This window comes from Shewanella sp. KX20019 (genome assembly GCF_016757755.1).
Lineage (GTDB): Bacteria > Pseudomonadota > Gammaproteobacteria > Enterobacterales > Shewanellaceae > Shewanella.
Window position 1 is genome coordinate 4,498,372 of sequence record NZ_CP068437.1, and the last position, 57,671, is coordinate 4,556,042.

At 44.7% G+C, this 57,671-nt stretch carries 52 protein-coding genes and 1 pseudogene (2 of these 53 only partly in view); 14 read left to right on the forward strand and 39 right to left on the reverse strand.

Going from position 1 to position 57,671, the window contains the following annotated elements; genetic code table 11:
• From rraB to JK628_RS19520, 6 genes are all read right to left on the reverse strand, one after another.
• Positions 1-386, reverse strand: the 5' portion of a protein-coding gene (gene rraB / locus JK628_RS19495) for a ribonuclease E inhibitor RraB (RefSeq protein ID WP_202286579.1). 10 nt of this gene lie to the left of the window's left edge; the window shows 386 of its 396 coding nt (coding positions 1-386); its start codon is at positions 384-386; the stop codon falls past the left edge of the window.
• 28 nt (positions 387-414) lie between these two features.
• Positions 415-1,143 (reverse strand): 1-acylglycerol-3-phosphate O-acyltransferase, encoded by a 729-nt coding sequence (locus tag JK628_RS19500; RefSeq protein WP_202286580.1) that lies wholly within the window; start codon positions 1,141-1,143, stop codon positions 415-417.
• Between the two features lie 196 nt (positions 1,144-1,339).
• On the reverse strand, positions 1,340-2,134 hold the full coding sequence (locus JK628_RS19505) for a metal ABC transporter permease (RefSeq protein ID WP_202286581.1): 795 nt from the start codon (positions 2,132-2,134) through the stop codon (positions 1,340-1,342).
• An 82-nt stretch (positions 2,135-2,216) separates the two neighbouring features.
• Positions 2,217-3,140: a metal ABC transporter solute-binding protein, Zn/Mn family gene (locus JK628_RS19510; protein ID WP_202286582.1), complete on the reverse strand. Its 924-nt coding sequence runs from the start codon at positions 3,138-3,140 to the stop codon at positions 2,217-2,219.
• Positions 3,124-4,308, reverse strand: a complete 1,185-nt coding sequence (locus JK628_RS19515) for a hypothetical protein (RefSeq protein WP_202286583.1) — start codon at positions 4,306-4,308, stop codon at positions 3,124-3,126. Before JK628_RS19515 ends, JK628_RS19510 begins: the two co-directional genes overlap by 17 nt.
• An 81-nt stretch (positions 4,309-4,389) precedes the next feature.
• Entirely contained in the window at positions 4,390-4,671 is a 282-nt protein-coding gene (locus JK628_RS19520) for an ABC-type zinc uptake system zinc chaperone (RefSeq protein WP_202289895.1), read from the reverse strand.
• 231 nt (positions 4,672-4,902) lie between these two features.
• Here JK628_RS19520 and JK628_RS19525 point away from each other — a divergent pair, with 231 nt between their 5' ends.
• Positions 4,903-5,028, forward strand: a complete 126-nt coding sequence (locus JK628_RS19525) for an AcrZ family multidrug efflux pump-associated protein (protein ID WP_202286584.1) — start codon at positions 4,903-4,905, stop codon at positions 5,026-5,028.
• Between the two features lie 153 nt (positions 5,029-5,181).
• On the opposite strand, the gene JK628_RS19530 is transcribed toward JK628_RS19525, so the two are convergent.
• Positions 5,182-5,511, reverse strand: a complete 330-nt coding sequence (locus JK628_RS19530) for a hypothetical protein (protein WP_202286585.1) — start codon at positions 5,509-5,511, stop codon at positions 5,182-5,184.
• Between the two features lie 216 nt (positions 5,512-5,727).
• Here JK628_RS19530 and JK628_RS19535 point away from each other — a divergent pair, with 216 nt between their 5' ends.
• The gene (locus JK628_RS19535) at positions 5,728-7,335 is read left to right on the forward strand and encodes a mechanosensitive ion channel family protein (RefSeq protein ID WP_202289896.1); all 1,608 of its coding nucleotides are present in this window, start codon (positions 5,728-5,730) and stop codon (positions 7,333-7,335) included.
• Positions 7,336-7,422: 87 nt separating this feature from the next.
• Here JK628_RS19535 and JK628_RS19540 read toward each other — a convergent pair whose 3' ends face one another.
• Positions 7,423-9,135 carry a formate--tetrahydrofolate ligase gene (locus JK628_RS19540; RefSeq protein WP_202286586.1) on the reverse strand — a complete coding sequence of 571 codons (1,713 nt, stop codon included), beginning with the start codon at positions 9,133-9,135 and terminating at the stop codon, positions 7,423-7,425.
• Between the two features lie 147 nt (positions 9,136-9,282).
• Between JK628_RS19540 and JK628_RS19545 the strand changes: the two genes are divergently transcribed.
• Positions 9,283-10,173, forward strand: coding sequence for an aldo/keto reductase (locus tag JK628_RS19545; protein WP_202286587.1), 891 nt, complete (start codon positions 9,283-9,285; stop codon positions 10,171-10,173).
• Between the two features lie 52 nt (positions 10,174-10,225).
• Here JK628_RS19545 and JK628_RS19550 read toward each other — a convergent pair whose 3' ends face one another.
• Complete coding sequence (locus tag JK628_RS19550; RefSeq protein WP_202289897.1) at positions 10,226-11,059, reverse strand: MaoC/PaaZ C-terminal domain-containing protein; 834 nt, start codon at positions 11,057-11,059, stop codon at positions 10,226-10,228.
• A gap of 130 nt (positions 11,060-11,189) precedes the next feature.
• Positions 11,190-12,074 (reverse strand): TraB/GumN family protein, encoded by an 885-nt coding sequence (locus JK628_RS19555; RefSeq protein WP_202286588.1) that lies wholly within the window; start codon positions 12,072-12,074, stop codon positions 11,190-11,192.
• 44 nt (positions 12,075-12,118) lie between these two features.
• Here JK628_RS19555 and JK628_RS19560 point away from each other — a divergent pair, with 44 nt between their 5' ends.
• Entirely contained in the window at positions 12,119-12,430 is a 312-nt protein-coding gene (locus tag JK628_RS19560; protein WP_202286589.1) for a prephenate dehydrogenase, read from the forward strand.
• Between the two features lie 147 nt (positions 12,431-12,577).
• Positions 12,578-13,762, forward strand: a pseudogene (locus tag JK628_RS19565) (EAL domain-containing protein); the annotation flags it as partial.
• A gap of 174 nt (positions 13,763-13,936) precedes the next feature.
• On the opposite strand, the gene JK628_RS19570 reads toward JK628_RS19565, so the two are convergent.
• On the reverse strand, positions 13,937-14,461 hold the full coding sequence (locus JK628_RS19570) for a DUF3016 domain-containing protein (protein WP_202289898.1): 525 nt from the start codon (positions 14,459-14,461) through the stop codon (positions 13,937-13,939).
• Positions 14,462-15,328: 867 nt separating this feature from the next.
• Between JK628_RS19570 and JK628_RS19575 the strand changes: the two genes are divergently transcribed.
• The gene (locus JK628_RS19575; protein ID WP_202286590.1) at positions 15,329-15,643 is read left to right on the forward strand and encodes a hypothetical protein; all 315 of its coding nucleotides are present in this window, start codon (positions 15,329-15,331) and stop codon (positions 15,641-15,643) included.
• 81 nt (positions 15,644-15,724) lie between these two features.
• Here the strand turns inward: JK628_RS19575 and JK628_RS19580 are convergent, their stop codons facing one another.
• On the reverse strand, positions 15,725-16,234 hold the full coding sequence (locus JK628_RS19580; protein WP_202286591.1) for a DUF4240 domain-containing protein: 510 nt from the start codon (positions 16,232-16,234) through the stop codon (positions 15,725-15,727).
• Between the two features lie 177 nt (positions 16,235-16,411).
• Here JK628_RS19580 and JK628_RS19585 point away from each other — a divergent pair, with 177 nt between their 5' ends.
• From JK628_RS19585 to JK628_RS19605, 5 genes are all read left to right on the forward strand, one after another.
• On the forward strand, positions 16,412-16,798 hold the full coding sequence (locus tag JK628_RS19585; protein ID WP_202286592.1) for a hypothetical protein: 387 nt from the start codon (positions 16,412-16,414) through the stop codon (positions 16,796-16,798).
• A gap of 83 nt (positions 16,799-16,881) precedes the next feature.
• Positions 16,882-17,679, forward strand: coding sequence for a response regulator (locus JK628_RS19590; protein WP_202286593.1), 798 nt, complete (start codon positions 16,882-16,884; stop codon positions 17,677-17,679).
• A 136-nt stretch (positions 17,680-17,815) separates the two neighbouring features.
• Positions 17,816-18,088, forward strand: coding sequence for an HU family DNA-binding protein (locus tag JK628_RS19595; protein WP_020910742.1), 273 nt, complete (start codon positions 17,816-17,818; stop codon positions 18,086-18,088).
• A gap of 249 nt (positions 18,089-18,337) precedes the next feature.
• The gene (locus tag JK628_RS19600) at positions 18,338-19,033 is read left to right on the forward strand and encodes a TorF family putative porin (protein WP_202286594.1); all 696 of its coding nucleotides are present in this window, start codon (positions 18,338-18,340) and stop codon (positions 19,031-19,033) included.
• A gap of 366 nt (positions 19,034-19,399) precedes the next feature.
• Positions 19,400-19,579 carry a PA3496 family putative envelope integrity protein gene (locus tag JK628_RS19605; protein WP_202286595.1) on the forward strand — a complete coding sequence of 60 codons (180 nt, stop codon included), beginning with the start codon at positions 19,400-19,402 and terminating at the stop codon, positions 19,577-19,579.
• Positions 19,580-19,659: 80 nt separating this feature from the next.
• Here JK628_RS19605 and JK628_RS19610 read toward each other — a convergent pair whose 3' ends face one another.
• The 5 genes from JK628_RS19610 to JK628_RS19630 all read right to left on the reverse strand — a co-directional run bounded on the left by JK628_RS19610 (position 19,660) and on the right by JK628_RS19630 (position 25,400).
• A complete protein-coding gene (locus tag JK628_RS19610; RefSeq protein WP_202286596.1) occupies positions 19,660-21,030 on the reverse strand; it encodes an alanine/glycine:cation symporter family protein in 1,371 nt (456 codons plus the stop codon).
• Positions 21,031-21,268: 238 nt separating this feature from the next.
• On the reverse strand, positions 21,269-22,495 hold the full coding sequence (arsJ, locus tag JK628_RS19615; RefSeq protein WP_202286597.1) for an organoarsenical effux MFS transporter ArsJ: 1,227 nt from the start codon (positions 22,493-22,495) through the stop codon (positions 21,269-21,271).
• Positions 22,496-22,907: 412 nt separating this feature from the next.
• A complete protein-coding gene (locus JK628_RS19620) occupies positions 22,908-23,930 on the reverse strand; it encodes an ArsJ-associated glyceraldehyde-3-phosphate dehydrogenase (RefSeq protein ID WP_202286598.1) in 1,023 nt (340 codons plus the stop codon).
• A 54-nt stretch (positions 23,931-23,984) separates the two neighbouring features.
• Positions 23,985-25,022: an ACR3 family arsenite efflux transporter gene (gene arsB, locus JK628_RS19625; RefSeq protein WP_202286599.1), complete on the reverse strand. Its 1,038-nt coding sequence runs from the start codon at positions 25,020-25,022 to the stop codon at positions 23,985-23,987.
• A 33-nt stretch (positions 25,023-25,055) separates the two neighbouring features.
• Positions 25,056-25,400 carry a metalloregulator ArsR/SmtB family transcription factor gene (locus JK628_RS19630; protein ID WP_202286600.1) on the reverse strand — a complete coding sequence of 115 codons (345 nt, stop codon included), beginning with the start codon at positions 25,398-25,400 and terminating at the stop codon, positions 25,056-25,058.
• 215 nt (positions 25,401-25,615) lie between these two features.
• Between JK628_RS19630 and JK628_RS19635 the strand changes: the two genes are divergently transcribed.
• The gene (locus tag JK628_RS19635; protein ID WP_202286601.1) at positions 25,616-26,863 is read left to right on the forward strand and encodes an alpha/beta fold hydrolase; all 1,248 of its coding nucleotides are present in this window, start codon (positions 25,616-25,618) and stop codon (positions 26,861-26,863) included.
• A 49-nt stretch (positions 26,864-26,912) separates the two neighbouring features.
• Here JK628_RS19635 and pmbA read toward each other — a convergent pair whose 3' ends face one another.
• Positions 26,913-28,253: a metalloprotease PmbA gene (pmbA, locus tag JK628_RS19640; RefSeq protein ID WP_202286602.1), complete on the reverse strand. Its 1,341-nt coding sequence runs from the start codon at positions 28,251-28,253 to the stop codon at positions 26,913-26,915.
• Positions 28,254-28,424: 171 nt separating this feature from the next.
• Between pmbA and yjgA the strand changes: the two genes are divergently transcribed.
• Together yjgA and JK628_RS19650 are read left to right on the forward strand one after the other, a co-directional pair.
• Positions 28,425-28,967, forward strand: coding sequence for a ribosome biogenesis factor YjgA (gene yjgA, locus JK628_RS19645; RefSeq protein WP_202286603.1), 543 nt, complete (start codon positions 28,425-28,427; stop codon positions 28,965-28,967).
• Positions 28,968-29,116: 149 nt separating this feature from the next.
• The gene (locus JK628_RS19650) at positions 29,117-31,720 is read left to right on the forward strand and encodes an Ig-like domain-containing protein (protein ID WP_202286604.1); all 2,604 of its coding nucleotides are present in this window, start codon (positions 29,117-29,119) and stop codon (positions 31,718-31,720) included.
• 185 nt (positions 31,721-31,905) lie between these two features.
• Here JK628_RS19650 and JK628_RS19655 read toward each other — a convergent pair whose 3' ends face one another.
• From JK628_RS19655 to JK628_RS19755, 21 genes are all read right to left on the reverse strand, one after another.
• The gene (locus JK628_RS19655; protein WP_202286605.1) at positions 31,906-33,042 is read right to left on the reverse strand and encodes an ABC transporter permease; all 1,137 of its coding nucleotides are present in this window, start codon (positions 33,040-33,042) and stop codon (positions 31,906-31,908) included.
• 1 nt (position 33,043) lies between these two features.
• Positions 33,044-34,198, reverse strand: a complete 1,155-nt coding sequence (locus JK628_RS19660) for an ABC transporter permease (RefSeq protein WP_202286606.1) — start codon at positions 34,196-34,198, stop codon at positions 33,044-33,046.
• 34 nt (positions 34,199-34,232) lie between these two features.
• Positions 34,233-35,204, reverse strand: a complete 972-nt coding sequence (locus tag JK628_RS19665; RefSeq protein WP_202286607.1) for an HlyD family secretion protein — start codon at positions 35,202-35,204, stop codon at positions 34,233-34,235.
• Entirely contained in the window at positions 35,194-36,585 is a 1,392-nt protein-coding gene (locus tag JK628_RS19670) for a TolC family protein (protein ID WP_202286608.1), read from the reverse strand. Before JK628_RS19670 ends, JK628_RS19665 begins: the two co-directional genes overlap by 11 nt.
• A gap of 111 nt (positions 36,586-36,696) precedes the next feature.
• Positions 36,697-38,145, reverse strand: a complete 1,449-nt coding sequence (gene tldD, locus JK628_RS19675) for a metalloprotease TldD (protein ID WP_202286609.1) — start codon at positions 38,143-38,145, stop codon at positions 36,697-36,699.
• Between the two features lie 102 nt (positions 38,146-38,247).
• Positions 38,248-39,111: a carbon-nitrogen hydrolase family protein gene (locus tag JK628_RS19680; protein ID WP_202286610.1), complete on the reverse strand. Its 864-nt coding sequence runs from the start codon at positions 39,109-39,111 to the stop codon at positions 38,248-38,250.
• The gene (locus tag JK628_RS19685; RefSeq protein ID WP_202286611.1) at positions 39,035-43,216 is read right to left on the reverse strand and encodes a YhdP family protein; all 4,182 of its coding nucleotides are present in this window, start codon (positions 43,214-43,216) and stop codon (positions 39,035-39,037) included. The genes JK628_RS19680 and JK628_RS19685 overlap by 77 nt, the downstream gene beginning before the upstream one ends.
• Entirely contained in the window at positions 43,216-44,682 is a 1,467-nt protein-coding gene (gene rng, locus JK628_RS19690) for a ribonuclease G (RefSeq protein ID WP_443020018.1), read from the reverse strand. The genes JK628_RS19685 and rng overlap by 1 nt, the downstream gene beginning before the upstream one ends.
• A 142-nt stretch (positions 44,683-44,824) precedes the next feature.
• The gene (locus tag JK628_RS19695; protein WP_202286613.1) at positions 44,825-45,421 is read right to left on the reverse strand and encodes a Maf family protein; all 597 of its coding nucleotides are present in this window, start codon (positions 45,419-45,421) and stop codon (positions 44,825-44,827) included.
• 101 nt (positions 45,422-45,522) lie between these two features.
• Entirely contained in the window at positions 45,523-46,011 is a 489-nt protein-coding gene (gene mreD / locus JK628_RS19700; RefSeq protein WP_202286614.1) for a rod shape-determining protein MreD, read from the reverse strand.
• Positions 46,008-46,895 carry a rod shape-determining protein MreC gene (gene mreC, locus JK628_RS19705; RefSeq protein ID WP_202286615.1) on the reverse strand — a complete coding sequence of 296 codons (888 nt, stop codon included), beginning with the start codon at positions 46,893-46,895 and terminating at the stop codon, positions 46,008-46,010. The genes mreD and mreC overlap by 4 nt, the downstream gene beginning before the upstream one ends.
• A gap of 40 nt (positions 46,896-46,935) precedes the next feature.
• Positions 46,936-47,985, reverse strand: a complete 1,050-nt coding sequence (locus JK628_RS19710; protein ID WP_202286616.1) for a rod shape-determining protein — start codon at positions 47,983-47,985, stop codon at positions 46,936-46,938.
• Between the two features lie 172 nt (positions 47,986-48,157).
• Positions 48,158-52,504: a DUF6701 domain-containing protein gene (locus JK628_RS19715; protein WP_202286617.1), complete on the reverse strand. Its 4,347-nt coding sequence runs from the start codon at positions 52,502-52,504 to the stop codon at positions 48,158-48,160.
• Between the two features lie 64 nt (positions 52,505-52,568).
• Positions 52,569-53,078 (reverse strand): MSHA biogenesis protein MshP, encoded by a 510-nt coding sequence (locus JK628_RS19720; protein WP_202286618.1) that lies wholly within the window; start codon positions 53,076-53,078, stop codon positions 52,569-52,571.
• Positions 53,068-53,946 carry a PilW family protein gene (locus JK628_RS19725; RefSeq protein WP_237524069.1) on the reverse strand — a complete coding sequence of 293 codons (879 nt, stop codon included), beginning with the start codon at positions 53,944-53,946 and terminating at the stop codon, positions 53,068-53,070. The genes JK628_RS19720 and JK628_RS19725 overlap by 11 nt, the downstream gene beginning before the upstream one ends.
• Positions 53,946-54,557: a type IV pilus modification PilV family protein gene (locus JK628_RS19730; protein WP_202286619.1), complete on the reverse strand. Its 612-nt coding sequence runs from the start codon at positions 54,555-54,557 to the stop codon at positions 53,946-53,948. Before JK628_RS19730 ends, JK628_RS19725 begins: the two co-directional genes overlap by 1 nt.
• Positions 54,547-55,014, reverse strand: a complete 468-nt coding sequence (locus JK628_RS19735; protein ID WP_202286620.1) for a pilus assembly FimT family protein — start codon at positions 55,012-55,014, stop codon at positions 54,547-54,549. Before JK628_RS19735 ends, JK628_RS19730 begins: the two co-directional genes overlap by 11 nt.
• Positions 55,015-55,631: 617 nt before the next feature.
• On the reverse strand, positions 55,632-56,150 hold the full coding sequence (locus JK628_RS19740) for a type II secretion system protein (RefSeq protein ID WP_202286621.1): 519 nt from the start codon (positions 56,148-56,150) through the stop codon (positions 55,632-55,634).
• Between the two features lie 27 nt (positions 56,151-56,177).
• Positions 56,178-56,702 carry a type II secretion system protein gene (locus JK628_RS19745; RefSeq protein WP_202289900.1) on the reverse strand — a complete coding sequence of 175 codons (525 nt, stop codon included), beginning with the start codon at positions 56,700-56,702 and terminating at the stop codon, positions 56,178-56,180.
• A gap of 79 nt (positions 56,703-56,781) precedes the next feature.
• Positions 56,782-57,387, reverse strand: coding sequence for a pilin (locus JK628_RS19750; protein WP_237524243.1), 606 nt, complete (start codon positions 57,385-57,387; stop codon positions 56,782-56,784).
• A 69-nt stretch (positions 57,388-57,456) separates the two neighbouring features.
• Positions 57,457-57,671, reverse strand: partial view of a hypothetical protein gene (locus JK628_RS19755; protein WP_237524070.1) — the 3' portion only. The gene runs 208 nt beyond the window's last position; the window shows 215 of its 423 coding nt (coding positions 209-423); the start codon falls outside the window, past its right edge; the stop codon is at positions 57,457-57,459.

Sequence of the window (57,671 nt, forward strand, 5' to 3'; positions counted from 1 at the left end):
TCATCTTCCTCGTCATCACGGACTTCACCATCTTCATCAATGAAGTAGGTGCCCCATCCGTCATAATCAATTTTCTGTTTAGCCGCTAACTCAATTAACTTTTCACAAGCACTATCGAGTAACTCAACTTCAAGCTTGTGTGAAGCGACAGCATCAAAGCAGATAATAACTGAACCGTCTTCCAGTTCCATCTCTTCAGCATCGTTAACTTCAAAGCCTAGTTTAAAGGCGTCTACAGCAGCTTTCTCTAAGCGATCAAAATTGGTCGATGAGAAGTGATGCTCAATGGTGTAATCCGCATCAGGCAGTGAACCGTCGGCAAGTATCGCTTCGACGATTTCACGGTTCTCAGCTTTCTGTTCGTTTAACAGGCGTTCAATAGACATCAGTTGCTCCTCAAAAATTTCGCGAAGATTATACCGCTTTAGTCATTAATGCAGAAGCTTCTTGGTTCAACTGTGACAATTTTTCCGACATCATCGTATGGATACGCTTAGACAGCTCTTTCACTTGTGTCTTATCAAAACCCTTGGTTTCGATAGGCTCCATCATCTCAATAATGACCACACCGTTATTCCAGCGATTCAGTTTGATATGACTTTGATTAGAAGCTAATACCGGCACCATAGGTACACCTGCGGCGATAGCCGTATAAAAAGCACCAGCCTTAAAAGGCAGTAAGCCCTTACCACGAGAGCGTGTTCCTTCTGGAAAGATCCAGACTGACAAGCACTTCTCTTTGATTTTTCTCGCTGTCGCCGCCATGGTATCAAATGCCTTGCTGCGATTTTTACGATCAATCAGGATATTACCTGAAAGCCAGTAGATTTGGCCAAACAGTGGCATCCACGCGAGGCTCTTTTTACCTAAGCTCACAGTACCTTTAGGCACCACAGCAGTATGGGTAAACATGTCGAAGTTATTTTGGTGGTTAGCGAGAAATACACAAGGCTCGTCACTTTCACCTTTTGAGTTACGCACAATCACTTTAATACCCAAAACTGGCGCAGCCCAAGAAAAAATCTTTGCGAACATATGCACATTATTACGGTGACGTGGTCGTAACACGCAAGCTAAGCCACCAATAATAAAGGCTAGAACAAGCATGACAGATAAAATCAGACATCTAAGGATTAACAGCACTACAATCTCCCGCGATTTAATTGGCGCCAGTATAGCCAGCAAATACTAGCGACTCAATCTTTAGTTTACACATGTAGCCTGAACCTAAGCTATACAGTGCCAGACTTGAGCTACTTTAGCGCATTCAACTTAAGCGAACTTTAATCTAGCGCATAGTTATCACCGCGAATACTAACCTAGATCGCGCCCAGACAGGTCAGACCTCAACTGTTTTGCAGCCCGGATGGTAATATTTTTTCTTAAAAAACAGCACTAACCTAAAGCAGATGGTACTAACGGCTAAAGTTGCCACAATAGCGGCTCCGCTTGGCAAATCGAATGAGGCCGATAACACTAAGCCTGCAACATAACCAAACAAGCCAACCATATAAGCCCAACCAAGTTTAAAACGCCCAGCATAATGGTTCACCGCCAAAGCAGGTAAAATGAGGGAACTAAATACTAAATAGACACCAACTAGCTCTACAGATAGAGTAATGACGATGGCAAATATAAGGTAGAAACCGCGTCCAGCAAGGATTTTAGGTTTAACGGCTAGCAATAATAAAATGGCAGCATAAATTATGCCTGGCAGCGACAACTGACTCCAACTCACCCACAGTATCTGCCCCGACATCAACTGCTTTAGCATTTCAGCCCCATGAGGATCATTCGATAACAGTAGCATCGCAGCCACTGCGGCTAATACATAGAAGCAGCCAATGATCGCTTCAAGCTCATCTGCCATCCGCTTAGATAACCAAGCGATAAAACCCGCTCCTGCAATGGCAAATAACGCCGGCATCCACACATTAGAGAAAGGCAAGGCTTCAATATCATGGTTAAGATGGCCAACAATGGCACCTAACGCGGCGACTTGCGCAATCGCGAGATCGATAAAGATAATCCCCCGCTTTAGTACTTGCTGCCCTAATACCACATGGGTAGATAATACGAGTACTCCGGCAACAAATGCTGGGAATAAAATAGATAAAAGGTCCAGATCAAACATCGGTATTTACTCTGGTTAAGGTAATATAAATAGCAAGTGAGCGCAGACTATCACGCTCACTTTCTCTACTCTCGGGTAAGCGCTACTTAGCAGCGAGTAATAGCTCTATCGCGCTATCATACAAGCTAAATAGATCAACACTTTGCTCGTTACCACCAACTGACATCGGCAGTACAATCACCGGTAGTTCAGCACGTTCACCGAGCCAATCTGCCCCGCGTTCACTTTGATATGACGCAATAATAATCGCCATAATATCGCCCTGTTTAGCCCGGGTGAGTAAACTTGCTAGATGTGAGCTACTCGGTGGGATCCCAGGCTTTGGTTCGAGATCGGCAACCTGCTCTAACCCTAACCAGTTAAACAGATATTTAAAGCTTGAATGGTAAGCAATAATCTTTTTACCCTTCAGTGGCTTTGCCTTCTCTTCCCAGTGAGGGATCGCATCATTCCAACGTTGACTAAAGCTGACCAAGTTAGCCTGGTATTGCGCCGCAGAACCGGGATCGATCTGGGTTAACTTTTGTGTCAACGCCTCGGCAACCCCCAGCAAGCGGTTCGGGTCAAAATGCAGGTGTGGATTACCCTTTGCGTGAACATCACCCATCGAGCGATCAACTGATCTCATTTGATCTAAGGTGTCTATTTGCTCAGCCGCAAAGAACAGCCCTTGATCGGTTGAACGCACTTTAGCGTTTGCCGACTTCATCTGCAGCATGGGCAGCCAGCCAATCTCAAGATCAGCCCCGGCACAAATTGCCAGATCAGCTTGACGCATTTTAGCAATCAAGCTCGGCCTAGCTTGCACTTGATGAGGGTCTTGCATCGCCGTGGTGGCAGAATAGATCCGCGCATCAGGCGCCAGCTCTTTCGCCAGCGCTGCATACTCAGGTTCGCAGGCAAAAATATTCAGCCCAGCGATAGCATTGTTTGCAGTCCCTAATGCCAACGCTAGAGTGAGGACTTTTAGTCCTCTCGTTAAAAAATGCTTAGAATTGATGCGCACCGTGAGCCCCCAGAGTCATAACATATTGAAGAGTGATAACGTTATCGTCTTCTATACCATCAAAATTGGTACCTTGTTGATTGGTATATTGCAGACGCACCGTTGAAAAATGGCTTTGATGCCATGCAAGGCTAACCTCAGTTTCTTTAAGCTTTTGTGGATCAAAATGATCATCGTGCATCAATTGAGTATCGACCTGACCATAACGTAAACCCGCAGACCAATGCGGTGATAGTTGATAAACACCACTCAAATACCAACCGTCTTGATAGTCTTTACCTTCGTCACCATGAGCGTCATGCTCCTCATGAACCTCCTCTAAAGGTTTAAAATCTGTCACTCTAAAGAACTCACCGCTAAGGGTAAGATGTTGATATTTATAGTTACCATTAGGTGCCCACTTATAGACAAAGTCTGCTACGTAGGTATTCTCACCAGTATACTGGGCACTATGACTGTGTTCATGCTCGGGTTCGTCCAGTACAGCGGCATGCTCTTCAGCGGTCATACGACCATTTTCGTTGCGTAAATAACTCAGGCCTGCCTGCCATGAACCATTAATACCTGCATCACCACCTATCTTAGTAAAGGCGGTATAGACCCCTGTTGACTTGAAATCGCGCTCATTATGTTCATCAGCAGCGCGCATATTGTCACCTTTAAAAGCCTCGACTCCCATTGTCCAATACAGATCCGTTGGTGCAACATAGCTTAGACGCACACCATCATCGAAATAATGGCTACCTAGAAAGGCACGATATGCTGCGGGTCGGTCAGAAAAGGCGTCGGTATGCACATGTTGATTGTTGAGGTAACCAATGTCAGATAAGAAACGGCCCGCTCTCATTGATAGGCCGTAAGGCATTGCCAATGTTTGGATGAAGGCTTCTTCAAGACCAAGTTCAGTTTCACCGTCATGCATCTCTATTACAGCGGTTAACTTGCCGTAAAACATATCATCTATATTGGCACTCATTGCCACTTCTGTATGGCCGAGGCCGAAACCCTCGACACGCTCGCTCATTGGGCGTTCAGCGCTTTGATAGTAACCATCTAATACTGCACTAATGGCAGGATTAGTTAAGCTAGAATCTTCCGCAAAAGCATTGATAGAAAAAATTGCGCACGCAGCAGCTACGCCAGTTAGGCGCATAGTTGAAATAGTCATTTGTTCTCCGAAATACAGCTAAGCAAAGCCTTCCCATAGGGAATACTTGTGTAATTTAATAATTGATTTTTATTGAATTGCTTAGACTGTGACGGGGGGAGCGCGGCTATTGAAAAAACTCACATGAGGCGAGTTAAATGTTGCAGGGATATACTCTTGGCTCTCAACACACTGGCGTTCTAGCGCAATATTAAACTCAAAGCTAGGCAACAGTTTGTTGACGTGGTGTTGGTGATAACACAGAGTACAATGGTTTTGAGCGCCATCATCCAAGTGACTCAGATCATGAGCGGACGCTGCAAATGACAGGCACAGGAATACGGCAATAAGCCCTATTACCAGTTTCTGCTTCACGCTACTCAGTTGAATCAAAGTGTTAACCTTGTTTGTAAAAAACCAGCCAAGTTTATGTTGTTCTAAATTGAAGTCAAGCGTTCACTAATTGAAAGCGTTACAAAGTGTTTGTGATGAATATCACTTAAACTTGAATGACAATTAATACTGTCTTAAGCTGATAACGCTAAGATTTCCCCACTAACATTTATTCATAGTGATATGAAACAAGAGTTTATTTATTAATAAGGCGCAAAAATCATGCTTGAACTTCTTCGCTCAAACTTAAAATTCATTATCATGACATCACTATTTTTTGCTGTAATACTAGGCGGAATTTACTATGTAGAGGCTGCACTTGAAGCACAAGTACAAGTGGTCGACTAACGCTAGCAAGGTATCATTGCGTTAACGCCCTAGCTAACTTTCGGACTCATTTTGACGGTTATTTAATTCGATTGTAGATTAACTTTCGAATGAGTCTCGGAGTATGTCGCTGCTCATAGAGCAGCGATTCTGGTGGCAATTAGTCATCAGACTTTAGCGATACTTTTGCCTTTCATCACTGGTATCTGCTTTCTCTGGCGCTTCGGTGACTTTCATATGATCCATCATATGGCTTACCAACAGTAGCATCACTGCGAATATAGTGACCGGTATGCAGATAGTCCGCATCGTTTCATCAAAATATCCCCACACGATAGCCATAAAACCAAGATAGAAACTTGCCATTTTAACCCGCGCCATAGGAGCACTTTTTCCTAACCATGCCTCGCAAAGTGGACACTGGATCTCGCCATTTAAGCCTTTACCTCTTTGGTTGTCGATTTTGTCTATTGCGAAAGACTTAGAACAATGGGCACATATCACTGGAGCTTCTCTCTCTATATCATGGATTAAGGTAGTCGCATTGTTGCAACTACAAAAGTGGCTGTAGAGCGCCAAAAATGGTCACTAATTCTAACAGACTTAGGCTTTATTCAGGACTTTTATTGCTCAAAGCAGACCTGAAATCAAAATAACAAATCGACACTGTTAATTATGAGTAATAATATAGTGACTTCAGGGACTAACGGACATCCACAAATGCAAAGATTGCTAACCCAGCTGCTCTTTATCAGTTTATGCCTATTCTCCTCCATCATATCGGCAAATGATGAGCCACTTACGATTGAACTCAACAAGCTACAAGGCGCCATTGATAGCGATGTTAAAGTACTCACAGACACCAAGGGCGAAATAAAATCATTCCTGGAATATCGCATCAGTCGCAATGCAAGCTTGTTACAGGAAAAGCTGAAGCAACATATTGAAGAGACTCCGGAAAAACTTGATTTATTAAAGCCATATATCGTCAAGCAACTCGCCTTTACCAACCAAGTTGAAGACTACTTTAAGACCCAAAGAGAAACCTTAATGGGTCAAGTTGGCACTGATAATGACCGCAAGATCATGCTGCAATTGCTGCAGATCCAACGCGAGCAGGACAAGCTCTACGTTGCTGAGAAGCAGCTGCTCACTTGGGCTGCAATGACTGGTGTAGATGTTGAAGTTGAGAATCAGCGGTTTGTTGAAGTACTCATCGACAGAGCAGATGATCTCGATAGCTTTGTTCACTACAACCAGTCGCGATTAGCACAAGCTGTAGCCGATGTTACCGTAGCAGGTAAGGACGCTAGTAGTGAACAAACAGCTGTCGTTGTCGAATTGAAAGAGCGCCTTGAGCAAAGCTCTACCAGCCTGTCGACTGCCATCGAGCTATTGGATGAGCTGGGCCAAGATACTGCCACCTATAAACAGACCTTATTCAGTATCTCAGGCGACATTACTCAAGATGTACTGAACTTTGAAGTTGCTAGCAGCCTGCTAAGTGAATGGATGTCTATCGCCAAGACTCAAGCCTTAGAGAATGGCGCAAGCGTGGTTTTTAAACTGATCATTTTTAGCTTAATTTTGTTTCTATCAAGCTTGGTCGGAAAAATTGCTAAGCGTATAGTACAAAAAACAGTGAGTAACTCTAAGCTTAAATTTAGTTACCTACTGCAAGACTTTTTTATCTCTATGGTGGGAAAAGTCGTCTTTGCATTAGGTTTGTTGATAGGTTTGTCACAGCTCGGATTTGAGCTAGCACCACTACTGGCAGGTTTTGGTATCGCGGGTGTCATTATTGGTTTCGCACTGCAAGATACACTGTCTAACTTCGCCTCAGGCATGATGATTTTGATCTATCGTCCTTTTGATGTCGATGACCTCATTAACGCTGCAGGCGTTACTGGACGAGTCAGTCATATGAGCCTGGTTTCAACCACAATTAAGACCTTAGATAACCAAAGACTTATCGTCCCGAATAATAAAATCTGGGGCGACACCATTAACAACATCACTGTTGAGCATCAGCGCCGTGTCGATTTAACCTTTGGTATTGGTTATGGCGATAATATTGAACATGCCGAAAAAGTCTTAACCGAAATTATTATGGCACACCCTAAAGTGTTACAAGACCCTGCACCTATGGTAAAGCTGCATGTTTTAGGCGAGTCATCAGTAGACTTTATTGTTCGCCCATGGGTTGAGCCTATCGATTATTGGGATGTTTACTGGGATATCACTCGCGAAGTTAAAATGCGCTTTGACGCAGAAGGGATTAGCATTCCGTTCCCACAACGCGATGTGCATATCTACCAAACGACATAGATTTTAGCTAAAAGCCCACAAGCAATGGCTTGTGGGCTTTTGCTTTAACTAAAGCCACAAATTCTAACTGTGAAGATCAATAACGACCTAAGCCAAACCGACAATGTCATCATTGCTATCGATGTCGATATTTAAGTAACCAGGGCGAATTCCCAAGCCCGGCATCGTCATCACCTTACCCACTAACGCAGTGATAAAGCCCGCCCCCGCATTAAGCCTTAATTCATTGATAGGCAGTTCAAAACCAGTAGGAACCCCTTTTAAGCTGGCATCATGGCTAATAGACATCGGTGTTTTAGCGATACAAACAGCTAAATTGCTATAGCCATGCTTACCCAGCCAGATCAGTTGCTGTTTGGCCTTCTCCGACATAGCAACACTCGCCGCGCCATATCCAACTTCCGCTAGCGTCATCAGTTTCGCTTCTAAGCTATCTTCAGTTTTGTATAAGCATTTAAACTCAGATTCTATTTGGCTAGCAGCGTAAACCACCTTGGCCAGCTCGATCGCACCTTCAGCTCCGCCAGCAAAAGCATCGCTAATTTCACAACCAAATGCATTGGTCTGTGCAACTTGCGCTTGCAGCCAATCAAGCTCTTCAACCGTATCAGTTGGAAAACGGTTGATAGCAACAACCACCGGGGCACCGTATTGATGCACATTATTAATATGCCACTCCAAATTGGCAAAACCCGCTTGTAGACGGGCCATGTCGGCTTGGTCGATAGCGATATCCGACTCAATGCCACTATTTGCCTTAAGCGCTCTTAGCGTGACTACGACAACCGCAGCAGATGGTTTATAACCCGACTCTCTTACTTTTATATTGCTGAACTTCTCAAAGCCCATATCGGAGCCAAAGCCTGCCTCTGTGACCACCACATCAGCCAGCTTTGCAGCCAATTGATCGGCAATAATCGAGGAGTTACCATGGGCAATATTGGCAAATGGGCCCGCGTGAATAAAACAAGGATCGCCAGAGAGTGTCTGCATCAATGTTGGCTTGATGGCGTCACTCATGATAACCGTCATTGCGCCAGCGACACCAATATCCTCTGCGGTAATGGGGTTTGAGTCTAGGTCGAGTGCCAGCACTAGTCGTCCAACTCTTTGCCTTAGATCTTTAAGATCTTTACTCAATGCCAGAATCGCCATCAACTCAGATGCCGCAGTAATATCGAATCCAGAGCTATGTACCGGGCCATTGACCGCGCCAAGACCCACTTCAATCAGCCTTAGACTACGCTCATTATGATCAACGACTCTGCGCCAGAGAATATTTTCGACATCGATATTGAGAGCTGTTAAACCCGATTCTTGGGTAAAAGCGTCAGCCCCTAGCCTTGTCTCATGGAACAGGCGAGCATCAATAGCCGCAGCAGCAAGGTTATGTGCACTGCTAACCGCGTGTATATCGCCGGTAAGGTGTAAATTTAGCTCCTCCATCGGTACCACTTGTGCGTATCCGCCTCCTGCTGCGCCGCCCTTAGTCCCAAAGACAGGCCCCATGCTTGGCTGACGAATACAGCCGCAGGCGTTTACTCCTATGGCATTCATCGCCTGAGTTAAACCAACGGTTGTGACTGTTTTTCCTTCGCCGAAAGGGGTCGGCGTTACCGCGGTAACTATGACCAGTTTGGCATCAGGTTTATCCGCCAATCGCCGGGCAACGTTGAGGCTAACTTTAGCCTTATTGGCGCCATAAAGAGACAGCTCGGAATCAATAATTCCGAGCTTAGTGGCAATGTCGGAAATAGGTTTGCAGGCATGCTCACGGGAAATTTTTATATCTGACAGCATTAGTATGTATCCACTGTTTTATTTGAGGTAGGGTAGTCTTGCGAATGCAATATAGATGATCAGTAACCGAGGTGAAATAGTGAGCGAATGCTATTTTAGCTTTTTGTAATCTACATCAACAAAATTATAAAAAAATAGGAAAAACCCATGCAGAGTTGCGATTTCCAACTATCTTCATTTGTTGCCGGATTTTGGAGAATTGCAGATTGGCAGCTGTCACCACAACAGCGCATGGCAGTCATAAAACGCTATTTGGAGCTTGGTGTTTATAGCATGGATCATGCCGATATTTATGGGGGCTACCAGTGTGAAGCACTGTTTGGTGAAGCCTTAGCATTACAGCCTAAATTAAGGCACGAGATGCAGCTCATTAGTAAATGTGGGATCAAGCTAATGACAGACAAGACTCCTGATACCTATCTAAACCATTACGATACCAGCAGCCAACATATTCTTAGGAGTGTAGAGACCTCGCTACAAAACTTGCAAACAGATTATTTGGATCTATTGCTGATCCATCGTCCCGATCCATTGATGAACGCCGATGACGTTGCCGAGGCCTTTCAGCGTTTGCATCAACAAGGCAAAGTCCGTCACTTTGGTGTATCTAATTTTAGCCCGCAGCAATTTGATTTACTGCAATCACGATTGACGCAAAAGCTAGTTTGTAATCAAGTTGAAATCTCACCGACAAACATGACCACGCTGCATGATGGCACTCTCGACCATTGCCAACAACATAGGTTGGCGCCGATGGCTTGGTCTTGCTTAGGCGGCGGCAATATATTCAATGCCAATGATCCACAATCGTTAAGAATACGCGCAACGCTTGAAACCATTGCAGATGAAGTTGATGCTGAGAATATCAGCCAGGTGATCTATGCCTGGGTGCTTGCTCTTCCGAGTAAGCCACATCCGATTATCGGCAGTGGCAATATTCAACGAATTGAATCAGCGGTAAAATCGCAACATATTACACTGACTCGACAGCAGTGGTTTAGTATTTGGCAGGCGTCTACTGGCCATGGCGTGCCATAAGACAGATAGCAAAAAGGCGCGATAACGCGCCTTTTCTAAAATGAGTCAGCTTTTATAAAAAAGTAATTTCGCCAGTCAAATGTGGACGTCGACCTTTTTGATCTCTTAGCTCAAATATCAAGCTGTCCTGTTGTTTCTCAGCAGCAAAGCTGACATTACCAGGCATAAACAGTGGTAATTTAAAAGCAACATCAATCTTGCAAGGTTTCGCCACAATTTCAGGCATGATCTCTGCGATACAGCGACCTTTAGACCACATGCCATGTGCTAGAACGCGATCAAAGCCAAAGCGCTTAGACAATACAGGGTGCAGATGGATAAGGTTATAGTCGCCCGACGCTTTTGCGTAGCGGCGGCCCAAGTCCTCACTTAAACTCCATGCTTGTGCGGCGTCCCAATTGATATCACTTCCCCTAGGTGGGCGCATACGCTTAGTCTTACCTTCGATACGATATAGGTAGGTTGACAGTGACTCCCAAACTAACTCACCGGCGACAAACGCTTTTGATACTAATTCAAACTCTAAGCCAGAGTCCGTCATTTGGCTGGTCGTCAATGAACATTCAAAATCGTAGTTTTCAGCGATAGTTGTCGGACGATGTAAGGTAATGCTGTTCTTTAAATGGATCATCCCAAGCAAAGGGAATGTGATTGCATCGTGAGTGAATATCATTGCATGTAATCTAAATGCCATGACATACAAGTAAGTCGGCGGCAATGTTTGACCATCAAACTTAAAACCGCATACTTGGGCATACTGCTCAACTTTATCTGCGGACAATGCCACATTAGGACTGCTTACTTTAACCATAGGCAGTGGCTGTTCATCCCAACCTGGTTTACGCCCAAAAAATATCTTTCGATAGAGCGAAAACAGCGAGGGCATAGCCTTTAAATCAATACAGTATTCTTTACTCAAACTAATCAAACCTTACATTGAAACACAGACAAGAAATAAACGAGCGGCGGATTATACCCTAAAACGGCAAAAGCCGATAATCACCATTCGAAACACCTTAATTACAGATACTATCCCAGCAGTTTTTGCTGTTTGCCCCCAATGTCGTTAGATAAGACTGTACACTCTGCTCTCCCACTAAATGTCCTGCGCCAACAACCACGAACAGAGGTTGCACAGTGGTAGAGGAGCTCATCAGCTCGACCATTTTCTTGGCCATGCCCTTATTGCGGTTCCACAGCATCCTCTCCACCATTTCAATGTTACCTTCACGCAGCATCTCCCCTTCCATTAAATCAGCCAACTCAGCTTCATCACCGCGGCGCCACGCCGAAATAAGTTTAAGCATATCTTCATCTGGTGCTTCTATCGCTTCGCGTACCATCTCCCACTGCGTTTCAGGAGTAAAAGATGACAATAGTTCAAATTGGAATTTAGTACTTTCGAGCTCGTACACGGGCCTATTATCTGCTTGAGCAACTAATACTGAGTCCACACCATAAAGCGCGCTGTACCCCAAAGCGGTGTAGCGGCCAATGCTAAGCTGCATTGATTGTAGCCAGGGTGCATAACTGCTTAAAGCGGTACATAAGGCGGCTTTATCTTTACAGTAATCAGCCAATACGACTTTAGTTTTATCATCCATGGGTAACTTATCAGCGCCATATTTTTGCAGTAATGCAGGGACATTTGCGTCGCGAACATCAGCCTCTACGACAAGGGCTTTTGATTTAGCAAACGCCTGTTCAATTTGATCAGCTAATGGATAAAAGTCCGCTTTACCAATATGAATAGATCCTAATAGATAGGCAGTTTGGCCTTGATAGGAGACTTGGTAAAAAGGCGGTTTATCGGTTGGTGCTGCGTTAGCAATTTGAGCTAAAAACAGACAAAATGCACCTACTATCGACAATAAACCTTTCTGGATACTTGTTGCCAACATACTTGCCCCTTATAATTCAGCAAATTTAAAAATGAGAGGCTGTTATGCCACACACACAGGTTATCGAGCAACTAAAAGCCAGTTTGCAAACCGCCTACCGTCAAGCTATCGATGCTGATACAAGACTCGACGCGCTCAAAAAAGCTGGCCACGTTAAGTTTAATACTATTTTTACTAAGGACGAGGGCTTTTCTACAACGAGTAATCGCTTCCAGCCTTATGTACAAGAACTCGCCGCTGAAATGGATGCGATGAGCCGCGAACCTGACACTATGGTAAATGCGCTAGAAGGCTACGTGCGTAAGCTTGGCTTATTATTGCAAACAATGCAGACTTTTAAAGCCAACACAAAATAGCCTAGCTGCTCCAGCCAATCCATTAGCAACCGCCCTTACAATAGGGTCACCTAAAGCGTTAGAGTTGTTAATGGATTCGTTTCTTGTCATCTAAATGTAACTCAAACGTCATACTATTTTCTACTTGTTAAATATTGAGTAGAGCACATGACCCCCACTGATCTAAAACATGAACTCGCTAAGATCATCGACCAAGAAAAAATCAAAGCCGTCTTTCAGCCCATATGCAATATCTCAACTTATCAGATTCATGGTTTCGAAGCGCTCAGCCGTGGACCCAAACATAGCCCACTGTACTCTCCAGTCCCCCTGTTCCAAACTGCTGCTGATGAAGGTCGCTTATCAGAACTTGAAAGTTTGTGTCGGCGGATATCTATTCAACAGTTTAAAAATATAGCGCTTTCTGGCAAGTTGTTCATCAATATTTCACCAAAAGCCTTACTTGAGCCCAATCATGCTAAAGGTCTCACACTAAGCTTGGTGCAAGACTTAGGGATCGATCCTTCTCAAGTGGTAATAGAACTCTCTGAGCAGTACCCCGCCGATGATATCGAACTGCTAAAATCTTGCTTAAACCACTACCGCAGTCAGGGGTTCCTGACAGCCATTGATGATCTTGGTGCGGGATATTCCGGGTTAAGGTTGTGGTCAGAGCTTGCGCCGGATTACGTCAAAATAGATAGGCATTTCATTGATTCGATTGACTCCTCTGTTGTGAAGCAGGAGTTCGTCCGCTCTATTGTTGATCTATGCCAAAACTTAAGCTGCAAAGTTATTGCTGAAGGCATTGAAACAGAAAAGGAGCTCGCGGTATTAAAACAGCTGGGGATCGTGTACTGCCAAGGCTACCTACTGGGTCGACCAGAAGCATCACCAAACCGAAGCATCTCCCTCAAAACCAACATCGACCCCACCTATCGCCACATGCAGTTTGCTAACTCAGCAGAAAGCCTCAGTTGCAGCGCCATTACCTGTCAGACTGGCACAAAGCTAAGACTTATCGGCGAGCAATTTAGTCAACAACCCGCAGTGCAAGCCATTGTTGTAAAAGACCAACAGCGAGTGATAGGGCTGATCGCAAGAGCTGACATTATAAAACTATTTAGTACGCCTCATGGTCGCGTTTTACATGGACAACAATCCGTTGATGACATTCTCAATACCAATGTAATTCAAATTGAAGCTAATCAGACATTATCTCAGGTCAGTCAGCGCCTAACATCTGAATCAACAGGGCTTGTGGCACAACTATTTATTATTTTAAAACAAGGACGCCTATTAGGGGTTGGTCATACCAAGGATCTACTCGCACAGATAACCGCACAAAAATTACCGAGATACGCCACACAATCCATTTGACACGGCTGCTGGTCATATTTCATAGCAACAGGAGTTAGGGCAGCTAAGGCCGTAAGTCACAAGGGCCAAACAAGTAAGTTGCTCGTTTAGCCAATTTCAATTGCACCAAAAAAAGCGCTTAACTCTACAGTTAACAAAACTATAAGTTTAAAGCTTTGGCTTAATCGTATCTTTTAACCATGATGTCAGTAAGGCATTTTCATAGCGGTTAGGCCTAGTACTATTCTTATGAATAGAGTTCATAAAGTTAAGATCGGTCAACTTTTCGTTACCAGCAATGATGACCCGATCACCTTCAATCACCCTATAGCTAAAGGTGATACGTGGTGGATAAAGATCTTTAACCACTCGTAAGTCATTCACTGTCGCGCCAAATGTTGGCCTTACATCACCAGCTAAATCTAAGTCTGTCACCACCATTTCAAGCTTTTGATTTGGCTTTAATATCTTTGCGGCTTCTTTGTTCAGATTTTTAGTTAACTCTTCAAAGGTACGCTTTTCAAAACGTGATTGAATCTCACTACCAGATTCCACATCACGAAAGCTTTTTGGCTCTTGCCATTCAACTTTAACAATGCCGTTTTCAGTTACCGGGTTAGCAATAGCTTCATCAGCAGCCCACGTTGAAGCTGATAACATATAACCTGATAGTAATAGTCCTGCTACTAGTATGTGTTTTACATTCATATTTGACTCCGTGGTTGAACAAAAAGGTATGCTCTATTTCACAATAGTAGACGATCTAAGCTGAATAACGACTTAATGTAAATTGGTTAACATACCATCAGTATAATATTAGTAGACCACACCGTATGCCAATTGGTTGCATCAAATTGCATCAAAACTTGCCTTAGCTAACCAAACTCAATGCTTAGTTTGCATTATTAGTACTACACATTATGCTGTCTGAAATTAGCCACCATCTTATACATTGGAAATAATGCCATGCAAAAACTCGCTCCTATCATTTTTGTGATCTTGTTGTTTACAGGTTTAACTTGGACAATTGTTAGCATCAATCAATCAGAACAAACCTCATCATATGAAACCTGGTCCTCCTTCATTTATAAGGGTGGCTATAACTCAAGCCGATATGAAAAGACCGATGATTTTGACGACTACCCAAGCTGCAAGGCATTTTCAGAGCAGCAATCAAAGCGACTCAACAATGTTGTTTGGGAGTGCGGCCTTAATTGTAGCTTTGACTCTATGAGGCAGGGATATCATTGCAAAACAATGACTAATGAGTAGCTAGGGATTTGGCTATTCAAACTCAACAGTAGCCATTATAAGCTTAAAAAATAAACTACAAAAATCATTCCATCAGTAACCAGCTGTTTCTATTTCATAAAAATCTAAACCTCCAACCAATCGGTCGACTGCTCATTTTTCGTTCAGCTTTGGTACATGAAGTATTCGATAACATACGTATCAAGCAAACACATCCCCAGAGGAAAACCTGTTAACTTACTGCCAAAACGCAGTCGTTAAGAGCAAACGGTTCCTAAACGGGTTACTGATTAATATTTGGAGTCCAATATGAACTACTCAAACATTACAACACTGTCATTTTCTGGCCGCATGGCATTCCTTGCAACAATACTTTTTTCATTCAGCTTCATCGGTCAAGCAAATGCAAATGACCATGACTTTACAGCAGCGCAGCAAGCCGCTGTCGACGGTCACTTTGAAATTCTTGCAGAACAACAAGCTCAATCAGATCAAGAGTTAAGCAACAAACTACAGGCTGATTTTGATGACCAAGTTAATGACTCAGAAGATGAGTTTATGGAGCTGAACTGTGAAGCTTACGGATATGATTTCGACAGTGAAGTGAGCGCTTGCATCGAGTAAGTTAATATAAAAAACGAGGCATTGCCTCGTTTTTCGGGTAGTAGCTATTACATACCTGCAGTGCTCACAGAACTCGATAAACTAGAATGGAAAAGCGGCGCTCAATATTGGATACGTCGTCTTTAACTGCTTTTTCTTATGGGAGAACTTCTTGCCCACTGGTGAAGCTTGTCCAGAAGGAACATAAGGCAGTTCATCGTCGGCACGCTCTTCATAAAGTTGCCCCGCGATAAGATCATACTCATCAAGGAAAGGATAGGCGTAACCGTCTTTCTCCGGCCATTCAAGTAATTTACCCAGCTCATCGGGCGCTGCAACAACGGTGTCGTACCACTGCTTTCCAAGTGAGATCAAAAAGCAACGAAACTCAGCAAAAGCATACTCTGAATCACACCCGGTAATAATGTAAGCCGCTCCCCACACAGTCCATGAATAGGAACGGCGCATTTGTTGGCCAAAAATCTTATCAAAATCACGCAGTTCATCATTACTCAGCGGGCTCAGCTTTTGCTTTAATGATTCGGCTAAATCCGTTTGATTTTGCTGAGGAGATGTACGGGTAACCAATTCCCAAAACTGTGACTCTGTCATTGTGCTCTCTAAAATAGGTTGATATAAGGCTATTCTAGCGTAATACCCAATAAAATAGTCAAGCGCAGCGATAAAACTAAGTTCACAATTTCGCGTTCGATTAAGTGGACTCTGCCCATTGAATTTTTTACACTCATCGCACAACACTTGAGCGTTATGACTTATTTTAGGTATTTAATGAAGAAACCCCACCCAATACTGGCTATTTTAATGTTTTTCTATTTTTTACTGGCCTTTGCTGCGTTATGGCGCACCGCGACTACACAATCATTCGACCTGTTCACCCTAGGCGTGTTTCCAGTACTGTATGGGCTTATGCGACGTCGCTTCTGGGCTGGCGTGCTATTAAAGATATATCTCACAATTCAGACCGTGGCGCTATTAGCACTAGCGACTGCTGCTGTTATTGCTTATCAAATTACGCCTGAAGATGTGAAGGTTGTTTTCCAGGGGCGCAATATTCCTATAAGTTCCATTGTTATCGCGGCATTCATTGCCATGAGCTTCCAATACTGGGTCGCCTTCAGCCAAAAAACAAAACATTACTTAAAACAAGAAGAATAAGTTTCAATAGCAGAAAAGTAACAGCGTATTATAATGACGCAAATCAACCATATAAAAAATAATAACAATTGGTAAAGCTATTTATGAGCGACTTACACCCTAGCGAACTCTCTATTCTGCTGGTTGAGCCATCGGATACCCAGCGTAAAATCATTGCTAACCGATTAGCTCAAGAGGGCATAAAACAGATCCAGACGGCCACGAGTCTTGAGCAGGCACTAAGTATTATTAAACGCCACCAGCCAGATCTGATTGCCAGTGCGATGCATTTTGAAGATGGTACCGCCCTCGATCTACTAAAAAAACTAAAATTATCGCCGCAGTTTAGTGATATTCAGTTTATGTTGGTCTCTAGCGAGTGTCGCCGTGAACAGTTAGAAAGCTATCGTCAGTCAGGCGTTGTCGCCATACTACCCAAGCCGTTTACTTCAAGTCACCTAGGAAAAGCGCTAAACGCCACTATCGACCTATTAAGTCATGATGAGCTGGATCTCACCCACTTCGATGTGCAGAATCTACGAGTACTTGTGGTCGACGACAGCAAGATGGCAAGGAACATCATCAAACGTACGATTACTAATCTTGGCTTACGCATGATAACCGAAGCTCATGATGGCCAAGAAGCCATTGAAATAATGCAGCAGCAGATGTTTGATCTAGTCATCACGGATTACAATATGCCCAGTGTTGATGGCTTAGCATTAACGCAATTTATTCGTAACGATAGTGATCAATCTCATATTCCTATTCTAATGGTCTCATCAGAAGCTAACGATACCCACCTTAGTAACGTTTCACAGGCGGGCGTGAACGCACTTTGTGATAAGCCTTTTGAGCCTCAAGTTGTCAAACAAATTCTCTATCAACTGCTCGAAGAGTAGAAAAATTGAGAAATCCTTCCTGTTTTTGACTTTAAAGGCCATTTCATAGGCTTAAAGCGCTTTTCAAATGCAAAAGCTTGTGGCATGTTACATAACGCTACTAACAATAAATCTACGGAAAGAAGAGACGATTCAAATGAATAAGACTGAACTTGTTGCAAAAATGGCTGAATCTGCGGAACTAACGAAAGCTGAAGCCGCACGTGCATTAAAATCTTTTGAAGAAACTGTTGCAGAAGCGATGAAGAATGGAGAGAAAATCTCTATTGTTGGTTTTGGCTCTTTTGAAACATCAGAGCGTGCTGCTCGCACAGGTCGTAACCCACAGACTGGTAAAGAGATCCAGATCCCTGCGGCTACTGTACCTAAGTTTAAAGCGGGTAAAACGCTTAAAGATAGCGTTAACTAATCACAGCTCCTGTGATTTATATGAAACCTCCTTCTATAGGAGGTTTTTTTATACCTACCCATTAGCTTACACTGCAGCCCTGTCATTTAACGTTGCACTAATCCAGTGCCACCCGCCCTAAATTGAATCAATTTCAATTAACAAATCATCCCAACAATAAATAAACAGCTGTTTTATAACGTGAAAAATTGTGGCTTGCTCTTTGCTATATCTTCTGTGATAACAAAAAAATCTTTAGAGGGGAAGAGAATGAACAAGCTACTTATCAATACCACTGTAATTACAGCCACTGCGCTAATGAGTTTATCGGCAAATGCCGCAGTAGAAGCCAATATAGGTGCTACATCTAACTACTTATGGCGTGGCATTACTCAAACCGATGATGCCGTCGCCGTGCAAGGCGGCATTGATTATAGCCACGACTCAGGCTTTTACGCTGGCACATGGGCATCAAATGTCGATTTTGGTAACGAGACCAGCTACGAGATTGACTTTTATGCCGGCTTTGCTGGCAGCATAGGAGAAGAGCTTGGCTATGACATTAGCTATCTTTATTTTGCCTATCCCGATGCTGACGACAGTATCGATTTTGGTGAAGTGACAGCTGCGGTGAGTTGGAAGTGGATTGAAGTTAGCTACGCACACGTAGTTAATGCAGGCGGAGACGTTACAGGTGACTCCACATTAGATGAAAAAGAGATGGGCTACCTGCAAACAACTTTGACTTACCCTATCTCAGACACCCTCTCAATTGCTGCGCATTACGGTTACTCGACCGGTGATGTCGTAACGGCTTGGTACAGTACTGATAACTACGCTGACTATTCGATTGCACTGAGTAAAGATACAGATTTTGGAACCGTCTCTTTTATGGTTAGCGATACTGACTTAGAGAATGATGACGCGAAAGTACTTGTCGGTTATAGCTATAGTTTCGACTTGTAAAGGTGCACTCTTTCATTAGGGACCGTTGCGATTTCCAGCTCAACTGCGAGTAATAACAGCGGCCTTAATGAAATCTTTGTCGACGCTAAACAGCTTTTCTCATTGTTACTATATTTCAGTAAACAGCTTGTAAAATAGTGTTCTATTCACTTATTTTTTTAAAACTGTAATTTTGTTACATAGATCGCATATTTTTGTCTAACCTCCTGCTAAATTCCTTCTTAAGCGCTCACTAATGTGGCTGTATCTACTGTCAATGTGAGCACGATAAAATCTGTTATTAACCTAGCGGTATCAATAATATTTTCTTTATTCGACAACGATGAAAAGACAGGAAAATAGATACCCAATTAAGAGGAATTCGTGATGGCTCAGATATTAGATTTTGTGCCCAACGATGCAGAGGTGGAATCATTTACGGCGCCAAAAAACAAAAAGGCTGCTGATGATTTAGCGCATAAGAAAGATGTAAAGAAACGCTTAGAGGCTTATTTAGAAAGAACCCAGCTCAACAGAGCAATAGGCGAAGATGAGTTTTGGGCTTAATACCCTTGGTATAAGCGTAAAAAAAGCTCCTGAATTAAATCCAGGAGCTTAGTCACATCACCAAAAATCATATAAAAAGCTTACTGCTCAGCAGCTTCTGTTTCACGCTTCTTAAGGAAGTACTCTTTCGTCAATGCAAATACCACGGGACTGAGTAATGCCAAGGCGATTAAGTTAGGTATTGCCATCATCGCATTCAATGTATCCGCGAGCAGCCAAATAAACTCTAATGAACTTACCGCGCCTAACGGCACTACGATTGTCCAAAGAATTCTAAACGGCTTAATTGCCTTCACACCAAACAAGAACTGCACACATTTTTCACAGTAAAAGCTCCAACCTAATATGGTGGTGAATGCAAATACACTCAATGCTATTGCCACCACATAATTGCCTAATGGGAGCGCTTGAGAGAAGGCAAAAGAGGTCAGTGCGGCACCATTTTCGCCTGACGTCCAAGCGCCGGAAACAATAATCGCTAAACCGGTAATCGTACAAACGATTAAAGTATCAATGAATGTCCCTAACATCGCCACTAACCCTTGAGCGACAGGGTTATTTGTTTGCGCTGCAGCGTGAGCAATTGGCGCACTACCTAGACCAGCTTCGTTAGAAAACACACCGCGTGCCACACCAAAGCGAATAGCCGCCCAAACAGCTGCACCGGCAAAACCGCCTTGAGCGGCTACCGGGTTAAAGGCACTGTGGATAATCAGTTCGAGTGCTGCAGGTATTTCAGCAGCATGAACCACCAGTACTGCGATGCCAGCACCTAAATAGAAAATAGTCATAATAGGCACGAGTTTACCGGCAACATCAGCGATACGCTTAATGCCGCCCATCAATACTGCGCCGACTAACACCATCAACACGAGACCAGTAACCCAGGTTGGTACGCCAAAGTTACTGCTTAACGCATCAGCGACTGAGTTAGCCTGTACGGTGTTACCAATACCAAACCCAGCCAGTGCACCAAACAACGCAAATGCAGTGCCTAACCAAGCCCACTTAGAGCTAAGGCCGTTCTTGATGTAATACATTGGGCCACCGACGTGGTTACCATTGTCATCAACTTCACGATATTTAACCGCTAGCACTGCTTCTGCGAATTTGGTTGCCATGCCGACTAATGCCGTACACCACATCCAAAAAAGGGCACCGGGGCCACCAATAAAAATGGCAGTAGCAACGCCAGCAATATTACCGGTACCAATCGTTGCTGAGAGTGAGGTCATTAGCGCATTAAACGGACTAATCTCACCTTTCATTTTCTTGTCTTTGTCAGGAATACGACCTGACCATAATAATTTAAAACCGGTACCCAGCTTTAAAATTGGCATAAAACGCAGACCAATAGTGAGGAATAACCCTACCCCTAGGATCAAGACCAGCATAGGAGTCCCCCACACTACACCGTTAATCCTGCCAATAAATTCAGTAATAGCTTCCATTCAAACCTCGTCGATACAGATTATTTATAGTTATTTTTTATCGTTCTATTTTTTGTATTTAGGGCTTTTTGATCTTCCCCAACGAGAGCAAGGTCAAAAGGTCCTAATCAGTTGCGCTAGTTCAAACAATACGCATCTGCGCAAACAGAGTACAACGAAATGTTAACCTTTGAAAAGGCTGCAACAAAGAAAGGCAGTTGAAGAAAATGATAATAGCGCCCAAAGGCGCTATTAAACGTTATAAAGTGGAGTTTACCCTGGGTAACTTAAATGAGGTTAAATAGGTCAACAGCAAGAATAACGTTGAAACCGCTAAACACGCGCCAAGCCCGGCAACTTGATACACCCACCCAGACAGAAGTGTCCCGACCAGCCGACCCATCGCATTAGCCATATAGTAAAAGCCAATATCGAGCGATACACCGTCATCACCGGCGTAACTAACGATAAGATAGCTGTGTAGCGATGAGTTGATAGCAAACACAGCGCCAAACAGCATCAACCCTGTGAGTAATGCCAACTGCGGTTCAATCCAACCAGTAAACATCACCGCGGTTAATATGGCAGTCACCAGCGTTAACAGACCAGCCCATCGCGTTGCAGTCGCACCATCGGGCGTCTTTTCACTGCGACCTCGAGTCAATAGTGGCGCAGCAGACTGAACCACACCATAACCGATAACCCATAGCGCTAAAAAGGAACCAACACTGCTATGATCCCAACCTAATTGACTGGCCAAAAACACTGGCAGAGCTATCACAAACCAAACATCTCTTGCGGCAAATAAAAATAAGCGTGCTGCAGAGAGAATATTAACCCGGCTACTTTTGGAAAATATCTCGGTAAACTTAGGTTTAGATTTTGCTCTACCTAAGTCCGCTTTCAAGTTCAATACACTGCATAACCAAACAATAAACAGCAGTGCTGCCATTATGGCGACGGCACCAGTAAAGCCCACAAGCGTTAACAACAGCCCGCCTAAAAAGAACCCTGCACCTTTAAGTGCATTCTTCGAACCGGTAAGCATCGCAACCCAACGGTATAATTTGTCTTCAGCATCTTTCGGTACTAAGGTTTTAATCGCACTTTTTGCGCTCATCTTGTTGAGATCTTTTGCTATCCCAGAAAGCGCCTGCGCAGCCATAACCCAAGGCACCGTTAACATAGCGCTCGGCAGCAATAGCATCGACAGCGCGACTATCTGCAACCCTAAGCCGATGTTCATGGTGCGGTTTAGACCCAGCCTAGCGCCTAACCAGCCGCCAACAAGATTAGTCATCACCCCGAATATCTCATAGAACAGAAACAACATGGCAATCGCTAGCGGGGTGTAACCTAAATCATAAAAATGCAGCACCACCAACATACGCAATGCGCCGTCAGTTAGGGTAAATGCCCAGTAGTTCCCCGTCACCAGCAGATACTGACGAATACTCTCAGGCAAAGCACGGTATTTTGCTAACACTGTTAACCCACCCTATTTATACACTAATAAGAATCTAACCAAAGTGATGAGCTGCTAGAGCTACATGAGACTAAGGTAAAGTCCCCCTCAAATAACTGCCCCGTCACCAGCAGATACTGACGAATACTCTCTGGCAAAGCACGGTATTTTGTTAACTCGTTTCATCAACCTAAATTTTATCAAAATCATATATATAGTTGCGAACCAAGATGCTGAACCAAAATAGTTACAAGGAGACCAAGGTAAAGCCCCCTCAAATAACTTGCCCCGTCACCAGCAATTACTGACGAATACTCTCAGGCAGTTTTTTCTTTTACCGTCTTTGCCTTCTCGGCTCTTCCGGCTTTCCCCCGCTCTCCCGGCTTTCCCCCGCTCTCCCGGCTTTATCCTGCTCTCCCGGCTTTCCCATGCTTTATCCTGCTTTCCCGACCTTATCCAACTGCCCCACCATAATCGCTAGTTCGGCAGTGCGGTTGGCGTAGCCCCATTCATTGTCATACCACACATACAACTTCACTTGCGTGCCATTCACCACCATCGTCGATAGCGCATCGATGATGCTCGAGCGCGGATCGGTTTTGTAATCAACAGAGACTAATGGACGCTCTTCAAAGCCTAGGATATCTTTCAGTTCTCCTGCTGCAGCCTCTTTTAGTAGCGCATTAACTTCAATTTCAGTTGTCTCACGAGCTAGCTCAAACACACAATCTGTTAGTGAAGCGTTAGCAAGCGGAATACGTACAGCATGGCCATTAAGCTTGCCTTTAAGCTCTGGAAAAATATGGGTAATAGCAGTAGCACTGCCGGTGGTGGTCGGGATCATGCTTAAACCACAAGCGCGAGCACGTCGTAAGTCTTTATGAGGCGCATCGAGAATGGTTTGGGTGTTAGTAATGTCATGTATGGTGGTCATTGAACCATGTTTAATACCAATTTTTTCATGGATAACTTTGACCACGGGCGCTAAACAGTTAGTGGTGCAAGATGCCGCCGTTACGATAGGATGGATATCTTTATTGTAGAGATCCTGATTGACCCCCATGACCACGTTAAGCACACCATCTTCTTTGACCGGTGCGGTAACAACCACTCTTTTAACGCCTTGAACAAGATAGGCTTGCAGCAAGGCTTTGGTTTTCATCACCCCAGACGCCTCAATCACTACATCACAACCTGACCAGTCGGTCGCGGCGATGGTTTTATTGCGGCTGGTAGTGATACGACGCTGACCAACAATGATGTCATCACCTTCGGCTACAGCCTCTTCGCTCCAACGACCATGTATCGAATCAAATGTGAGTAAGTGTGCTAATGTTGCGGCATCACCCGCTGGATCATTAATCTGCACAAATTCTACATCCTTGTTATGCCAAGCCGCCCTTAATGCCAAGCGCCCCATTCTGCCGAAACCATTAATTCCGATTTTGATTGTCATAGTCGTTTCTCAACCTTAAAAATAATAAAACCCAAATAGACTGTTTAAGCCCTACTAAACTGCAGAAGCTTCGTCTGCAACAAACAGATGTCGACTGCGATTGAATATTGCCACTAGCGATAACATCACCGGCACCTCCACCAGCACTCCCACCACAGTGGCAAGCGCAGCTCCAGAATGTAGACCAAACAATGAGATAGCTACCGCGACGGCCAACTCGAAAAAGTTAGAAGTTGCAATCATACAAGCAGGTGCCGCTATTTTGTGGCTTAACTTCATCTTCTTTGCCGCGTAAAAAGCGATAAAAAAGATCCCATAAGTTTGGATCAGTAGCGGGATAGCAATCAGAAAAATATCTTGCGGCTGACTCATAATGGTTTCGGCTTGAAAGCCAAACAGTAGAACCACGGTAGCCAGTAAGCCAAGCATAGACCAAGGTTTAAGCTTGGCTACAAATACATTTAATTGGCTATCGTCACTCCTCTTCTGTAAAAAATGACGTGTAATCACTCCCGCAACTAACGGCAATACCACATAAAGCCCAACTGATGACAGCAATGTCGCCCAAGGGACTTGAATATCACTCACGCCTAGCAGCAGTGCAGTGATGGGCGCAAAAGCGACCACCATAATCAGATCATTTACAGACACCTGTACTAGCGTGTAATTGGGATCACCTTTGGTTAGCTGGCTCCAGACAAATACCATTGCTGTACAAGGGGCAACACCGAGCAAAATCATACCGGCGATATATTCAGTTGCCGTTTGTGGAACCACTAAATTAACAAAGAAAACTTTAAAGAACAGCCAAGCCAGCGCTGCCATCGTAAAAGGTTTAACCAGCCAATTAATCACTAACGTTAACAGCAGCCCCTTGGGGCTCTTACCGACATTTTTTACCGCTGAAAAATCGATTTGTACCATCATAGGGTAGATCATCACCCAGATTAAAATGGCAATCACCAAATTAACATGGGCGTACTCGAGCCCTGCAATCAATGCAAAACCACTAGGCATTACATTGCCCAGAAGCACTCCAATAACAATAGCGAGACCTACCCACACACTTAAATAACGCTCAAAAATACCCATAATCTAAACCTTTTCGCTATAGTCATTATCGAATTAACAGCAGCTTAATACTCTTTCAGGGCGTTCACCCATTTGTAGCAGCATGGCTAAGTTCGTCTCTATTAATTGAGGTTGTTGCGAGGCTAGCGTTTGCAAAATATCATTTGCCCATAGCGGTAGCTCTGGATTTATACGATAAAACACCCACTGCCCCTGACGTCGATCAACTAACAAGCCCAGTTTTCGCAACTGCGCTAAATGGCGAGATATTTTAGGCTGGATCTCATCGAGCGCTGTCATCAGCTCACAAACGCACAACTCTGATTCCGATTGGATCAGTAATAAACTACGCAGTCTTGTATCGTCGGCGAGTGCTTTAAAAAAGGCTAAAGGTGTCATAGTGTGCTCTTTGCAAACAGTGTTTCGAAAACTAGTTTAAGCACTGTTTTCGTCACACAAAGAATATACGGCAAATAGTATATATGTTTTTTCATATATTCAAGTGACGATGACTTATTTTATAGAGTTGGGGGGAAATTTGAACAAAGATCGCGTTAACTGCTAAGTTATGGGTACAGCTCTTCGCGTATTGGGTTCTAAGGAATGAACAAGTAATGGCAATACTAAAAGTTACCCTTGTAACAATATTAATCCTCTTGGTGAGTAGTTGTGCTAACTTTCGAGATCTGGCGCAAGAGGTCGATATGCTCAACAATACGTATGTCGAATATCAGGTCAATATTGAATCCCAACACCAAGTACAGTCTTTTGTGTTTATATTACTACAACAACTGGATGCTGACTCCATCGATGGCTATGAGGTCGTTATTGGTAATCAGCAAGTCACAGTCACGACAGATTCGTTAAGCCAATACTTATTTACTTTTAACGATGTTAATAATGATCTACGTTTTCAAGTGGGCGAAGCTTACTCCATCTCGGTTTTAAGTAAAAAAACCAATGGCGCGAAAATAGATCTAACTCTTAGTCACTCCCAGCACGACTATCCAACAGCACTTGTCGATAAGCCGCTTTTCAACTTAGTTAATGTAAAAATTAGTCCCGCTAAAATAGGCGAGAACGCCTCTTTAAGTGAATCGAAATTTGACAGAGCAACCGCGAAACTCGGCATGTGGAAACCCGTCACTCATTTGCTAGAGGGCAACAGCGGCATATTTTTTATCGATGAGTTTGATAAAAACAAAATACCCATCATTTTTATTCATGGAATGAATGGCACTGCACGAGATTTTTCCCCGCTAATTGCTAAAGTAGATAGACAGAAATATCAAGTTTGGGTGATGAATTACCCTAGTGGCTTACCGCTGGAGTTATTAGCAAATGGCGTAAATAGTCTGATTAAAATCATCGACTATCGTTATGACATTGAAACAATTCACTTAGTTGCCCATAGTATGGGCGGCTTAGTCACACAAGCCTATTTAGATCTTTGTCGCAATCAGCTCGGATGCGATGATATTGCCAGTTTCACCTCGATATCAAGCCCATTTGGCGGAGTTAGTTCGGCTCAAAATGGTGTCGATTACTCTCCTGTCGTTATGCCAGCTTGGCGAGATCTCGCTCCTAGCAGCCATTTTATTGGCAAACTGTTTTCTAACACTGAGGTTAACCCGCCACCGCACCTGCTGATATTTGGCTATAAAATGAGTGGTCTTATCAATCAAGAGAGCAGCGATGGCGTAATAAGCCTAGCAAGCCAGTTAACAGAGAAGGCACAAAAGCGCGCCATTCAAATATATGGATTACACGAAGATCATCTCAGCATACTCAGTAATGACAAGCTTGCCAGTTCTCTGCATCTTTTTTGGCAACACAGCGAACAGTTACATGCAGTTAAATAAAAAAGGCTTCCAATGGAAGCCTTTAACTGACTAAATTTAAACAGAAAAATTAACTACCCGCTATCTTCATTTTGTCCATCAAGATCCCACCAGTACGGATCGACGAGCGTAGATCTCTGTCTTTCGCCACCGCAACAATATTGCTATACATATCTTTTAGGTTGCCAGCAATGGTGATCTCTTCAACTGGATATAAGATAACGCCATTTTCAACATAGAAACCAGCAGCGCCTCGTGAGTAGTCGCCCGTAACGCTATTAACGCCTTGTCCCATCACCTCGGTAACAATCAAGCCGGTACCCATCTCTTTGACGAGTTCATCAAACGTTTGCCCAGTTGATGACAACGTCCAGTTATAGATCCCACCCGCATGGCCGGTATTTTTCAGGCCTAACTTTCTCGCTGAGTAACTGGTCAGTAGATAAGTAGCCAATCGACCATTATCAATAATCTTACGATCTTGAGTCGCGACGCCTTCGCTGTCATAAGCGGAACTGGCTAATGCACCGACCAATTGCGGTTGCTCATCAATACTAAACCAATCCGGAAAAACCTGAGTATCGATAGCATCTAACAAGAAGCTAGACTTACGATAAATGCTGCCGCCACTAATCGCACCCACCAAGTGCCCCATCAATCCGGTCGCTATCTCAGGAGAGAATAAAATCGGTAATTGAGTAGTCGCAATTTTTCGACCACCTAAACGTTCTGCGGTTTTTTTGGCCGCTGAAGCCCCAACTAACTCAGGTGCTAGCAACTCACTGTATTTTCGCGCTATCGTGTAGTCATAGTCACGCTGCATACCGCCATCAGTTTCACCAATAGCAACACAACTTAGGCTATATCGAGAACTGCAATATCCATGCAAAAAGCCATGACTGTTACCATATACCTTCACACTTGAATGAGCATTAGCACTGGCACCGTCCGATGTTTGTACCCGCTTATCAGTGTCGAGCGCGGCCTCTTCGGCCAATACCGCAATACGGCTTAGCTCTTCCGGTGAAATGTCTTGCGGATGGTAAAGATCGAGTTCTGTAAACTCTGTTGCCATCAGTGATTTATCCGCTAAGCCATTATAGGGATCAGCTGAAGTAAAACGGGCAATGTCATCGGCCGCTTTTACCGCTTGCTTAATGGCTGCAGGACTGAGATCTGAAGTCGAAGAGCTACCCTTGCAACCCTCTCTAAAGAGTGTGATCCCCAGTGCGCCATCTTTATTAAACTCAACTGTCTCAACCTCTTTCATACGAGTTGAAACAGATAGACCTTGCTGCTTACTAATAGCAACTTCAGCACCTGAAGTGCCTAAGGTTTTTGCGTATTCCAGTGCCATTGAGACGGCGTCTTGGAGGGAATCTAATTCGATATCAATGCTAGGTGAGGACACAAATCTACTCTTCAATAATCAGTAATGACATAAGCATAACAAACCCAAAAACCAATCACATTAAATAAGTTTACCTTTTAGTATGCTCTCAATTAGCCTAGATAAAATATGGCAGGTCAACTGGCCTTATAAATGTTATTATTAACTTAGTATTTGTAAGAGATTTTAGATATGAAGATTGTCGGTGACTCAGAACATTTCCACCAGCCCTATGACAAAGATGATGACTACGAAAGTAGAGCCGATGCTAAACGCGGAATCGCCATCTATCAAGAACTTGGTAACAAACTGGTTTTGCTCAGTAAAACACAGATTGAAAGACTCAATCTTGATGAAATTGTTTATGACAACGTGTTAAAAGCGAAGACGATTAAGATCAATACTGAAGCTTATCGTCGTCATTTACAATATATTGGCAAGTTGATGCGCTACGTTGATATTGAAGCGCTACAGCTCGCGATGAAAAATGTATTGAACCAAAATAGCAATGAAAGTGCTAAGAGTAATGTTGCCGATAAAACGCGAGATCAATTACTCAGCGAAGGTGACACGGCGATTCAGGCGTTGATAGAGAAACACCCAGCGCTAGAGAGACAAAAGTTACGTCAATTTGTCCGTCAGACAAAAAAAGAGCTTACTAAAAATGCTGATATTAGTTTATCAAAAACAGCAAAAGAGTTTAGTAAGTATATACGTAACGAAATCACAGAATAATCGTTACAATCTAGACATTAGCTCTCTGAATAAGTAGTTTATTCAGCGAGCTATTTTTTTGGTTAATGCTAAGTACTAGTAGTATAGTTTTGACCAAATTAGTCAGCCCCCTCAAACAGTACTATCATAGTTGCACAAGGAATTTGCGAATGCGCCTCACCAAAAAGCTGGCCGCCATCCCCTTCACTCTTTTATGTTTATCCGTATTAAGCGGCTGTAATGGCGCTTCAGGTGATAATGAAGATCCGGACACTGGAGGCAGTTACAGCCTCGCATTAAGCTTTAAAACCGTTGAGAACGGTGTTTGCGCCGAAGCGACCGATGCCCAAAGTTTTGATACTACTGACTCTTTTTGTGCAGTCGCTCAGTTAAAACAAGATAGCAGTACTAGAAGTGGAAAACTCATCTCATTTGCTGCTTCTTTTGGTGAAATATCAGCACCAAATAAGCTAACCGATGCTAACGGCTTAGCCGAAGTAATCATTAGCAATTCTGCCGCTACTGAAAATGCTGGCACGTTAGCAGCTAGCTTTGCTGAAGGCGAAGCTGCAGCCGATGCTAGTCGTAACTATGAATTCACTCAAGCCACTGCACCATCAGAGCCGACATTTACGCTAAATAGCGCGATAATTAATGGTACTGCCGTTGTTACGCAATTTAAGGCTGAAGAAACGGTGCAGTTACAAGCGCTGTTTTTAGATGAACAAGGCCAAGGGATCGCCGGTAAAATGGCGACCTTTACCGCGGGTAGTGCCAGTCTAAACCCAAACTCTGCATTAACTAAAGAGAATGGTATTGCTGAAGTAAGTTATACCCCAACTGAGGATGAGCTTGGCGCAGCCAATATGTCAGTCACACTTGAAGACGATGGCAAGACATACCAAAGCTCAGGGCTATACGAAGTGTTAGCTAAGGATGCTGTCAGTGATGATGGGATTATTGTCATTGGCTATTTTGAAGGTGATACGTTTAAGGAAAACTCACTTGCAACCACTCTTCCACTAGATAATGGCAACTATACTGTTAGCGCCGGTGGCACATTTGGGATCACTGCTGATTTAGCGACCAAAAATGATGACGGAAGTTATACTCGCCTACAAACACCAACCAGTGTTAACTTCAGTTCAAGCTGTGTTCAGAGTAACAATGCCAGTATTGACTCACCCGTCACCACACTATCGGGGACAGCAAGCACCACATACCAGAACACCAATTGTAGCGGCAATAGCGAACGCGATGACCAAATCATCGCAACGATTACAGCCGGCAACCAAATACTTACTGCAACACTCGACTTTACCCTTGCAAGCCAGACACTCGCTAACTTAAGTTTTGTCTCTGCAGAGCCTGCATCAATACGTATTAAAGGCGCAGGCGGCACAGGTTCAAGTGAGTCATCGCTAATCACTTTTAAGCTTGCTGACGCCAATGGCCAGCCTGTCGCACAGCAAAAAGTTGATTTTTCACTGGATACTACGGTTGGCGGAATTAGATTTCCTGAAGACAAAGTTACCATGTCAAACATGACTAACTCTGCCGGCTTAGTCAGCGCAACAGTATTGTCAGGTACAATACCGACACCTGTACGTGTTTTAGCGACAGCGACATCTGATGACGGCTCTGTTACTAGCCAGTCTGAGCAGCTAACCATTAACACAGGTTTACCACAGCAGTTAGGTTTTAGCTTATCTAGCAGCCTATTCAACCCTGAAGCAGGCAGCCATAATGGTGAAAAGGTCTCTATTACCGCTTACGCATCAGACAGCTTTGGCAACCCTGCTCCTGACGACACCGCCATTAACTTCACCTCTGAAGGTGGTCAAATCCAGCCAAGTTGTGTCACGGTAAACGGGACTTGCAGCGTAGAATGGACCTCTGCAGACCCACGCGTACCGGATCACCGCATTACCGTGCTTGCCTATGCCTTAGGTCATGAAACCTTTTTCGATACCAATGGTAATAATGTATTCGATAATCAATACCAAATGGTTACCGAAGATGAAAATGGAAATGAAATTACTACCACTCTTGATGATGGCGGTGCCATCGATGATGCTTGTTTAGATAGTGATGGCAACAGCACATTTTGTTCCGGCAACGGCATGGATATTGATACATATCATGCAGGCGGGTTTATCGATTTAGGCGATGCTTTTAGAGATGATGATGAATCAAACAGCCATACCCCAGGTGAGAGTTACTTTAATACCGCATCAAATAGCAGCTACCAATATGCTGATGGTATATTTAATGGGCCACAGTGCCAATCTTCCGCAGATGATTCACTTTGTGGTACGGAACAAGCCAATAAAACCTATATCCGTAAAGCATTGATCATGACTATGTCTGGCTCAACAGCCTATTTTGAAGTTCATCAAGCCGATAACGATAAGCCTTTCTACAGCGATATTACTGGTAGTGAATTAGCTGAATTAGAAGCAATACCTGCAGGTGCATCATCTGTTTTCCATGTACGCTTCTTTGATAGTGCTAATCAGATTATGCCAGCTGCTACTAACTTAACCACTACCGCAAGCAAAGGTGAGTTAGACGCCGACCCTTACGAAGTGCAAAATCGTAACAGCCACGGTGGCAGCAGCACTAGCTTTGTGTTGACCAATGACATTGATCCCACCAACCCTGACGAGCCAGCGCAAACCAGCTTAGTGTCACTTAAAGTTGAAACGCCAAAAGCGGTTAAATCAGGGATATCATTTACTGTAGATCTAGAAGCAGCAACAGCTCAGCCTTAAGAAGGTTATACAGTTAGAAAAGTAGCTAAAAGCCCGTATTCAAATTAATGAACACGGGCTTTTTAATGTTTATTTCCTGTCAGCGAGTAGTAATCCATACCTATCAGCTTATTTAACTCAATCACCGATCGGTATCGGCCTACCTATCATCAATTGAAACCAGAATCATCTAGCTAACCATAGCGTTAACTTGCTGGTTTTAAACGTTTAGATACGCCCCAACACGCCAATACAAAGTAAACTGCCGCCATCGCCCACAGCTGTAGCCATTGCGGCATGATGCTCTGCCACGAAGCGCCCATTTGATTTAGCTCTAACATCGCCATAATGCCGGGTACTGCGGGAAACACCTGTGAAATTGCCACCACAGATGCAGGGATCAAGGCTGTTGGCCACACAAAGCCTGACACAAACAGGATCGGCATAGAGATCAGCAATAACACTTGAGTAGGTAAGTCGCGTCTGCTGAATAGACTACTAAATGCAATACCAGCTGCAGTCGTAGACAGTAAAAAAGGTAGTAGCAATAATGCCACCGTGCTAAAGCTTGCCTGTAAGCTGACATCATACCAATAGTAGCAATAACCAACATAGAAGCTGGTTAACAATGTATAGATAAACATAAAGGCAGCTATGCGACCACAAACTAATTTGAGCGGACTCACTTGCTGCCAATAGCCAGTCTCTTTCCACTGGCTCGCGCCAAGAATACTGGTCCCAATCAACAAGGTTTGGTGCAATATCAATAAAAACAGTCCCGGCACAACATAGGGGGTGTAACCTAAACTCGGATTAAAAGCGGGAATACTATTGAGCTTAATCACATTCAGGCTTTTATCTGCCGCTTGAGCCCCCTCTCCTTGCGCTAGTAACCCCAAACGCTGCACACTCTTGCCAGCATCCAGACCTGCAGAAATAAGCCCTTCAGCCACGGCAGAGTAAATTAAAAAGTAGCTCGCATCACCGCCGTAACTTAATGTCACGCCGCGCCCCAGTAACAGATCGCGCCTAAAATCTGCAGGAATAATCAACAGACCATGGGCGCGGCCAGATTCTATCCAGCTTTTGGCCTCATCGATTGAGCCTACCTTAGCAATCACTTGAATTTTGGCACTAGCATCGGCATGGCGAATAAGCTGACGGCTTAACGATGAATGGTCGTGGTCAACCACCACCAGCTGCTGCTCTGTCGGCACTTGATTGAGATACGGTAGCGGATAAAGAATAGCGTAAAAAAGTACCCCACCGAATACTGTTAGCACTATGGTTTTATCAGCCAAAATAGCTTTTAATTCGGTGATGATAAGTTGTAAGAAGCTCATGCTAGTGCTCCTTCGGCGCAAGTGGAATGTTGATATTATCGGCAGCATCGAAGCCTTTTCTCGCCAATAAGCTAATCGGAATAAGCAGTAACAGAAACCCACTATAACTCGCAAACTGAGGCAAAGTAGCTAACCAACCTTGGCCATAACTGACGACCGCAATATGGGTTTCAATATAATGGCTCGACGGCATGATAACGCGCCACCACTGAGCTAGTTCTGGCATCTCATGGATAGGAAATGTCACCCCCATAAAGGCAAATGCCGGCGCGAACATAGCGGTACAGAAACTAATCACCCTAGCACTATCTTTAAGCGCAAAGAAGATAAGCAGTACCATTAACCACACCGCCAATAACATCAGTAGTTGTGCCACTAGCAGTAGCGTGAGGCTTCCAGCAATCGGCACACCTAAATACAGATAGATAAGCGCTAGAATAAAGCCGCCATGCAGCATTACTATTGGCGTATAAAACAATACTTTCGCCGCGATACCCTTCCACATACCAAGGGACATCCATTCAGCGGTGGTGTTCCAACGTAACTCCCGATTAAGGCTATTAGCAAACACCATCATGGCCACCAGCTGCAGTAAGGCTATCAATACAGGTGGAACCAGAAAACCCACATAGTTGTTATTGCGGTTAAATAGCGCGGTTGTTTGGCTACTAACAGGGCTTAGGTTTACCGCCACTCTGGCTTTAGGCACTCCGGCTGCAAGTTGTTTCAATGCCGCTAAGGGCTTTAAACCATCTGCCATGCTTGCTTGTAGCTGACTCGACAGTAACTTACCCACTAGCAGAAACTGACTGTTATATCGAATATCTATCGTCGGACTTTTACCGGTAAGCAGGTCACGTTTAAAGCCATGAGGTAAAACAAGCAATGCATAAACCTCTGCTTGTTGCATGGCGTCAACAGCGCTCGATAGATCGGTATAGCTAATAGGCTTTGTAACGGGGTTGGCTTGTAACTGTCGAGTAAGAGCGCGAGTAATTTGGCTTTGATCCAGATCGACCACGGCTACAGGCAGCTGTCTTGGTAAGCCCGCACTAAACAGCAACCATAAGCCAATAATACCCAATAGCGGAATATAGCTGATAAGCGCCAGCTGCCAAGGATCATCCAACAGGGCAGCAGTTTCTCTTTTTAGCATGTTTATCACAGCATCAGCCCCGTGCTACAGAGTGTTATAAAGCAAACAGAATAGACATACCGACTCTTAAGTCCGCAATCTCCTCATTAGGGCGCAGCTCAACTTGGAAAGTACGCATATCAAAATCATGACCACTTTCAGTTGCTCGCCAAGTCGCAAAGTCACCCATGACCGCAATATGGCTAACGGTAAACTCGACATCGCGTTCGAGCGCGGGGATGGTTAATAATAGTGTTTGTCCTTGTTTGACGTGCTTAAGCTGATCTTCACGCAGCTGAAACACCGCCCAAGCATCGCTCATATCGATTAAGCTCACCACCGGGAAACCACTCGGTGCTAACTCACCCGCCTGCAACAATACTTCGCTGACTTCAGCTATTTTTGGCGATCGCATTTGGCTATCAGCCAATATGGCATTCACTTCATTTACCGCGCCTTCAGCCATACGAGCATTCCCTGCCGCTGCGGCTTTAGTTTCGTCACGTGCACCTTCGTCCGCCATTTGGTACATTGCCAGCGCTGCTTGTTCGGTATACTTAGCAGCTTGCCACTGGGTAAAGGCTTCATCGCGTTTTTGCCGTGCAAGTACACCTTCATTAAATAGCGCCTCAATGCGCTCAAAAGTAGTATTGGCTAGTTTTGATGCCGCTTGTGCCTTTAACCATTGCTCTCTAGACGCTAATATTTGCTGTTTACGCGCGCCATTATCAGCCTCTTGCTGCATCGCTTTCGCTGCATCACGGCCACCCTCAGCTTGCATTAATTTAGCTTGTAGCTCAGGGCTGTAAATCGCATACAGCAGATCGCCTTGATTAACTCTGTCGCCACGGCGCACTAGAACCTGCTCGACACGACCGGGAACTTTTGAGGAGATATTATATTCACGGGCTTCAATCTGCCCCTGTAATACTTGTGATTTTGGGGTGTAAGCTAGCACCAGTCCGTAAGCTAATATCCCGATGAGTGCAATAATTGTTATTGCGGCCAAGATACGGTTAGTGCGCATTTCGTTCCCCTTGCTTAAGGCTTCTACCAATAAATTCATCTAACTGACCACTAATCGCCATCAGCCTGGCATATGATTGTATGTAGCGGTATTGGGCGCCCAGTTGCTGCGTCTCTACCGCGGTGAGTTTAAGTTCAGCATCTACTTTTTCAATTGAGGTCGATAGACCCTGTTTGAAAGCAATGTCACGTAAGCGCTTGTTCTCTTGGGCTAAGCTCAGTGAGGTATTGAGTGATACCACCTCCTCTTGCGCCTGCAGTAATTGGCGGTAACTTTGCTCTAGCAGAAGGTTCAAATCTTGTTGAGTTTGCGCTTTGGTATATCGAGCCTGCAACAGTGCACTCTTAGCGGCTTCAACCTTGCCGCTGCGGCCATCACGGCTTATCAGCGGAATATTTACCCCAACACCCAACATCCAATCGGGTTCCATTTTTGCAAACAGGCTATCGTCTTCATACAAGGTGTAATTGCCGTAAAGAAAAACCGTTGGGTAGTAACTGCCCTTTTCAACCTTGATAAGCCCTTGAGCTTGCGCCTCTTTAGCTTGAAGTAGCTTTAGTGCCGGATGCTGGTTCATGGTGAGCTGTGAAAGCTGTGGTAAAGAGGGCGCATTGTTCAGCATAAACAGTGTTGAGGTCGCATCAACCTCGCGCTCATGTAACATGCGTGACAAGGCAATCATTGCCATCTCTGATTGTCGTTTAGCACTGCCATAATTGACCTTGGCATTTTCGAGTGCGACTTGTGCATTAAGTCGCTCAACTTTGGCAATTTGCCCCTGCTGTTCAAGCTTTAGTGCATGTGATGCATGTAGCGTAAGAGATTCAACCAACTGCTTTTTTGTTTGCGCTAAGGTTTCTGTCACCGCCACAGCATAGTAGCGATCGACCAAGGTCACAAAGAGCTCTCGAGTCGTCAGCTTTAGCTGCTCCTCTTTTTCCGCAACCTCGGCTGCGTGTATGCTTTGCGCAGCAGTGATTTTGCCACCAGTGTAGATAGGCCACATAGCTTGTAAACTAGAGCGGAAGATATCTTGTTCGGTAAAAGGGGTAATAAACTGTGAAGCGGGGATCCCAGCCAATGCGCTACCGAGTGCTGGTGGCAAGGTTGCTGGATCCATTGAAGCTAACGGATTAAGATCACGTAAATCCATCTCAATCGGTTTTTCTAAACGTGTATAACTGCCGGTGAGGTTAATTGAAGGTAAATTCATGTCTTCGCCAGCCACTCGCTCAGCCTCGGCACGATTGACCTCTTGCATGCCAGCCTGCAATTTATCACTCACCTTGAGTAACTGATCCCAGGCTTGATCAAAAGCGATGGGTTTGGCTTGTATCGACAGGGGGAGAATCAACAAAAGAGCACAGAGCGAACGTTTCATTTACACCTCTAGAGTTAATACTCTAACAATTTAGTGAATAATACCATTGCTTACAACTGCTCGCTAGGATCTAGCGCAATACGTCGACTAAATCCTAGTGTGATTTTGCTCTTAGGCAGTACCACCCACTGTCAACTTATCCAGTTTCAATGTTGGTTGACCAACACCCACGGGAACACTTTGACCATCTTTACCGCACACCCCAACGCCTTTATCCAGCTCAAGATCATTACCTACCATCGAGATCTGGCTCATAGACTCTGGTCCATTACCTATCAAGGTTGCCCCTTTAATTGGCTGAGTGATCTCACCATTCTCAATGAGGTAAGCTTCAGAGGCAGAAAACACAAACTTACCCGAGGTGATATCCACTTGGCCACCGCCAAAGTTAGGTGCATAAACCCCTTTCTTAACAGATTTGATGATCTCTGCAGGATCAGACGTGCCCGCTTCCATATAGGTGTTTGTCATCCGTGGCATCGGCAAATGAGCATAAGACTCACGGCGACCGTTACCCGTAGAGCGTTCACCCATAAGGCCTGCATTGAGTTTATCTTGCATATAGCCTTTCAAGATCCCCTCTTCAATCAATACAGTCTTCTGGGTAGGGGTGCCTTCATCATCGATGCTCAATGAGCCACGACGATCGGGCATGGTGCCATCGTCAACCACAGTGACTAATGTAGAGGCGACTTGCTGACCCATTTTACCACTAAAAGCACTACTCCCTTTACGGTTGAAATCACCCTCTAAGCCATGTCCGACCGCTTCATGTAGCAATACACCAGGCCAGCCAGCGCCGAGTACCACAGGCATCTCTCCTGCTGGTGCATCAATCGCTTGTAGGTTTACTTGAGCTTGGCGCACAGCCTCACGAGCAAAAGCAAAGCAATATGGCAAGCCATCATCGCCATCAGCCAGCAGCACATCGTAACTATGACGTCCGCCACCGCCTGAACCACCGCGTTCACGCTTGCCATCTTGCTCTAAAATGACACTGCAGTTAAATCGAACCAGTGGTCGAATATCGGCTGCTAAGGTGCCATCACTGGCGGCGACTAATATCTCTTCATGCACACCAGTTAAACTAACCACCACTTGAATAATTCGCTCATCTAGACTGCGAATATAGGCATCGGCCTCTTTGAGCAGAGCTATTTTCTTAATCTCTTCCATGGCTGCAATGGGATCTGAACTTAGGTAAAGCGCTTTATCGTGCTGCTGCTTCCACGCATTAACCTGTCCGCTGCCACCCGATTTTGCAATACCACGAGCAGCGTTTGCAGCCGCTTCCAATGCTGCTGGATTAATTTCATCAGCGTAAGCAAAACCTGTTTTTTCGCCCGTAATCGCTCTAACACCAACGCCGCGTTCAATATGAAAACTGCCGTCTTTAACGATACCATCTTCTAAAACCCAAGATTCGTGGCGACTCCCTTGAAAATACAGATCTGAGAAATCGATTTTATGCTCATGAATACACTTTAAATAGCGCTGTAGATCGTCTATCGCCAGTCCGTCTTGTAGCAGGCTGTGTCCAACTTGGGTTAAAAATGACATCAATTCTCTCTCTTGACCAAATATAGTTCTTTTTAGAAACCCTTAATAAAAAGCATCTCTAGATGATTTAAAATGTTCGTACTAAATGTTGTTAATTATAGGCTAATCTACTTGAGCCTTACTCGCTAAGCATGACTGGTTCAGTTGCGGTGACTTAAATCGATTATGATCTATTATCGGCATTTTTTGGCGGACAGCGTGTAGATCACACATGTTCAGTTCAGCATTGACCCAACCGGTACCCGTTGGCTTTTGGGCTAAAATATCTCCCCAAGGGCTGACAATCATACTTTGACCCCATGTCTCGCGACCGCCGTTATTATGAACACCCCATTGCGCAGCGGCGAGCACAAAGCATTGGGTTTCAATAGCCCTAGCTTGTAATAGTACTTGCCAATGCGCCTCACCGGTTACCTTAGTAAAGGCTGCTGGCAATGCAATAATCTCAGCACCCGCTTCGCGTAGAGCTCTGAATAGATCGGCAAAACGAATATCGTAACAAATAGCTAAACCCAACTTACCGAAAGGGGTATCAACCACAGTAATGTGTTTGCCAGGGCAAAATGCATCACTTTCACGATATTGCTTAGTGCCATCTGATACTTCAACATCAAATAGGTGTAATTTATCGTAACAACCCAATACGCTAGCATCAGTATCAAACACATAGCAGCGGTTATAGATCCGGCCATCTTCAGCCAAGATAGGAATGCTCCCCGCCACCAGTACCACACTATATTTAAGTGCTAATGCGGCTAAATCTAGTTTAAGTTGACTGTGTAATTCATCTGTTGCGTATTCGAGTTGCTGGCTTTCTTGCCCACCAAATAACAAGCAACACTCAGGTAATACCACCAACTGTTGATTATCATCTTGCTGAGGTAATAACTTAAGCTGCGACTCGATAAATGCGAGATTCTCGATTACGCTGCGACTGCTCTGACATTGCAGTAGGCTGACTTGCATCTGACTCTCCCTGTATCAACTTTAAAGCTGGCATCTCTTTGCCGCTGTTTTTTAAATTCGATTGCTCTATTGCTGCATCAGTATGGCGAGTTGCACTATCAAGCTCAGTTATTGCCTCGCTGTCCGCGGAACTTATATCTACAGCAGTCTCTACTGGTCTAAGTTCTGAAGCTACCCGAGCATCTTTAATACTTGGCGCTGATGCACCGCCTTGACCATCATTCTGAGTAGGTTCAACAGCCTTTTTAGGCAACACAGATTCAGGAATTTCAATCTCTTTGCTCTTACGCTCTAGCTCTTCAAGCTTAGGATCAGACATGGTGCCTGTCAGTCTAAAGCGGATCTCAGAAATAACTTCAATAACTGGTTCAAGCACCTTGGTCAGTGCAAAAGCACCCAGCCCTAGTGTCCAACCTCCCGTACTGAGTAACACCACGGTAGGCACGCTTGAGGCCAACTTTGGCACAAAACGAATATCATAATTTAAGCTTTCACTCATTAAATCGGTATAGCCACGTACTCGCATATTACCCGCTACTGCTTTCATCTCGGTATCAGTGGTTTTAACCACTCCGTTATCAAGCATCAAGGTGCCAGTGAATGAGTCAAAGTATAACCCTTTGCCAAACACATCAGAGAAATCGAGTGATAACTTACGCAATAGTGAGTCGAGACTAAATAACGAGAATATTCGCGCTCCTTTATCGCTCACCTCTGACAAGTGGCCTTTCCCTAAATCAAACTCCACTTGGCCATTTAATGTTTCTAGTGAAAAAGCATAGGGTGCCCCTATCCAGGATATTTCGGCTGTCGCCGCTGTTGGCGCGTCTTTTAGCCCAGGGTCAAAGCCAAGCTGCTCGGAGAGGTGATCGAACTTTGTCGCATCAAGGCTTAAGTTAAATGAGGTAAAGCTGGCACCATTAACCATTGACCATGAACCATTACCGCGCAGTTTCACCTCAGGCGTTGTCATCGACAATGTCTGGATACTGTAAGTTTCCCCTTCAGGCGCCGCTTGCAGCACTAAATGACCCATAGGGCGCTCAAAAATCATAAAGTCATCAACATCGACTGCTAACGGTGGCAAGTTTGCCAGCACAGTGTCTGACTTATAATGGGCTGTATCATCAGTTTTTGCTATCGGCGACAGGTAAAGCTTAGTCGCGACCACTTTAAGCCCCTGCTGTACCCAATCGGGATAAAAATCTATCCGTCCATCAAACTGTTGCGATGTTGCCTCGAAGCGCCAAGAATGCTCATTCGGTGTGGCATCAAAATGAAGTTCATTAAGAGTTTGTCCCATCAAGTTCAGCTCATTAAAATTAGCTTCGATAGATAACAGCGGTGGGAAAAATGCTTTCGAAGCCACAGGCTTATCTTCGCCCTCTTCAAGCGGAGATGGTGATGATTTAGCAGTAAAGCCTTGAATAATAGGCAGCCAAGGGGAAAACTCCGTTTTGTCCAAGTCTATCTGTAGGTGTCCCTGTTTTTTACGTAGCCGATCACCAGGCTTGAATAGACGCCCCAGTAGCAGATCAAAGTGCGCCAAGGCGTTACCTGATTCAAGATCAAAGCCGCCCCAAAACTCCAACTGCTTATTGAGCTTTATCCCAAGAGATGATTGCTTGTTATCGCCAATGAGCTCCGCAGTAAATACCGCCGGTTGCGACGCCGCTTTTGTAAAAGGTGCCGGTAGCGCTAGTTCAGTACCCACCATATCACTATCAACATGTGCTTGGATCCGATAGCCAGTTGGGTCAAATATCAACATTAAACCGCCAGACCAATCGATACTACCCTTATAGTAATCACTCAAGGGGTTATCGAGTGCTGCAGGCAGCTTAGCCAGCTGCCACTGGCCTTGTAAATCTACATTGACCGCATAGTTTCTATTAACACTGCCCGTATCAAAGCTAAACAGCAGTGGTTGCCCATACATCAATGCATGGATGTCACTGCCAGTAACGACATTATTAGTAAACTGTACTTGGCCAGTTACGTTATCAAGCTCAATTCCAGGCTCACTAACATACACGGGGGTGTTGTCAAAATTCACCGTGCCTTTAATAACGGCATCGGCACCTTCATACAGAGGAATATTGAGGTCAATTTTTCCGGTGATATCACCGCTAATTTGCACTACATCAAGTGTCGAACCAACCGAATCAACCAAGGGCGAACGTTGAATAACCGCATTAGCAGCTTCGGCTTTAGTGGCCAAATCAGCTTTGACGACTAACAAGCTCTCGTGGTTCATCGCAGGAATACCGATATAGGCGCCATCTGCTGACACGTCCATCAATTGACCTTTATTGACCCACAAATCCATCGCAGCATTCTCAAACAGCGCCGAAAGATTTAAATCCGTGACTGCAGGCCAAGTATCCTGAAATTTAAAGTTAGCATCCGCTAAGGTGAAACCTGCTTGGAAAACACCACTGCTTTCAGAGTAAGGGTAATCCTGAAACGCACCATGCCAAACGATGACGGCATCATCGGTTTTACCCGCTTTTAATGCCCCGGTTAAATAATCTACCAAGCCATTACTCATGCCTTTAAGCGGAAAGTAACGATGCGCATTTGCTACATTATGAATATCAAGTTCGGCCAACAGCGCCATATGAGTTGCAGTGGAAAACTCGAGTCGAGTCGCAGCATCAATAGAGATATCAGCATTACTAAAATGCAGTTTGGGAAGTGATAGCCCTGAGGTTACGAAATCAAACTGGCCTTGAAATGCATCACCCATGATATCAAGTGGCGCTTCAAAGCCACCATCAAAGTCGAGCACATATTGCTGCGATGGCAGTGAAAACTGTAGCATTTCATTAGTAACGACTAACTTGGCGTCAATAGCCGAAACCCCTGGAATGCCGGCATGTGCTTGCCAACTAACATTATTAATATCTACAGAAAAACTCGGTTGCTGCTCATTGAGCACCCATTGAAAATGGGCATTGTCGACTTCACCTTTAGGGCTCAAAGATTGCCAAGCAACTAAGGCGGCTAAATCGATACCTGGAATGAGCGGTAACAACGGCAATACTGTGTTTAGGTCTAACTGATTTAAATAAGCGTCGACGCTTTCGCCCCGTTGCGTCGCGCTCAATACAGGTGATGGCCAAAGCTCACCATTGGTTGCAAAAGTGAGGTCGTGACTGCTTAAAGACCAGCCCTCGGCATTGGGTTGCCAACGCATTGCTCCTGCTTGAATTGAAAACTTCTGCGCTTCGTCATTTAAAAACCACTCCAACCAGCTCGGTTGAAATGCTACTGTCGCGCCGTTAATCTTGTTATTCGCAAAGCTTACCCAAGCTTCTAAATTAACCACACCTTCAAGTAATAGCTTTTTATTTGCATCGAATGGATTAGGTTGACGTGATGCCCATTCGCCAATATCGAGTGACGCTGCCGCCAAATAAAGCTGCCCGACTAATGAGTTAGGTTTATGGCCATCACCTTTAATATCTACGCTTAATGCCAGCTGTTCAACTTCTGAAGCCTCTTCGTCTAAAAACAGCTTCCCTTGGCCACGGTGACGCTTTTCGGTGTTACGCCATTCCATATCTTTAATAAAAATAGGTCGATATTGATGTTTTTGGCTTAATAGCTGAATACGTGCATTGGTTACCGAAAAACGCTCCAATTGCTCTAACATCAGCTGATAGATCCAATCGGTCTCCATCTTTGTATTTGATGTCACGGGAGAAGATGCCAAACGGTCGAGATCGAGTGCTACGTTAACCCCATCAAAAATCACATCTTCAATTTGCGGTGTTGCCGTTAGCAAGGTTTGCCAAAAATCAAATTTCACATGCACCTGCTCAAACAGCAAGGTCACTGGTAGTTTTTCTTGAGAGGGAAGTACAAAATTCTTAACCGTTAGCGCAGGACCAAAGGCCTGCCATTCGGCTTGCAACTTACCCACTTGCACTTCCACTTGATACTTATTATGAATATAATCAACTAGCTCTAATCTGACTTGATCAAGCTGAGGCAATAGCCCTCGGAACAAGCTTACGACCAGCGCAAAAAGCACCAAGACGATAGCCAGGGTTTGCAGGCAAACTCTAGGAAGGTTAAATTTACGAGGCTTGCGTGACACTACATTATCACCACGTCAAATTTATTTTGGGTATACATAGGCTCACTCTGTAAACGAACCCGTTTAGAAACATACACCTCAAGCTCCGCTAGTATATGGCTCTCATCACCCTTAAGGCTGTGGTAAACCGCTGGCGCGCAATAAACTAAAAATTCATCGGCATCGTAGCCTTTGTTTAAACGAATAATCTCTCGAAAGATTTCATAGGACACTGTTTCGACCGTCTTTAAACTGCCTGTGCCAAGACATGCGGGGCACTCACCACACAAGACATGCTCTAAACTTTCGCGAGTACGTTTACGTGTCATCTCGACCAAACCAAGACCGGAAAAACCACTGATATTGGTCTTTACTCTATCGATTGATAATGCAGCCTGCAGGCTCGAAAGCACGCGCTTTTGATGTTCGGTTTCTAACATATCAATAAAGTCGATTATGATAATGCCACCAAGATTGCGTAGCCTTAACTGACGCGCGATGGCCTGAGTGGCTTCAAGGTTGGTGTTAAAGATGGTTTCCTCAAGATTACGATGACCGACAAAAGCACCAGTGTTGATATCAACAGTGGTCATGGCCTCTGTTTGATCAATAATCAAATAACCGCCTGACTTTAACTCGACCTTGCGTCCTAATGCTCGCTGCACTTCATTTTCGACATCATAGAGATCAAAAATAGGTATAGGTCCGTTGTAATGTTCTAACTTGTTAGCAATCTCAGGCATAAACTCATGGGCAAACTGCTGCAGCTCTTCATAGGTTTGCTGAGAGTCCACTTGAATTTGGTCAAGCTCTGTACCGACAAAGTCTCGTACGATTCTAACCTGTAGTGCCAAATCTTGATAAAGCAAAGACACACCACGGCGCTTACGGCGCTCGCTGACCTTTGCCCATACACGTCGTAAAAAAGCGGCATCTTGCACCAGTTCATCTTCACCCGCACTCTCTGCGGCGGTACGAATAATAAAGCCACCATCGTCATCCACAAATGGCTCGGTAATTTTTTTAAGTCTGGCACGCACCTCTTCAGTTTCAATGCGTTGAGATACACCAACATGGCTCGAACCCGGCATAAAAACGAGGTAACGCGAAGGCAGGGTAATGTCTGTAGTTAAGCGTGCGCCTTTAGTGCCGAGCGGATCTTTAACCACCTGCACCATAATATCTTGGCCTTGCCTAACCAGCTCCGCAATGTCACGCACAACAAAGTTACCCTTCTCAACATCAGCCACACATTCGGTGTGCGGTACAATGTCTGAAGCGTGTAAAAAGGCGGCTTTATCTAAGCCAATATCGACAAAGGCAGCCTGCATACCGGGTAATACTCGGCTGACTTTTCCTTTATAAATGTTGCCCACTAAGCCACGTTTCATGCGTCGCTCTATGTGCACTTCTTGCAAAACACCATGCTCTACCAATGCGACTCTCGCTTCGGTTGGTGTCACATTGATTAGCAGTTCAGAACCTATTTTTCGCTGTACTCTGCCTGGCACGATTCGACCTATATTCACAACTCACCCCACTTAGGGAAATAGCTAACTTAAAAGGATTTGGCGTTACTGACACGTTTTAGAATCTAGAGCTTAATTTTTATTATTAATTATCAAAAGACTAAAAAACATTCATCTCACACAACAACGCACGGGTTTCTACCAAAGGTAACCCAACTACCGCGGAATAACTCCCCTCAATAGCTTCTACAAAACTGCCACCTAGACCTTGGATCCCATAGGCACCCGCCTTATCCATAGGCTCGCCAGTGGTAATATAAGCCAAAATATCAGACTGGCTCATTGGGCAAAACTGCACGCCAGTGGTCACTAATTTAGTGAGCGTTTGCTTCCCATCTGTTACCGCGACAGCCGTCATCACTTGATGCGCCTTGCCCGCAAGCCGAGTTAATATCGCCTTGGCATCGGCTTCATCTTTTGGCTTACCTAAAATATCATTGCCTAATACCACGATCGTATCTGATCCCAGTACCACAACCGTCCCCTTTGTAGGGTATAAACTCAGCCCGGCGAGCGCTTTTTCTTTCGCCAAGCGCACCACAAAGCTGGCTGCCGATTCGCCAGCACGATGGCTCTCATCAATATCAGCGGCCAAGATATCAAAGCCAAATGGTTTTTGTGCAGCTGAACTTAAAAAGCTCAGTTGGGCTAATAATTCTTTACGCCTTGGCGACGCCGAAGCGAGTACTAACTTCATCTTACAATACCTTTTCGGTAATTCGCGATCATGCTGACGGAGTCAAAGTGCATTGATTTCGATACTGACAATAAGCAAACTTTAGTGACAGTTTGGCCACGCTAACGGACTTTATATAAACGCCTTACACGGCGTAGGCTCCAAAATAACCATGGCCACATGATCAAACTTGAAAATGCGGGATAAAATAGACTGATATCAAAGCTGGCAGTGTCGGTGACAAACTGCACCCAAAAAACAATCAGGTTATAAAGGGCAACTTGTGTTGCCACCAGCAGTGCTTGTTGCCACATAGGGAAGTTACGTAAACGCTGAAAATGCAGCACCACAACATAGACCACAACAGACATAGCAAATGCTCTAATGCCTAGGGTTGCCCCGAGCAATATATCCAGCATAACACCCAGCATCCATGCCGTTAATATGTTGTATCTATGTGGCAGTGCCATCGCCCAATAGATAATCACCAACAATAACCAATCGGGACGCCATGCTTCGACAAGTTCGGGCAATGGCATAATTTGAAATAACATCGCCACCAATAAGCTTAGCCAAACGACCCAGCGGCCATTTGCGACATGTAAACTCATTGCGCGGACTCCTTAATAACGTTTAGCGCTTCTTCAACACCTGTAGGTGTTATCAGCTCTGCTGCATCCGCTTCAATATCTGGCCAAATTAACAGTAGGTAACGAATTCTGTCTAAGGCGGCTAGCGGCTGAGCGATCACAGTCGCATAGTTTTTACCATCATCTCTCTTGACCGTCATCACTCGCGCAACAGGGTAACCTTCGGGAAAACGCTTACCCAGTCCAGAAGAAACTAATAAGTCACCCGCTCGCACATCGGTACTTTTAGCGACATGGCGCAACTCAAGCTCATCAATAGAACCGGTGCCCACAGCCATCATTCTGACATCATTGCGGGTAAGTCTAACGGGAATACCATGGGAGGTATCCGAGAGTAGTAACACCCTGCTAGTCAACTCGCTAACCTGCACCACCTGCCCGACAACACCTTGTGCATCGACTACAGGTTGACCAACATAAACACTGCTACGTGAGCCGCGGTTCAATACCACGTATTGATGAAAAGGATCGCTGGCAACTTCCATCACTTCGGCGACGACTTTCTTAGCATCCATATGAACCGGGGAGCCTAACAGGCCGCGTAAACGGTCGTTTTCTTGGCGTAGATGCTCGAAGCGTTGCAAGCGTTCACTCATTAACAACTGCTGTCGTAATAGCTCCTTATTTTGTTTAGCCAACATATTTCGAGTAGCCAAACTTTCTGCAGATTCATCAAGTAATACCCCAGGGATATTAGCGACATATTGCAGTGGACTTAAAAGGGAGGAGAGGGAGTTACGCACAGGCTCAAGCCTGTCATTTGCAACAAGCAAAATCACTGACATGATGACAGCTAAGGTCAATCTAAATTGGTTGGAAATACCACGAACAAAAATTGGCTTCATAAAAAGCTAGGGCGGTAATCACCGCCCTTTTTTAACCGTCTTAAGTTTCTTCAGAGAAAAGGTCGCCGCCGTGCATATCGATCATTTCGAGGGCTTTGCCACCACCACGAGCTACACAGGTAAGTGGATCATCGGCAATCATCACTGGTATACCAGTTTCTTGCATTAATAATCGGTCCAGATCACGAATAAGCGCACCGCCCCCCGTCAATACCATACCGCGCTCTGAAATGTCAGAGGCTAATTCTGGTGGAGACTGTTCAAGTGCGACCATTACAGCACTGACAATGCCCGATAACGGCTCTTGCAGCGCTTCTAAAATTTCATTGCTATTGAGTGTAAAGCTGCGAGGAACACCTTCTGCAAGGTTACGGCCACGCACTTCAATCTCTAATACTTCATCGCCAGGGTAAGCGGTACCAATAGTATGCTTAATACGTTCAGCAGTTGCTTCACCGATTAGGCTTCCGTAGTTGCGACGAACATAGTTGATGATAGCATCATCAAACTTGTCCCCACCGATACGAACAGATGATGAGTAAACGACGCCGTTTAGCGAGATAATGGCGACTTCAGTGGTACCACCACCAATATCGACAACCATAGAACCTGTCGCTTCGGATACTGGAAGGCCGGCACCGATTGCGGCAGCCATTGGCTCTTCAATCAAATAGACTTCGCGCGCACCTGCACCCATGGCTGATTCGCGAATAGCACGGCGTTCAACTTGAGTTGCACCAACGGGTACGCATACCAAAACGCGAGGGCTTGGGCGGAATACACTGTTGTTATGAACTTGCTTGATAAAATGCTGTAGCATCTTTTCGGTCACATAAAAGTCGGCGATGACACCATCTTTCATTGGACGAATTGCTTGAATATTGCCAGGAGTACGTCCTAGCATCTGCTTTGCTTCAGTACCGACGGCCGCAACCGACTTCTGACCAGAACCAGACCGCTCCCCACGGATGGCTACCACTGAAGGTTCGTTCAAAACGATGCCCTCTTCGCGGACGTAAATTAGCGTGTTAGCTGTACCCAAATCGATCGAAAGATCATTAGAAAAAATGCCGCGTAGCTTCTTGAACATGTAACCAGCCTGTCTCTGTGGAGTCGAAGAAAAAAGAAATCAGGTAACTTTATCATGCTTCTTGAATTCCACAAGACCGCAGACGTTAACATTTGCTAATGAAGCCAAGTTTTTGCAATATCTGCGCTAAAGAGTGAGTCAAAAGTTTGCCTTATTCACGGCTTAATGACGCTTAGTTAACTTCTCGCCAATATATAATGCGATCGTGGCCTCGATAGGTACCGAAGAAAGCTGTCGCCCGAGGATCTTCAAGTGCGGCGCTATCAAAATTCCAATACCATTGTAGCCATTTATCAACATGCAACTGTAATCCAACTTCGCCCTCCGCATTGGGCGCAGGGAAGTAGATAAAGCTATTACCTAACCCAATCGCCCCCGCTTTCCCGCTGCCACCGGTGTTGGTGAAACCCTCTACGGCGCCAAGTCCGGCGTCAGGCCTCAGCACTAAACCAGTATCGTCGACAACTGTTGCGGTTGTGGTATCGAAAACTGAACAACTGTCTTGTGCATTATTCACCCACTGAGCACTGCTATTAACATATTCGGTGCCAAGCGCTAAACGTAACTCTTCTGACGATGGACCAAAAGCATTGTGCATCACCAAGCGGCCATAGCGCATTTCAAAATTGTCATTTTCTGCAATATCGTTAAAGGTAAAGCCGATGCACGCCTTGTCTGCAGACTCGCGATAACAGATCCCATCTTCATCGGTGACATCAGCAACCGACAGTTCTAAATCAAACTGCGCATTAAAGGGCTTTGCTAGCGATGCTGTGCGGGCATAGTGCACTTGTGCGTCAGATAAGTAAGCACGTCGAATGGTATTACTGCTATCGGTCGAGTAATATTTCACTGTGCCAGATTTAGGGGACTCGTCTAAGACTTGCAGACCGGCGCCATCTTCAGATATAGCGCCTGAAGTATCGCTATAGCTGCGATCATTCCAAACTCTGCCGTCATAGCGCCACCAATCATCAAGTTGGTAATTGCTAGTGACTCCATTGGCTTTATTTCTGCCGACGACCTTAATGGTTGGCTCACTACCAACCGCAAAGCCAAATGGCTGGTCCATATAAGTGAAACTAGCGCAAGTGGCACTTAGCGCTGGTGTATTCTCTTCAATCGCTAGGAAGAATGGGCTAAAACGGCCAAATATCTCACTACTCGATTGCGACTCGCTAATAGCCACTCCCATGTAATCGATGTCGCCATCCAATGAAAAACCAATAGCCCCGACTTCTGAATATGTTTGGTTAGTCAGTTTTAGTGGCGCACCATTGGCCTTGGTAAAGCTAATCTGGCTTTGCCCGATAGTGCCTAACCCACCGTCCATCGTGTCGTTGGAGTTAATCGCTAGCGGCGCTTTAAGTATGGGTTTTATCTTAATGTCGCTTAGCTGGAAGTTCTTTAGCGCGGGTCTACTTTTATAGGGAGTACTATCGTCAACGCCGCAAACAGCCTTAACATTCAGCTTAAAATCATCTCCCGCTTTCGCGAACAGTGCACAATCGGCGGTGATACAGCCATCACTACCAGAGTCATTAAAGAAGTGAAAACCATCAGGTGCCGAAACAAACTCATTTGTATGTTGCAGCAATTCAATATCACCACTGCCATCAGGCGCTTCAATAGAGGCACTAGCAATTAATGCGATCTTTCCCGCCTCTGGATAATTGACATTCAAGCTAGCCTTACCGTCGCTATCAAATTTAACCTGTAGGCCTTGGGGCGTACCACTTTCAAGCGTCACTGAACTTGACGGCGTGTTTTCACTATTAACCGTAAGCTTAGCGCGCTCAATGACATCACTACTGTTAGGGCTAACGTGGTTAAAATCCATATCGACAGTACGAGTTTCGCCGGAAAATAATGGCACGCACTGCTGAGTTTGGGTGTCCTTTTTCACTGCAAACAGCTCAAAGCTATTACTATTTTTACAGGCAGTGCTGTTGTCTACGTCAAAATATAAGCCGCTATCTGAAAATGTTAATGTACAATTTTCATTCGCCACCAATACATTATCAATGTAACAAGTGTAGGTACCGGATGGGACAGTCCCACCTAAGCCTACTTTGACGTTTCCAACCTCGGTGTGCCATAAGTCAGTCACAGTTGAGCCCACAAAAGTTTCTGTTTTATAGCTTTGGTCATCTTTAGTTAACTCGACGGTGGCCGGATCTGCTAATTCTGAATGACAGTCCACATCGCTACAGGCTCTAATGGTGATCTCTTTCGCCGCACAGGTCAGTCCATTGGAGCTGAAACTAATACGGTAATGGTTAGTTGCAGGTGGCTCGACGGTATATTCAAAGGCAAAGTAGCCAATATCCTCGACTGTATGCCGACGCTCTGGATCTTGATAATCTTCATCAATGACAAAGCTCACTTTTTTAGAAAAAGACTCCATAGTACAACGACGCACCCAGCCACCATCAGGCCCTGCGCGTGAGTTCTTATTTGCAATAGTAATAGGTTGAGTTGAATAGTCTTGTTGATATCCGTACTGGTTAGGATAATCACACTGCTCTTGCAAACGTAGCACGCCACCAATTGAGTTCTGCGCGTTGTAAAATTCATACCTAATGCTTTCACCAGCAATATTCATACTGCCATGACCTAAACCCGCTACATATCCAATTAGCTCATCATCATTAATCGTGCTGTAGAGCTCAGAAGCTTCTATCGCAATATCAAATTCATCACTAGCGACATTGTTAATGACCGTGGTGATAAAGCTATTATTGGCCTGAGTAAATGTTTGACCGAGCATAGCTGGTGCAGGCATTTCATCAGTTGCGCCAAAAGCGTGCTCGAAGGTCACATTGCTATAGCCAGGATTTGACCCCGAAGCGTTCTTGCCTTGGAATTTACTGGTTAAAATAGTGCCAGCTTGCAGCGCTTTTCCTCTTGCTAGAAACTTATATCCAGGCTCCATGACAAAGTAATCAACGCTTGTCATTTTCTGAGACAACGTCGATGAACCAGATGCATTGACTTGCTGAATACTGGCATCATCAGGCCCTCTTGAAACAACTCTGACAGTGGCAGGGTTGTCACTTTTTGCAATAGCGCCATCAATAGTCGGCATGACCATTACAATTGGTGCAGCCGCGTAGCTATTGGTGAAAGAGATGGCTGCATTACCACTTGAATCCAACGTGACTCTACCAAACTCAAACTGTGGAGCAGGACAAGTTAATAAGCTAGATGCTGGCACTATGGAAAGCGAGCTTTGCGAGGGCTTTTGCCAATAGAGCCTAAAAGATTCATGACCAAAGGCTTCATGAAATCTCAACTCAATAGAATGAGTACCCTGCTCTAGTGATACTTTTCCCTGATAGCTTGTGCAGTTACACGTTGCATGAGCATCATAAAAACCAGTTACCACCTCGCCATCAATTAGCAACTCGATGGCATCATCACCATCAACCGCAAAGGTGTACTCACCCGTTTCAGGAGCATCAATGAACCCTTCAAAAATACCTAAGTACAGATCTTGGTCAGCCGAATTATTGGAATGAGGGTTAATGCGACTGCCTTTTTGATCTAGGTTAGTCTCAATCGATTCACCAATCTGCAGTGTTGTCTTCTTGACAGTATCAATTAGATCTTCAAATTCATCATGATCTTCAGGGCTATCACCTTCGTCATCCCAATCACTCGCATCATATGTACGATAGGTTAGCCCTTCGACGTTATCCTGCCCCGTTAAGCATTGAGCTGGCACGGGGGGCTTGGGAGGGTTAACTGGAGCTAAATCACAATTTGGTACCAGATCAATCAAATTGGATCTTGCATCAAATACCACTCGTGCCCTATTTGCGAGACTAATGTAATTTGCTGTTAGTGCACCTTCAACATCAGCGCCATAACTCATAACCAAGTTATGCTCTGAAACTACATGACCTCTCATGAATGAATTGGTCGCTAAATCAATATCTCCATAACCATAGAGAACAAATAGCTCCGAACGATAAGGATATAAACGGTTGTATTGCACAAAACGATTACGCACAAAAAAAGCTACAGTACCATCGGTAGGCCATTCCACTGTAACATTTTTTAGAATCGTTAGATTCTCTATCCAATACTGCCCCGGCTCTAACTGCAAGGTACCGGATTCCATATACAAAGACTTTAGTCGATAAATGCCTGAACCATCTTGAGATGTAAATCTCACAGTATTACCCCTAGAAAAAACACTGTCATACTCACCGTCAGCAACCGTAATAATATTATCCACCGCATCTGACGGGCCAAGATCTTTAGTACTGCTCGAAAGGCACTGCTCAAATGACAGCCTATCACTGGGTAATTCGGCAAGGTAGTTACCAGCCTTACAACCTTTAGCATTCCTCCCCGGATAACATGACTTACCGAAGTCTTCAACTTGCTCGCTCGGTAGCATACCGTTAGTTGGCGCATTATCAAGCCTAGAACCATTATAAAATCGAATGAGGCTTGAGGATTGATATGAGTTAACGCCAGCTTTAAAAGTATTACGCCAATCGCCCGCCACGGCACTCCCTGTGCACAAAAGAGATACAAATATCAATAAAACAAATTGGAAAGATCGCTCTAATCTAATCACGTGCTTCTACCTCCACGGTGCGATTCACACGGATGCAACTGGCATCGCTATTGCTACCTGAGCCACATTGTCCGGTGCTACAGGTTGCAGTACTTCTTATAAGGTATTGAGTCATATTAATCGGCAGTGTTGTAGTGCTGACAGCGTTGCAGCTGATAACAACCGAGCAGCCATGAAACCCGACCAAACCAGTATCAGTTCCAATATTCCATGGTACTTTAGCTGCGTTAGTATTACAGGTCCCCACACCGACTTGATCGACAGGAAAAAGTTCGGCTAAAGCGCGATCTGCACCGCTATTGGCTGCGGAAAATGCCCGTGCTCCCCACACTTCAAGGCTAATTTGTTGATCGGCATCATCTAGCACATTGATCAATGCCGCTGCCAGTAAGAACATCACAGTGATGATAAACACACCAATTATCAATGCGCTACCACGCTGCTTAGTTAAAAGCTGCACTTGAATACGGTTCAATCTTTTTTGCGACCGGTTAAGGGACATTTATCACCTGCACTTGATGATGATACTGTAGCGATTGCCCCTGCACATCAAACAGGGGGTTGAGATGAACAATGGCATTATTCTGTAATGTGCCGGGGGAATAAGCCATTGGGTTATTTGTCGCTATGGTATTCACTATATTCTCGGCCATTAGTACCCCGGCTCCCATATTAGCAGGGGGGGGCTGGTTTATCGGGTTATTAAAGCCGTAACCGGCGTAGCGATTAAGCTGGGCTAGCTCGTCGGTGACCTTCTCAAAACAGTAACTCACAGCGCCAGTCACACCAAAGTAGCGCTGCCGCGGTGACATCTCGTCAAACTGGACACTTCTTTCAAATTCCACATCTGTGGCATTGGTAAGCGCACTGTTGGTGATCTCTTTTATAGCAAATAGTTTACCCGTCGTGCCATTGGCGGAGGTGTACACATCTGCAGGCCTTAGAGGATAAACGAGTAACTGTTGATCTTTAGTTAGCGGCGCACTATCGCTTGCTTGCATGACTAACGCCGTATCAGCCGACGGCAGAGGCTTTATTGGCGCTAGGATATAAGAAGCGCTAGATGCAATCGGCATCATCTCAATGCATTGCCAATCATCGCCACTGCTGCGAACGCGAATACTATTAGGCACCGCATTGCGAATGTCTCGAGTCATGCGCTCTATGGCAAAGCGGCTTTGACTCATCACCTGTTCAACAGAAGTTGAATCAATAAATATGCGAGTACCAAAAAGAAGAAAACTACTCACGCCCAGCACCAGAATACCAAGAATAATAACAACGGTGACCATTTCGACCAAAGTAAAACCGCTAGCCTGAAGACTTAGACCTCCTCTACGGCGAGGATTAATCATTAATGGCTTAGACATTAATAGTTCCTCCGGATAGCGTTATAGGTGATCACCTCACCGCTCGGTGTTGTTACATTGATGGTCACCAGTTTACTATTTAGGCTGAGGGGGTCGTTATACGCAACTATCACTTCTAAGCCATAGTTGATGTAGCGGCTGGCATAAGTGTCGCTGATATTAAGCATATTGCTGTTAATGTTCAGTCCCATGTAGTCATCGACATCGTTATAGTCATTGCGTCTCTCTGCAACGCCTGAAATAGTATCAGGCCCAAGGTCGTCCCCACTGGTACAAGGCAATCCAGCGGGTAACCCTAGCAAAGGCTTGGCTATCGCGCCACAAGCGGGCACTCCGCCATTGGAGTTGGTGTTCTGGTCATAACGCTTGCCCCAGATCTCGTTCAATACCGAATGCGCCAGCTCCGCTGAACGCACTCTATGCAGGCTGTCGGCGGCCCGATCAGCTTGAGGAAACAACATGCTTGTGAGCATAACAAAGGCAATACTAATCACTACCATGCCGACGACTAACTCTATCAGGGTGAAGCCCTTACGGAGCTGTAAACCACTGCGTTGTGGTAAATAACTGTTCTGTCGTGAGTGTGTATCCAACAATGATTTAGTCCGCATGAATATAGCCCTCGGATTCAATGGCAATCCATTGGGTCTCGTCCGCTTTAACTGTAATACACCTACCAGAGCAGCGACTACCATCAACTATTGGCACACCTTGAGTATTAAACTCAACGTGAAAGCTAGTTTTAGTGCCAACAAACAACGCTGCGCCACCTTGAAAGGTTTGCACAGCATCGGTGCGCACTGGCGTACCGCTACACGCGCCATTAAAACGGGAAAGTTGATACTGAGTTGGCGTGACAGACAAACGATAGCAGCGATCTTGATTGTTCATCGCCATGATCTGCACTTTACGCAGCTCAGCAATAAACTCTTCTCGCAGAGTAAAGGCACTGTAGCTTGAGGCTGTAAACAGACGTGGAATAACCACCACCGAGAGAATGGCAATAAGAATAATAGTGGTCACCAGCTCTACTAAGGTAAAGCCTGCGCGTCGGTGCGCTGTAAGCATTGTCAGTCCTGATTGATGCTGCGGAGCAGTAATAGCTGGTTCTAGGTTCTAGGCTCGAGTACTAGAGGTTCTAGATTCTAGATTCTAGCAAAGCACAAAATCAACATCAAAAGCCAAAGGGTGTTTTCTGTTGATTTCCTAGCAGGACGTAGTCCGCCCTAGTCGTGAGCTAGCGAACGTCCTAGTACCTAGGACCTTCACTGCTTTCAGATAGATTCTAGCAAAGCACAAAATCAACATCAAAAGCCAAAGGGTGTTTTCTGTTGATTTCCTAGCAGGACGTAGTCCGTCCTAGTCGTGAGCTAGCGAACGTCCTAGTACCTAGGACCTTCTCTGCTTTCAGATTGGTTCTAGCAAAGCACAAAATCAACATCAAAAGCCAAAGGGTGTTTTCTGTTGATTTCCTAGCAGGACGTAGTCCGCCCTAGTAGTGAGCTAGCGAACCTCCTAGTACCTAGGACCTTCTCTGCTTTCAGATTGGTTCTAGGTTCTAATACTGCAGACACTTGACTACAGTGTCTAACACTTTAATTAGTATGGCAAACTAATCACGTTTATAACGTGATTAGTTATAAAAAAGGCCTGCTTAGCAGGCCTTTTTTATAGCTAACTACTGATTAACAATCGTTAGCGTCTGGAACATCGCTAAAGGTTGGGCTTGAAGTTCCATTAACTGCTTCAGAATATGTCAAAACGCAAGTCGTCGGTGCACCGGTTTGACGAATTGTGATAGTACCAGGAACAGCGTTCGTAGGCGTATCAGCCGTAGGAGTTCCAGCAGTTCTATCTGTAGTGCCATCAACAACCCAGTCTGCACCTGTTAATGCAAATACAACATCAAGCGCTTCCTCAAAATCATCCTCTGTAGCCAGTAAGTAACCGTAAGCGACATTTACATCAGTACCAATACCTATATTCACTGTAGCTGCATCTTGGCGCTCAACACTTGAGATTGCTGACTTTGAATACACTAGCGAGTTGCTGCCCTGAATAGCTGCTTTCATACCTTGAAGAGTTGATACGCGAGCATCACCCTGTAAATTAATAAATTTAGGCGCTGCGGTAACGGCTAAGATACCCAAAATAATAATAACTACCACTAATTCAATTAGCGTAAAACCGTTCTGTGTTTTCATTTATTAAATCCAAATAGTCTATTTATTTTAACAATCTGTGGCAGCTGGCATCACTGAATATTCAGGTAACTCACCTTCAGCATCTGATTCAGTGTAAGTAAACCGACATGTTGCTGGTGCGTCCGCTTGCCAAATAGTAGCAACACCAGTATCTACAAAAATAGTCCAATCAGCATTGTTATCGGTATCGATTGTATTATCTGTTGCTGAAGTTCCAACATTAAATGTGACATCTAGAGCTATTTCTAATTCAGACTGAAGTCCCTGAAGGTAACCAAAGTTAGTTGCAACTGTTCCAACGCCGATATCAACGCCGTCAGCAGCATCATCATCCCAATCATCTGTTTCTAGTGTTTCTTTGCCATTGATCGCTGCTTTTGCAAACACCATAGAGTTTGCACTTTGAATCGAGCCTTTCATTCCTTGCAGAGTAGAAGCTCTGGCGTCACCTTGCAGGTTGATAAATTTAGGCGCTGCAGTGACTGCCAAGATACCCAAAATAATAATAACCACCACTAATTCAATTAGCGTAAAACCATTTTGCTTTTGCATATTCATTTTCATACCTCTATAAAGCGAATTACAGTTGACGATTAACTCTAATTATAAGCAATCATCAGCTGCAAAAAAATTAGTTAATAAAGCTTTGAACCTGGCCGTTACCTGGGTTGTAAGTAACACCCTTGCTGTTCGGAGTCGCTGAAGTAAGTGGGCTGTCAGAAGGGACACCATTATTATCAGCTAATACTAATGACTCTACTAAGTGATAGACGCATAAATCGACATTTGGAATATCATTTCCTTCTAAATCAATAACCGTTCCGCCGCCAGTATTTTCAACACTAACCGTATAACGCATTCCTCTAGCATCTTGAGTACCAAGAACATTACGAGGTGCGTTTTGTAAAACGGTGTTGAACACTTCACTACAACGAGCAGTGTTCATACCAGTCGCAGAGTTTCCACCAGTACCCGTTGGGAAGCCAAAACGGTCATCGAGTTGAATACGTGCGCCAGCGAGCACCACATTATCAACATTACGACCATCAACTTCCCACTGTGAGCGCACAAAGCTCACTGCAGTTGCTAAGCCACCTGCAACGCCATCAACACTGGCATCCTTTGCATCTTCTGTTACATTCAAAAAACGTGGAATCGCTGTTGCTGCCAGCAAGCCCAAAATCACAATAACAATCACTAACTCTATAAGGGAAAAACCCTTTTGCTGCTGTCTAATCATTTTAATCCCCATCTGGTTATAAGTTTATTCTATCAGTTTGTTAAAAATTGAAAACAGATAATTTCACTATTTACCTAAGCCCGTCAAAAATATGACTCGCCCAGAACTTGTTTGGTAGCTAATACTTCCGCCTTCCTCGCCAATATACCGACACGCACCTGTATTCGAGTTGAACTTAGTGACAACTTGCTTGGCGTAACTTAAGCCCAACAACTCACCTATTAGTTCACGACAGCCAGCAACAGATGTTTCATCCGGTATTGGCCAGCCCCCGGTAGCCA

Bases quoted from the DNA above. Each gene is read 5' to 3' on its own strand.
- JK628_RS19505 (WP_202286581.1), bottom strand. From the start codon at position 2,134: ATGTTTGATCTGGACCTTTTATCTATTTTATTCCCAGCATTTGTTGCC.
- JK628_RS19515 (WP_202286583.1), bottom strand. From the start codon at position 4,308: ATGACTATTTCAACTATGCGCCTAACTGGCGTAGCTGCTGCGTGCGCA.
- JK628_RS19525 (WP_202286584.1), top strand. From the start codon at position 4,903: ATGCTTGAACTTCTTCGCTCAAACTTAAAATTCATTATCATGACATCA.
- JK628_RS19535 (WP_202289896.1), top strand. From the start codon at position 5,728: ATGCAAAGATTGCTAACCCAGCTGCTCTTTATCAGTTTATGCCTATTC.
- JK628_RS19540 (WP_202286586.1), bottom strand. From the start codon at position 9,135: ATGCTGTCAGATATAAAAATTTCCCGTGAGCATGCCTGCAAACCTATT.
- JK628_RS19545 (WP_202286587.1), top strand. From the start codon at position 9,283: ATGCAGAGTTGCGATTTCCAACTATCTTCATTTGTTGCCGGATTTTGG.
- JK628_RS19550 (WP_202289897.1), bottom strand. From the start codon at position 11,059: ATGCCCTCGCTGTTTTCGCTCTATCGAAAGATATTTTTTGGGCGTAAA.
- JK628_RS19555 (WP_202286588.1), bottom strand. From the start codon at position 12,074: ATGTTGGCAACAAGTATCCAGAAAGGTTTATTGTCGATAGTAGGTGCA.
- JK628_RS19560 (WP_202286589.1), top strand. From the start codon at position 12,119: ATGCCACACACACAGGTTATCGAGCAACTAAAAGCCAGTTTGCAAACC.
- JK628_RS19575 (WP_202286590.1), top strand. From the start codon at position 15,329: ATGAACTACTCAAACATTACAACACTGTCATTTTCTGGCCGCATGGCA.
- JK628_RS19580 (WP_202286591.1), bottom strand. From the start codon at position 16,234: ATGACAGAGTCACAGTTTTGGGAATTGGTTACCCGTACATCTCCTCAG.
- JK628_RS19585 (WP_202286592.1), top strand. From the start codon at position 16,412: ATGAAGAAACCCCACCCAATACTGGCTATTTTAATGTTTTTCTATTTT.
- JK628_RS19590 (WP_202286593.1), top strand. From the start codon at position 16,882: ATGAGCGACTTACACCCTAGCGAACTCTCTATTCTGCTGGTTGAGCCA.
- JK628_RS19595 (WP_020910742.1), top strand. From the start codon at position 17,816: ATGAATAAGACTGAACTTGTTGCAAAAATGGCTGAATCTGCGGAACTA.
- JK628_RS19600 (WP_202286594.1), top strand. From the start codon at position 18,338: ATGAACAAGCTACTTATCAATACCACTGTAATTACAGCCACTGCGCTA.
- JK628_RS19605 (WP_202286595.1), top strand. From the start codon at position 19,400: ATGGCTCAGATATTAGATTTTGTGCCCAACGATGCAGAGGTGGAATCA.
- JK628_RS19610 (WP_202286596.1), bottom strand. From the start codon at position 21,030: ATGGAAGCTATTACTGAATTTATTGGCAGGATTAACGGTGTAGTGTGG.
- JK628_RS19620 (WP_202286598.1), bottom strand. From the start codon at position 23,930: ATGACAATCAAAATCGGAATTAATGGTTTCGGCAGAATGGGGCGCTTG.
- arsB (WP_202286599.1), bottom strand. From the start codon at position 25,022: ATGGGTATTTTTGAGCGTTATTTAAGTGTGTGGGTAGGTCTCGCTATT.
- JK628_RS19630 (WP_202286600.1), bottom strand. From the start codon at position 25,400: ATGACACCTTTAGCCTTTTTTAAAGCACTCGCCGACGATACAAGACTG.
- JK628_RS19635 (WP_202286601.1), top strand. From the start codon at position 25,616: ATGGCAATACTAAAAGTTACCCTTGTAACAATATTAATCCTCTTGGTG.
- yjgA (WP_202286603.1), top strand. From the start codon at position 28,425: ATGAAGATTGTCGGTGACTCAGAACATTTCCACCAGCCCTATGACAAA.
- JK628_RS19650 (WP_202286604.1), top strand. From the start codon at position 29,117: ATGCGCCTCACCAAAAAGCTGGCCGCCATCCCCTTCACTCTTTTATGT.
- JK628_RS19655 (WP_202286605.1), bottom strand. From the start codon at position 33,042: ATGAGCTTCTTACAACTTATCATCACCGAATTAAAAGCTATTTTGGCT.
- JK628_RS19660 (WP_202286606.1), bottom strand. From the start codon at position 34,198: ATGCTAAAAAGAGAAACTGCTGCCCTGTTGGATGATCCTTGGCAGCTG.
- JK628_RS19665 (WP_202286607.1), bottom strand. From the start codon at position 35,204: ATGCGCACTAACCGTATCTTGGCCGCAATAACAATTATTGCACTCATC.
- JK628_RS19670 (WP_202286608.1), bottom strand. From the start codon at position 36,585: ATGAAACGTTCGCTCTGTGCTCTTTTGTTGATTCTCCCCCTGTCGATA.
- tldD (WP_202286609.1), bottom strand. From the start codon at position 38,145: ATGTCATTTTTAACCCAAGTTGGACACAGCCTGCTACAAGACGGACTG.
- JK628_RS19680 (WP_202286610.1), bottom strand. From the start codon at position 39,111: ATGCAAGTCAGCCTACTGCAATGTCAGAGCAGTCGCAGCGTAATCGAG.
- JK628_RS19695 (WP_202286613.1), bottom strand. From the start codon at position 45,421: ATGAAGTTAGTACTCGCTTCGGCGTCGCCAAGGCGTAAAGAATTATTA.
- mreD (WP_202286614.1), bottom strand. From the start codon at position 46,011: ATGAGTTTACATGTCGCAAATGGCCGCTGGGTCGTTTGGCTAAGCTTA.
- mreC (WP_202286615.1), bottom strand. From the start codon at position 46,895: ATGAAGCCAATTTTTGTTCGTGGTATTTCCAACCAATTTAGATTGACC.
- JK628_RS19710 (WP_202286616.1), bottom strand. From the start codon at position 47,985: ATGTTCAAGAAGCTACGCGGCATTTTTTCTAATGATCTTTCGATCGAT.
- JK628_RS19720 (WP_202286618.1), bottom strand. From the start codon at position 53,078: ATGTCCCTTAACCGGTCGCAAAAAAGATTGAACCGTATTCAAGTGCAG.
- JK628_RS19725 (WP_237524069.1), bottom strand. From the start codon at position 53,946: ATGTCTAAGCCATTAATGATTAATCCTCGCCGTAGAGGAGGTCTAAGT.
- JK628_RS19730 (WP_202286619.1), bottom strand. From the start codon at position 54,557: ATGCGGACTAAATCATTGTTGGATACACACTCACGACAGAACAGTTAT.
- JK628_RS19735 (WP_202286620.1), bottom strand. From the start codon at position 55,014: ATGCTTACAGCGCACCGACGCGCAGGCTTTACCTTAGTAGAGCTGGTG.
- JK628_RS19740 (WP_202286621.1), bottom strand. From the start codon at position 56,150: ATGAAAACACAGAACGGTTTTACGCTAATTGAATTAGTGGTAGTTATT.
- JK628_RS19745 (WP_202289900.1), bottom strand. From the start codon at position 56,702: ATGCAAAAGCAAAATGGTTTTACGCTAATTGAATTAGTGGTGGTTATT.